A 50,381-nucleotide genomic window follows, 5' to 3' on the forward strand; every position below is an offset into this window, starting at 1 on the left:
CTGCTCATATTCCACTGCCCGCCATCCGCCGCCCCCACACAGGGCCCCACCCCCCCCCCCCCCCCCCCCCCCCCCCCCCCCCCCCCCCCCCCCCCCCCCCCGCTCCCCTTACACAGTGGCTTTCTCGTCGTCCGGACTCAGCGCGTCCCGACCGCCGCCCGCACCGCCCGCCGCGCCATCGCGCAGTCGTCGTGCAGCCGACGCAGCAGCAGCCGCTGCTCCTCGCCCGAGGAGAGCAGTCCCGGCCGGTCCTGCCCCGCGCTCACCGAGGGCGCCTCGCGCATGGTGCGCTGGACGGCCGTCTCGTAATTGCGGATCTCGCGGGTCAGCACGAGCATCAGGTTCACCAGGAACGCGTCCCGCGCGGCCGGCCCCCGGGCCTGCGCCAGCTGGCTGATCTGGCGCCGCGCCGCCGGAGCGCCGCCCAGCACCGCCCACAGCGTCGCCAGGTCGTACCCCGGCAGATACCAGCCGGCGTGCTCCCAGTCGACCAGCACCGGGCCGGTCGGCGAGAGCAGGATGTTGGAGAGGAGTGCGTCGCCGTGGCAGAACTGCCCCATGGACTGACGGCCGCCCGCATGGGCCAGACCGTGCAGCAGCTTCTGCAGGTCACCCAGGTCCCGGTCGGTGAACAGGCCGAGCTCGTGGTAGCGCGCGATGCGCGAGGCGTAGTCCAGCGGCGCCTCGAACAGTCCGGGCGGCGGCCGCCAGGCGTTCACCCGGGCGATCGCCCCGAGCACGGCCCGGATGTCGGCCCGCGGCGGGGCCTCCGCCGGATGCCGGGTCAGCGCGGCCACCCGTCCGGCCATCCGCTCGATCACCAGCGTGCAGTTCTCCGGATCCGCCGCGATCAGCCGGGGCACCCGCACGGGGGGGCGGTGCCGGACGAACGCGCGGTATGCCGCTATCTCGTGCTGGAACCGCTCCGTCCACGCGGGGGAGTGGTCCAGTAAACACTTGGCCACGGCGGTGGCCCGCCCGGTGGCACCCACGATCAGCACGGAACGGCCGCTGCGCCGCAGCACCTGGACCGGGTTGAACTCGGGGCAGATGCGCTGCACGGAGGCGATGGCCATCCGCACCTGCGCGCCCTGCGGCCCGGAGAGGTCGATTCTGCCGCTGAGAGGTCCGGCACCCGGTCCCGCCGCCCGCCGGGTCCGGCCGCCCAGGCCCTGTGCCGGTGCGCCGGCGTGGGGGGCGAGATACGGCCCGCCGCCCGTCCCCATGGGGCGGAGCGGCCGGGGCGGGGCGGACACGGAGGACGATGCTGTGTACATGGGCGAGACAGATCCCTTCGTGCGCCGACAAGTTACGTACGCCAACCCGGCCGACGGCCGTTCGGCACCCTGGGGAGTACCTAGGGCTGCCGGGCGGGGTGGCGCTTTCCTACCTGACACCGGAGCGCGGGTGGCAGACCATCTGGCGGACCCTGGCGAACCCTGGCGAATAGTCACAGCGCATCTGACAGGGGGTTAGTGTCAAGTCAGCCGAGAACCTGGGGGCTTGACGTGACCGGAGAACCCAACACCCGTCTTTCCGACCTGTTCGGCCTGGCCGGCTGGTCCAAGGGCGAACTCGCGAGAATGGTGAACCGGCAGGCGGCGGCCATGGGCCACCCGCAGCTGGCCACCGACACCTCGCGGGTCAGGCGCTGGATCGACATGGGGGAGTCCCCCCGTGATCCCGTGCCCGAAGTGCTGGCAGCCCTGTTCACCGAGCGGCTCGGCCGTGTCGTGACCATCGAGGACCTCGGGTTCGGCCGACGCGGGCGTGCAGGGAAACGGCGTGACTCCGGGACGGAACGCGATCCCGATCAACTGCCGTGGGCGCCCGAGCGGACGGCAGCGGTCCTCACCGAATTCACGGGAATGGACCTCATGCTCAACCGACGCGGCTTGGTGGGTGCGGGCGCCGCGCTCGCCGCCGGCTCGACCATCGCCGGCTCCATGTACGACTGGCTGCACAGCGACCCCGCCCCCGCGGCCGACGCGCCACACGCCAACGATCCCCAGTACGCCGACCCCGCCGGTCTCGACCGGTACGAGGCCGCGCCCGTGGGCTCCGAGGAGATCGAGGCCCTGGAGTACTCGGTCGAGGTGTTCCGTGCCTGGGACGCCTCCCGGGGCGGCGGCCTCCAGCGCAAGGCCGTGGTGGGCCAGCTCAACGAGGTGGGCGGCATGCTCGCTTACCGCCACCCCGACCACCTCCAGCGCCGCCTGTGGGGCGTCGCCGCCAACCTCGCCGTACTCGCGGGCTGGATGTCCCACGACGTCGGCCTCGAACCCACCGCCCAGAAGTACTTCGTCATCGCCGCCCACGCGGCCCGCGAGGGCGGCGACCGGCCGCGCGCCGGTGAGGCCCTCTCCCGCGCCGCCCGCCAGATGGTCCACCTGGGCCGTCCCGACGACGCCCTCGACCTGATGAAGCTCGCCAAGTCCGGCTCGGGTGGCGAGACCCTGCCCCGTACGCAGGCGATGCTGCGCACCATCGAGGCATGGGCCCAGGCGGCGATGGGCAAGGGCCAGGCCATGCGGCGCACCCTCGGTGAGGCCGAGGAGCTGTTCGTCTCGGACAAGGGCGACGTGCCCCCGCCCAGCTGGATGCAGATGTTCGACGAGGCCGATCTGCACGGCATGCAGGCGCTGGCGTTCCGCACCCTGGCCGAGCACGACCCGACCGCCGCCGTCATCGCCCAGCGCCACGCCAAGCAGGCCCTGGAGCTGCGGGTGGGCGGACGTCAGCGGTCCAAGCTCTTCGACCACATCTCGCTCGCCTCGGCCTGCTTCATCGCCAACGACCCCGAACAGGGTGACCGGTATGCGAGGCTCGCCCTGATCTCGATGGGGGAGACCTCGTCGCACCGCACCTGGGACCGGCTCCGCGAGATGTACCGGCTCACCGGCCAGTTCGCCGGACACGCCAGGATTCAGGACCTCCGCGAGCAGATCGAGCTGTCGTTGCCGCAGAGTCCGATCGCCAGGAAGGCCAAGGGGGCCCAGGCGTGAACTCCGTACGGGTCCGCCGGCGGAGACCGTAGCCGCCGCGCGCACCTTCCGTCCCGACATCCAGACGATCCGACGCCCCGACGTACCCACGACCTGGCGTGCAGACGCCCCGACGGTCTCCCGTCATGGCACCCGGCGGTCTTCCCTCCTGATGCTCCGGCGCTCCTCCGTCATGGAGTCCGGCAGCCCCGAGGGCCGGCCCCGAGCCCCGTCACGCCCTGATGCGGGCGACCAGCACACACGCGTCGTCCAGGCGCTCGGCCCCGCCGAACTCCTCGACCACGCCCCGTACGCATTCCTGTGCCGTACGGGCGTGTGCGAACCGGGGGGCGAGGGCGAACAGCCGCTCCGGGCCCGCGCCCCGGTCATCGCGCCGGGTGAGGCCGTCCGTGTGGAGTACCAGCACATCGCCGGGGAGCAGCCGCACCTCGTCCTGTTCGTACGCGACCTGGGACCCGGCACCGAGGAGGGCCCCGTCCGGGGGCGGCAGCTGCCGCCCTGTCCCGTCACGGAAGAGCAGGGGCGGCGGGTGTCCCGCCTGCGCCCAGGAGAGGCCCCCGCCCACCGGGTCGTAGCGGCAGCACAGGGCGCTGCCCAGGGCGGGCCGCATCGACGATTCGAGGAGGTGGTCGAGGTGACCCATCAGGGCACCCGGCTCGATACCGGCGACAGCCATGCCACGTAGCGCGCCGATGACCACGGCCATGGCCGAGGTGGCGGGAAGCGCGTGCCCGGTCAGGTCACCGACGGTCAGCAGGGTCCGACCGTCGGGCAGCTTCATCGCGTCGTACCAGTCGCCGCCGACGAGGCCGCCGGATGCGGAAGGGAGGTGGTGGCCGGCGATGTCCAGGGTGCCGGGGCGGTCTTCCGGCGGCGGGAGGCGGAGTGAACCACGCCACGGGGGCGCCACGGTCTCCTGAGGTTCCGGGGCCGTCACCTCCTCCGTCCGCCCGGCGCGCTCCGGGTGTCCGGCGGGCTCCCCGTGCAGGGCCGCTCCGTGAGGGGTGGTGTCGTACCGGGTGGCGCCGTGGTGCTCGTCGCGCAGGGCCGCGTCCCGGCTCCGGCCGACGCTCTCCTCGCCGCGGCGCAGCTCCCCGACGTCCCGGAGCACGGCCCACATGGCGGCGGTGCAGCCCTCGGCGTCGAGGACCGGTTCGCCGGTCATACGGAGGCTGCGCACCCGGCTGTCGGGAAGCACGATGCGGAACTCCCCGTCCATCGGCCGCCCGTCGACAAGACAGCCCGTCACCATGGCGGTGAGCTTCGGCTGGTCCTCGGGCAGGAGGACGGAGGGCAGATCGTCGAGGGAGAGCGGCGGGGAACCGGGCGGTCGGCCGAAGATCTCGTACAGCTCCTCGGACCAGCTGACCTCGTCGGTGAGGAGGTTCCATTCGGCGCTGCCCACGCGCTGCGGCGGGCTATCGGCAGCTGGTGAGTCGTCCGCGGGGGTGTGGTCCTGCCATGCGCTCCGACGCTGCGCGGGGGGACCGGCCTTGAGCTGACCCAGATGCTGGTCGAGGTTGTCGAGATGCTGGACGGCCAGGTCGCACAGGGCGCGCTGCCAGCGTGCCTGGGGGTCGTCCTCATCGGTCACCGTCGCGTCACGTCCCACGGCCGCCACGTCCCCGCGCAACTGCCGCGCGCGGTGGATCAGCGCGTCGACGGCATCGTGCGCGGGGTGCTGCGGTGCGGGGCGGTCCGCGGACAGAGGGGACGGCATCTCGTACTCCGATACAGGCGCGGCGCGGCCGGGTCTCAGGGGCGGCCGCTACCGACTTTCGCACAGGCCGCGGCGGCCCGTAAGGCATTCGACAACACTCATCACGGAGTTGCTTCTGGCATATGCCATAGGCTGTACGGGGGTAGTGATACTCCGAACGAGCGTACGGATAAGGGGTGTTGGTCTGCGCCGTCACAGAGGGATCCATGCTGCTCCCCCGCGGAAGGGCCCCGGCCGGAAATCGCGTGCGGGCGGTGGGCCGGCCCGGCAGGATGCCCCGCATGCCTGAACCGCCGCGTGGCCCGCTGCCTCCGCAGTCCGTTCTCGACGCCTTCGGCCTGCGTGGCGCCCCCGAGCCGCTGGCGGGTGGCCAGGGGCGCAGTGTGCGGGTCGGCGGGGCCGTCCTGAAGCCCGCTGAGGGGGTGGGAGGGGAGTCTGCGTGGGCCGCGTCCGTGCTGGAGCGGCTGCCTCGGGGTGCAGGGTTCCGGGTGCCCCGGCCGCTGCGGTCGGCCGACGGGGACGGTGTGGTCGACGGCTGGACCGCCGCCGAGTTCCTGGACGGCCGCCCCGGCCCCCAGGGGCAGTGGTCCGGGGTCATCGCTGCGGGCCGCGCCCTCCATGCCGCCCTCCGGGAGGAGCCCCGCCCCGCGTTCCTGGACCGCCGGACGCACCCCTGGGCGGTGGCCGACCGGGTTGCCTGGGGTGAGCGGGAGGTCGATGTGGTCGCGGAGCTGGCCGAGCCGTTCGCGTTGCTGCGCTCCCGGTGGCGGCCCGTGGAGGCGGCTGCGCAGCTCGTCCACGGCGACCTGGCCGGAAACGTGCTCTTCGCACCCGCCCGGGACCCCGCCGTCATCGACTTCACCCCCTACTGGCGCCCGCCCCTCTACGCCGAGGCCGTGGTGATCGTGGACGGCCTGCTCTGGTACGACCTGCCACCGGGCCTCCTGGCCGTCGGGGCGGACGATCCCCGCTGGCGCCAGATGCTGATCCGGGCGCTGATCTTCCGCCTCGTCGCTCTCAGCGGGCTCACCGGGCCGTCCCGGCGTGCCGGGGAGAAGGAGGCGGCCCGCTTCCTGGCGGTGGCTGACATCGTCGTGCGGGGCTGATCCGGCCCGGGAATGCCGACGGGGTGAGGTGCGTTGTCCCAGTAGAACGAAAACGAATCCCATATCCGTTACGGTGGCGCCGGGCTCCCTCCGGGTCTCGGCCGCCCGCCTCGCGGCGAGGAAGGAACGCATCGATGAAGCCCCGTATCCACCCCGTCTCCCGCCCCGTGGTCTTCCGTGACCGCGCCGCGGACGCAGCCTTCCTGACCCGCTCGACCGCCGACTCCGGCGAGCGCGTGACCTGGAAGGACGGCAACACCTACCCCGTCATCGACGTGGACACCTCGTCGGCGAGCCACCCGTTCTTCACGGGGAGCCGTCAGGTGCTCGACACGGCCGGCCGTGTGGAGCGGTTCCGCCGCCGTTACGGCACCGACGGGGCGCCGCGCGGCTGACCCCGCCGGGCCCCGCGCCATCGGCAGTACCGGGGACCCCGTGCCATGAGTCACATTCGAGGGGCCCGGTTCCCGGGGGCAGCACAATATGGTTTATCGTTCATCTATACGTGGGAGTGAGCGGGACCGTGTCCCCGGGCCTCATCGGCAGCCCTAGGGGGAGAGCCGTAAGGCCGACACCCATCGGAGCCCTCCGCCGAGAGGCGACCGCCCGTCGCACCCACCCTCAAGCCGCCCCGGCTGGATTCCCCCGATCCGGCCGGGGCTTCCCCGCGAGAGGGGGAGGCGTGCGCGCGCACATGCTCGGCACGTACGGGCCCGGGGCCGCACTCCACGACCCAAGCGCCGCGTCGCGACCCCGTGGCGACGGCCGAGGCCGCCACCCGGCCCGGAGGGGCCCGGGCGGCCCGATCGGACGGCAGCCCCCGGGCCCTTGCCCGGAACGCGCCGGTCACACCGTCTCGTTGAGGTCCTTCGCGTAGTGCTCGATCGCCGGACGGTACTGCTGGACATACGGGTCGTCGCTGGTGGACGCCACCAGCCGCAGCAGCAACCGCATCGCCTCGTGGTGCTCGTCCGTGTTGAACAGCGCCATCGCCAGGAACGTCTTGAGCGCGCCGTCGTCCGGGAACTCCTCGACGCCCCCGCGCAACGTCTCCACGGCCTGCCCGTACCGCCCGAGCACCCGGTAGGTGCTGCCGAGACCCAGCAGCGCCCCCCGCCGCTCCTGCGCGCCCAGCCCCGTCCCCGCCAGGCTGCGTTCGTAGTACGCCACTGCCTCGGACTCCAGGCCCAGGACGTCGTGGACCCACGCGGTGCGGTAGGCCACCTCCGCGTCGTCGGGGAACCGGGCCGTCAGGGCCAGCAGCCTCTCGCGCGCCTCCTCGGCCCGGCCCTCCTCGCGCAGCCGGTCGGTCTCGGCCAGCAGGTCCTTCTTCTCACGTGCGCTCATACGCCCATCGTCGCAGGCGCTGCCGGGCTGCCGGGCCATTTGCCGGGACCGGCCGCCCGGCCGGGTGTCCTCAGCCCCGGTGGGGGAACCAGTCCGCCATGACTGCGGAGACGAACACCCCCGCGAGGCAGGGGACATGGGCACGCGTACTGCTGAGAATGACCGTCCTGACGGTGGTGCTGCTGGGGCTGGTGGCGTTCTCCGTCCTGCTGGCCAAGGTGACGCTCACGCCGTCACCGGCCTCCGAGGACATCGTCACCTCGAACCTGCGGCCGGGGCAGTCCCTGCGCCAGTACGCCGAGGACTACACCTTCCTCGCCGCCTGCAAGCAGGCAGGCGGAAATGTGCTGCTGGGCGTGCCCTTCGGGCTGCTGCTGCCGTTCCTCGTGCCGCGCCGCCTGCGCATGATCAGCATGACGCTGCTGACCGCTGCCCTGATGGTCCTCGTGGAGCTGGTCCAGGGCGCCCTGGTCACCGGACGCGCCTTCGACATCGACGACGTCATCCTCAACACGGCGGGTGCCCTGCTCGGCTACTTCCTGCTGGGCCGTCGGCTCAGCCACCGCTACCACGTGCACGCGCACCCGCCGAGGACCGCGGCGGCGAAGCCCGTACCGCAGCCGAGGACAGCGGAGCCGAAGGCGGTCACCCGCACCGGGACGAAAGCGCCGGCGAAGTCCGCAACCGGTGCCAGGGGCGCGAGCGGGCGCCCGGAGGGGGACGCCGTGCTGCCAGGCTCCGGCCGCGCCCTGCTGAACCGGATCCGCAGGCGCTGACCGCGTCGGGATCCGCGCCACCCGTTCGGGCCGCGGCCGTTTGCGGGTCGGCCCGCCCGGACGCAGCGTGGGGGCATGTCCTGCGTGCGGACGCCGTGGGGACCCACTGCCGAGGAGGAGCGACATGGCTGATGGCCGGTGGAGCCCGGGCCGCGAGGAGGCCGACGCCGACGAGTTCAGGCCCGTCCTCGACATCGTCGAGCCCGGCCGCCAGCGGCGGCTGACGGTCCTCCTGCGTCTGCTGCTGCTGATCCCTCATTTCGTCGTGCTGTTCTTCCTGCACATCGCGGCCTTCTTCACCGTGATCGTGGGCTGGTTCGCCGCCTTGGTGCTGGGGCGGCTGCCCGACCCCGTCTTCCGGTTCCTGGCCGGGTTCCTCGGCTACGACATGCGTGTGTCGGCGAGCCAGATGCTGCTGATCGACCGCTATCCGCCCTTCGCCCTGACCCCACCGCCGGACTACCCCGTCCGGATCGACGTACGGCCCACGGCGCTCAACCGCCTGGCCGTGCTGTTCCGCATCCTCCTGATGATCCCGGCGGCGGTCGTGCAGAGCCTCGCGGTCTACGGGTGGTGGGCCCTGGCCTTCGTCTGGTGGGTGATCACGCTGGCCCTGGGCCGGATGCCGCGCCCCCTGTTCGAGGCGACGGCGGCCACCCTGCGCTACCGGATGCGGTTCTCCGCGTACACCATGATGCTCACCCCGGCCTACCCCAAGGGGCTCTTCGGGGACGACGGCATCGCCGTACCCCAGGGGCACCCCCGTTCCGCCACGCGGCCGCTCGTCATGAGCAGCGCCGGGAAGTGGCTCGTGGTGCTCTTCCTGGTGCTCGGCCTCCTGGGCAACATCACCACGTCGGTGACCACGACCACCACCTCCGGCCCCGACGACACCACGCGGCTGTCCTCCACCCCCTGAGCCCGCGCCTTCTCGGCCCACCCTCGCGTCTGCGTCCGTCTACCCGAACTGGCCGATATGGAGCGGCAGACGGGTTGAAACAGCGGGTGCGGGTCACATGCAGTCCATGACGTCCAGCGACGCACCCACGGATACCGCCACGCAGAGCGGGAAGAAGTCCACACGCCCTCCCCGGCGGGGCCCGCTGAAAGCCGTCGGCATCGGCGCGGCCGTTCTGGCCCTGCTGTTCGCCGGCGGCCGGCTCAGCCTGCTGCCCGGCCTGGACGGCCTCTTCGGGGAGCGGACCCACGACCGGTCCGGCCCCGCGGTCCTGAAGTCGATCCAGGACATGAGCGCGTACGAGGCGGCCTCGGGCACCTTCCAGGTCGTCGTCGACCTGGAGAAGGACGCCAGGTTCCTGCCCGACGCGGTACGCGGCACCCGCACCCTCTTCGTCGGCGCGGGCACGGTCGGCGCCTTCGTCGACCTGGGCGAGGTGACCGAGGACGGCGTGGTCGTCGACGAGGACCGGACGACCGCCGAGATCCGCCTGCCACGCGCGGTGCTGGGCAAGCCCGCCCTGGACCCGGACCGCTCCTACGCCGTGTCCAAGCAGCGCGGCCTCCTCGACCGGCTCGGTGACTTCTTCTCCGGCAACCCGGGCAGCGAGCAGGCGGTCAACCAACTCGCCGCCCGGCACATCGGCGAGGCGGCGAAGGAGAGCGGACTGACCGCCCGCGCCGAGAAGAACACCGCGGAGATGCTGAAGGGGCTGCTCGGCTCCCTCGGCTTCGAGCGCGTCACCGTCCGCTACGGCGACGACCGGGGCTGACGCCCCTGTGACGCCGAGCTCGACGACGGCGGCGCACAGCCCGGCGCGACCGTCACCCGTCAGCTCGACTTCGGCAGCAGGACCGGTCAGCGCAAGCCAGCGGCGGTCCGGAACATCGCCGACACCCCGAAGGCCTACGCCTGCATCGACGTCGACGTCAGCCAGCCGCAGGCGCCGTCGTCCCCGTCGCACCCCGACCAGGCCCCGGCCGGGGTGCGACCGCGCCGTGGAGTGCGCGGACCGCTGCGGCGCGGACCGCGCGCTGGCCGAGAAGCGGCATGGCGTGGAAGCTGCCGGTAGCGGAGCGGTTACCCTTCGTCAGTTGTCTGATTGGTCATCAGTGCTTCGAGGGGATTCCCGAATGAACCGTATCCGTACCGTACTTGCCGCGCTCGGCATCACCGCCGGACTGATCACCGCCCCCGCCGCGAACGCCGCCCCGCAGCCCGGCGCCGCGGTGGCCGCCGCCGAGCGGCACGCCCCCTGCACCGGCGAGTACCGGGGCGACGCGCGGCTCGGCCCGAAGTGGCTGCCGAACAACCGGTTGGCCCCGGTCGGCCCCCTCCTCAAGGGCTACCAGCGCACCGGCGACCTCTCCCCGCAGGCCTTCCTCAAGAAGTACTGGGAGGGACCCGCGGACACCGGAAGCTGGAAGTACCCGCCCAACGACGGCTTCGCCGAGGTCAACGGCGAGATCGACAAGGAGCCCGCCAAGCTCCGCACCGGCCAGCGCCTGGACCGCTTCGGCTCCGAGTACGGCGGCTACCTGGCCCCCGCGGGCGACGCCTACGCCGAGCGTGCCCTGCCCCCGCAGAACCTCAACACCCGGGAAGCGGCCACCCCCTGCGACTACCGCGTCTACAAGGTGGCCAAGCCCTTCTGGGTCTGGCAGGGCAGCATCGCCCCGTGGTTCGAGCAGCCCGGCGGCGGCCGGCAGATCAAGCTCGACCCCGTCTTCCTGAACCCGGGCGAGGGCGAGCGGCTGAACGTGAAGTGGCTGCTGGACAACGGCTACCTCACCCCGGCCGCGTAACCTCCCGTGGACCGTCAGGCGCTGCACGCCGCACTCGTGGAGGCCCGGATCCCCGGTGGCTACTACCGGATCGAAGGCGTCCACGAGCCCGTCCCCACCCCGCCCGACTTCCTCTTCCTGCGCCGGGCGACCGGGGGCGGATGGGAGACGGGCGCGTACGAACGCGGCCGGGACGAGATCCTGGCCCGCCACCCGGACGAGCCCACGGCCTGCGCCCACCTGCTGCGGCTGCTCGTCTGACCGCCCGGGGCGGGCGGCCCGGCCAACCCGGGCTGCCCGCCCTCCGGCAACGGCTCCTCGGTGAGCGGCCCCTCAGCAGGAGGGGCCGCGGGTGGCCGCGACGGCCCGGAGAAGATCCCGCACGAGAGTGAAGTCGACCCTCTCCGGAGTGCGGAAGCGCAGACACCCCTTGCCCATGTCCTGGTCGGCCGGCCGGCCGGTCCGCGAACGCGTCCCGCGCATCGGCGCGCAGCAGATAGGGCGAGATGTGCTGCTTCTGCGAGGCGAAGGCGATCTCCCCGATGCCGTCCCGCTCGTAGGCGGGCATGCCGTACGCCATCACCTCCCGGAACCCCGTCAGCTCCGCGAGGCAGAGCGCGCGCAGCTCGGTGAGCGCGCCCCGGCGGGCTTCCGGCAGCTCGGAGAGGTACTGATCGACGTCCGGCGCACTGCTCTGGACCATGGCTCGATCGTAAGCGGACCGCCGCGTGCGCGCCGGCGCGCGTGTACCGCTGTGTGTCGGAGCGCGGTTCGCGCCGGACAGGGGGTGAAGGTGAGGAGATGAACAGTGCGAACATGCTGGCCGAGGCGTTCGGGCGGGTCAGGGAAGCGGTCCACGGGGCGGCCGGAGGGCTCGCCGCCGATGATCTCAACGCCCGTCCCGGCGAGGACGCGAACTCGATCTCCTGGCTGATCTGGCACCTCACCCGGGTCCAGGACGACCACATCGCCGACGCCGCCGGCACCGGCCAGATCTGGCTCACCAAGGGCTGGGCCGACCGCTTCGGCCTCCCGTTCGACGGGACGGCCACCGGCTACGGGCACAGCAGCGAGGAGGTGGCCGCCGTCCAGGTGGACTCCGCCGACCTGCTCCTCGGCTACTACGACGCCGTCCACGACCAGACCCTCGGCTTCGTCCGCGGACTGGACGGCCGCGCCCTGGACCGGATCGTCGACGAGGCCTGGTCACCCCCGGTGACCCTGGGCGTCCGGCTGATCAGCGTCATCGCCGAGGGCCTCCAGCACGCGGGCCAGGCCGCATACGTCCGGGGCCTGCGCGAACGTCCGTAGGGCAGGGCGGCGGACGAACCGCTTCCGCACCCCGTGCACCCGCCGGACGGCGGTGCCATACTCGAAAGCAGTCCGCCACAGAGGCTTGTCATCGTCCGAAAGGCGACACGTCATGAGCTGGGCATCGTGGACGACCAGCGGTGTCTTCGCGGGAACAGGCGGAGTCCGCACCGAAGAAGCAGGCATCCTGAGCGGCGACCTCACCGTGCACACGACCTGGTCCGAGGGCCAGGCGTCGGTCGCCGTGCAGTACAGCGGGTCCTCGGACTGGTTCACCCTGGCGGGCAGCCCCGTGCCGTGCGCCTCCGAGGAGGAGAGCCGGGCGTTCCACCAGAGCGTGGTCGAGGCCGTGCGCGCCGGCGCCGGAGCCACGGTCCCGCCCGAGGGCACCGCCCCCGCCGCACCCCCCGCCCCCGCCTCCTAGCGCCGGTCGTCGAACCGCTGTCGCCCCCGCGGGCCCCCGCGCACAGAGCCGGGACGCACCGCCTCCGCCGCGCCCCATAGAGTGGCCCGACAAGATCCGTTCCCCACCGGGGCGGGTGCGTGGGACACGGGGCGAGGAGCGGTGTGATGGTGCGTGCGGGCGGACGGCGGGCGGGGACGCGGAAACACCGGCCGTTCTGGGTGGAGCTTCCGCTCCTCGTCGGGATCGCCCTGATCCTGGCCCTGCTCATCAAGACCTTCCTGCTCCAGGCCTTCTCCATCCCGTCGGACTCCATGCAGAACACCCTGCAGAAGGGCGACCGGGTCCTCGTCGACAAGCTGACCCCGTGGTTCGGCTCCGAACCGGAACGGGGCGAGGTGATTGTCTTCCACGACCCGGACGGCTGGCTCGATGACGTGGCCGTCGACCCGCCCAACGCCCTGCAGGAGGCGCTCAGCTTCGTCGGCCTGATGCCGTCGGCCGAGGAGAAGGACCTCATCAAGCGGGTGATCGGCGTCGGCGGCGACACCGTGGAGTGCGCGGGCGACGGGCCGGTGAAGGTGAACGGCAAGGCCCTGGACGAGCCCTACGTGTTCCCCGGCGACACCCCGTGCAGCAACGACCCCAAGGGCACCTTCAAGGTCACCGTGCCGCCCGGCAAGCTCTGGGTGATGGGAGACCACCGGCAGGCGTCGTCGGACTCGCGCTACAACACCGACGACCGCAACAGCGGCATGGTCCCGGTCGACGAGGTCGTCGGCCGCGCCGTTGTCATCGCCTGGCCGGTCGGCCGCTGGTCCACCCTTCCCGTCCCCGACACCTTCAAGGCGGTCCCCGCCGCCCTCAAGGCGAACTGACGGTGGCGGGCGCCCGCCGCCACACCTCCTCCAGCACCTCCCTGGCCTGGACCGGGTCGGCCGGAAGCCGGAAGCCGGAACGGGGCACATGGCCGGCGACCGTGTGCCCCGCTCCGCCGTCCAGGGGAGAGCGTCCGACGCGGGTCAGGCGGTGGCGCCCACCCTCGCCTCGGGAGCCGTCGCCGCCGCCTCCCCGACCGGGACCGCCGTCGTGCGGCGGGCGCCCTTGAGGAGGACGACCAGCGCGGTCGCGACCAGGGTGCCCGCTGCGATCGCCAGCAGGTACAGGAACGGTTCACCGATCAGCGGCACCACGAAGATCCCACCGTGCGGAGCGCGCAGCGTGCACCCGAAGGCCATCGAGAGCGCACCGGTGACCGCGCCGCCCGCCATCACCGACGGGATCACCCGCAGAGGGTCGGCGGCGGCGAACGGAATCGCGCCCTCCGTGATGAACGAGGCGCCCAGTACCCAGGCCGCCCGCCCGTTCTCCCGCTCGGTCTTCGTGAACAGCTTCTTCCGTACGGTGGTGGCGAGGGCCAGCGCCAGCGGCGGGACCATCCCGGCCGCCATGACCGCCGCCATCACCTTGAGACTGCCGTCGGTCGGATCGGCCAGACCGCCGACCGCGAACGCGTACGCCACCTTGTTCAGCGGGCCGCCCATGTCGAAGCACATCATCAGCCCGAGGACGACTCCCAGGATCACCGCGTTGGAGCCCGACAGACCGTTCAGCCAGTCCGTGAGGGCGCCCTGCAGAGCGGCGATCGGCTTGCCGACGACGATGAACATCAGGAACCCGACCACCGCCGAGGCGGTCAGCGGGATCACCAGCACCGGCATGATCCCGCGCAGCGTGGGATGGACGGGGACCCGCTGGATGGCCATCACCACCGCACCGGCCAGCAGGCCGGCGACCAGACCGCCGAGGAACCCCGCCTCCACGGTGAGCGCGATCGCCCCGCCGACGAAACCGGGCACCAGCGCCGGCCGATCCGCCATTCCGTACGCGATGTACCCGGCCAGCACCGGCACCAGGAAGCCGAAGGCGGCGGAGCCGATCTGGTTGAGCAGCGCGGCCCAGCTGTCCGCCTGGCCCCACACGAAGTGGTCGGCCACCGACTTGGCGTCCGCGATCTCGTAGCCCCCGATGGCGAACGACAGGGCGATCAGCAGCCCGCCCGCCGCGACGAACGGCACCATGTAACTCACGCCGGACATCAGATACGTGCGCAGCCGGACCCCGAAGTGCGCACGGTCCGCACCCGAACCTGCCTCTGTACCCGCCTCCGGTCCGTCCACGCCCTCCGCCACGGCGGCACTCTCTCCGCGCTCCGCCTTGCGCCGGGCCTCGGCGATCAGCTCGGCGGGGCGGTTGATGCCCGCCTTCACCCCGACGTCCACCAGCGGCTTGCCCCGGAACCGGGCCTTCTCCCGCACCTCGACGTCGTGCGCCCAGATGACCGCGTCGGCGGCGGCGATGACGGCGGGGTCCAGCTTGCTGAAGCCTGCCGAGCCCTGGGTCTCCACCGCCATCTCCACCCCGTCGGCGCGCCCCGCCGCCGTGAGGGACTCGGCGGCCATGTAGGTGTGCGCGATGCCGGTGGGGCAGGAGGTGACGGCGACGATACGGAAGGGGGCGCCGTCGTCGGCGGGGGAGGAAGCCCGCTCCGGCGCATCGGCCACCAACGGCCTACCGGCCTCGGACGCCTCGGCCCCCGGCACCTCGGCCTTCCGCGCGTCCGTCCGTGCCGCGGCCTCGGTCTCCGGTGCCGGCCCCTCGCCCCGGATCAGCGCGGCTATCGTGCCCGGGTCGTCCCCCGCACGCAGGGCGGCGGTGAACTCCGGGTCCATCAGCCTGCGGGCCAGCCCCGACAGGATCGTCAGATGGTCGTCGTCCGCCCCGGCGGGCGCGGCGATGAGGAAGATCAGGTCCGCCGGGCCGTCGGCCGCGCCGAAGTCGATGCCCCGGGCGCTGCGCCCGAAGGCCAGGGTCGGGGCGCTCACATGCTCGCTCCGGCAGTGCGGGATGCCGATCCCGCCGTCGAGGCCCGTCGGCATCTGCGCCTCGCGGGCCGCGACATCGGCCAGAAAGCCGTCGAGATCGGTGACGCGGCCGACGGCTGCCATCCGCTCGGCGAGCGACCTCGCGGCGGCGTCCTTCGTCGTTGCGGACAGATCGAGGTCGACCAGTTCCGCGGTGATCAGCTCACTCATCGCGGTGCTCCTTGCTCGGGGACCGCCCTGCGGCGGCTCGGGGGACGTGGGGCGGTGGGCCCGTCGGGGCGGACCCCGGGGGAGGGGTGGGGGTGGCGGTCATAGTGGTGCGGGGCGGTCATGCGGTGGGTCGTGGGGTGCCCAGGGGGCGGAGGTCACGGGGCGGGCTCTGTCAGCGGGCGGTCCAGGGGGACACCGGCGCTCGACGTGACCGCCGACAGGTCGAGATCGGCCGGGGTGGGCATCAGGCTCCCCGCCAGCTGCACCGCCGCCGCCCCGTGGGCGACGGCCGAGACGAGTGCGCGCGGCCCCTGACCGCCCGCCGTCAGGAAGCCGGCGAGGGAGGCGTCCCCGGCGCCGACATTGCTGCGCACGGTGGCCACGCGGGCGGTCGCGAAGTACGAGCCCGACGCCTCCACCAGCAGCTGGCCGTCGGCGCCCAGACTGGCCAGCACCGCCCCGGCACCGCGCTCGCGCAGCTCCTCGGCGGCCTTCAGCGCGTCGCCCACCGTGGTCAGCGGACGGCCGACGGCCTCGGCCAGCTCCTGGGCGTTGGGCTTGATCACATCGGGCCCCTCCCGCAGCGCCGCGGTCAGCGCCGCACCGGAGGTGTCCAGCGCGATTCGCGCCCCGGCCCGATGGCTCCGCGCGACCAGCTCCGCGTACCACCGCGGCGGCAGTCCGCGCGGCAGGCTTCCGCAGCAGGCGATCCAGTCGGCGGCGGCGGAGCGGGACCGCACGGCCTCCAGGACGTCCTCGGCCTCGGCGGCGCTCAGCTCCGGTCCGGCCGCGTTGATCTTGGTGAGGGTGGAGTCGGGCTCGACGAGCGTGACGTTGATCCGGGTGCTGCCGGTGACCGGCACCCCGGCGGCCTCGATGCCGTGCTCCCCGAGCAGCCGGGCCAGCAGCGCGCCCTCCGGGCCGCCCATGGGGGCGACGGCGACCGTGCGGTGGCCGGCCGCCGCGACCGCGCGGGAGACGTTGATGCCCTTGCCGCCCGGGTCGACCCGGTCCGCCGTGGCCCGCAGGACGGTGCCGCGGACCAGGCCCGGCAGCTCGTAGGTGCGGTCCAGGCTGGGGTTGGGGGTGACGGTGAGGATCATGCGCGTACCACTTCCGTGCCCCCGCTCTCGATGGAACGGGCGTCGTCGGGGCCGAGGCCCGTGTCGGTGATGAGGAGGTCCACATCGGCGAGGTCACCGAAGCGGGCGAAGTGCCGCTGCCCGAACTTGCCGGAGTCGGCGAGCAGGACGACCCGGCGGGCGGCCTTGACCACCGCGCGCTTCACAGCGGCCTCGGCCAGGTCGGGCGTGGTCAGGCCGCTGTCGGGCCCGAAGCCGTTGGTGGCGAGGAAGACGACGTCGGCGCTGATCTCGGCGTACGAGCTCAGCGCCCAGGCGTCCACCGCCGCCCGCGTCCGGTGCCGGACCCGCCCGCCGACCAGGTGGAGGGCGATGCCCGGGTGGTCGGCCAGGCGGGCGGCCACCGGCAGCGCGTGCGTCACCACGGTGAGCGAGGCGTCGAGGGGGAGGGTCGCGGCGAGCCGGGCCGTCGTGGTCCCCGCGTCGATGATCACGTTGCCGTCCGCGGGCAGCTCCGCGAGCGCCGCCTGCGCGATCCTGTCCTTCTCGTCGGCGGCCACGGCGTCCCGCTCGGCGAGGTCGGGCTCGAAGTCGAGCCGCCCCACCGGGATGGCACCGCCGTGCACCCGGCGCAGCAGCCCCGCCCGGTCCAGCGTCTTCAGATCGCGCCGGACGGTCTCGGCGGTCACCTGGAACTCCTCGGCCAGGGAGAGCACATCGACCCGGCCGCTCTCCTGGGCGAGGCGGAGGATCTCCTGCTGACGCTCCGGTGCGTACATGTGGTTTTGCTTCCGTTCCATGTCCGGGTCTGTTGTTTCGCGGTCAGGTTACGTCCGAGGTTCGGGAAAGTAAACACATGCGGGCGATGCTCGGGCGTGGACAGGTGGAAAGGGAAGCGCGGGCCGCACGTCGGTGCACACGACGGCGGGCGCACCGGCCTGTCGGTGCGCCCCGCGGGTCCTTCCGCCGTGTCCGCCGGCTCAGCGCCTGCCGGGAACGCCTTCGCTCAGCGGCCGGGCGAGCAGCGGGGTGCCAGGGACCTGGTGGCCGCCGCTGGCGAGCATCCTCACCTCGCCCCGGTCGCTGATCTCGGCGCGGACGATCCCGCTCTCGTCCTCGTACACCGGGGATCCGCCCGCCCCGGTCCGGTCGGTCAGCCGGACGGTGACCACGTCGTCCTCGGCGCCGGACATCTGGAAGATGAGTTCGTAGCGCTCCGTGTGCTGCATGACGGCCTCCCGGCGGGGCAATGACGACAACACTCGGCCCCGTCCCCATTGTTTCCCACCCGGGCGCGCGCCGCCCGGGCAGAGGTGAGGGCCCAGCGGCCCGCCAACGGGCGGAGGCGCGGCCGGTCGATCGGGTGACTCCACCCGGTAGGACAACATGACCGACAGGGGTGAGGGCTAGGCATCGGTGCATGAGACTTGATCCCCGACGAGAGAATCGTCTTTCCCCACGCTCCCGCACCCCCAGAGTGACCGGCGCCGCCGCCTGCGTGGCGGCCGCCGCTCTGCTGCTGACGGCCTGTGGTCAGAGCTCGGACGGTGCGGCGTCCACGGCCACCGAAGCGGCCAGGGTCCTCCCGCAGAAGACGACGGCGTCCCCGTCGCCCACCGCGGACCTCACGGAGGCACAGCAGGAGCGCAAGAGGGTCCTGGACGCCACCGAGGTCACCTTCGTCGACGCCGCGACGACCGCGGTCGGTGAAGTGGCCGGCGGCAAGCTCGTCGACCTGGACCTCGAAGGCGTCGACGACGACGACCGGGACGAGAGCCCCAGCCCGACCGGGACCGGCAGCCCCACCGGCAGTCCGACTCCCACGGGCGCGGCGAGCCCGACCGGCAGCCCGACCGCGACCGGTTCACCGACCGCGAGCCCGGGGGCCGAGGGCCCCGTCTGGGTCGCGGAGGTGGCCGAGAAGGACGGCACGGTCCACACCGTGCGGATCAACGCGGTCGACGGCAAGGTGATCGAGGCCCGCCTCGACGAGGACCAGGACGACCAGGACAAGCAGCAGACGGCGCAGCGGCTCTCCCAGGTCACACAGCCGCCCGAGCAGGCCGCCAAGGTCGCCACGGAGAAGAAGAAGGGGACCGTCACCTCCGTCCGCCTGGACGACAACGACGGAAACGGGGTGATCTGGTCGGTCGACGTGGTCGGCTCCGACTGGACGAGGACCACGTTCGACGTGGACGCCAAGGACGACACCATCGTCCGCGAGGAGACCGACAACGACTGACAGTCCCCGGACGGGTCGCCGACACGTGCAAGAGGGGTATGCCGGAGACCCGGTGTACCCCTTCTCCTGTACTCCGTGCGGCTTCCACCACTCCAGCAGCCGCCAGGGGACGTCCTCTACGGCCGAGGCAGCCGGTACCCCTGGGGGCGGGGTCGCGCGCAGCCCGAACGGCGGCCTTGGGGCCTGCCCCGAAGCGGACCATCCGGCCGATTACCACCCCCCGCGCCCTGCCCGTCCCCCAGGGACCGGCTCAGGAGGGGAGCTGCTGCTCCAGGGCGTGGGCCAGGCCGCGCTCGGCGCCGTCGGCCGAGGCGCGGCGGTAGGCCCGTTCGTACGCCGTGTTCCCGGCAGCCTGGCGGGCCCGCAGCTCCCACTGCTCCCGGATCGCCCCCAGCTCGGGGGTGCCGCGGTGGGGGTGGCCGACGATCCGCCAGTACGTGTGTCCCGTGCCGGAGGTGCGGGCCGCCGCGACCCCGTCCCCCTGGGCGGCGATGGCACCGGCCAGCAGATCGAGGCCGAGGGCGATGCCCAGGCTGTCGTGGAGCCGGTGCTTGCTCGCCAGCATCGCCCGGGCGCGGCTCTCGGCCTGGCGGGGGCGGCCCTGGAGCAGGTGGATGAGGGCGAGTTGGTGATCGGCGTAGGCCCGTGCCCAGTGCTCTCCGAAGCGCAGGCTCAGCCGCTGGAGCCGGGTTGCCTCCTCGTACGCCTCGTCCAGCCGGCCGAGCGCGGAGAGGGCGAAGAGGCGTATCACCCGGCAGCGCATCTGGGAGGGGGCGTCGGCCGGATCCCCGGGGTGGCGGCGCAGGGCGTGGTCGCTGACCAGGTGCGCGGTCTGCGGCCGGCCCATCATCAGATAGGTGAAGCTCATGGAGTGGGCCGCCGAGAGGGCCCCCTCCGCGTCCCCGCCGAGCCGGGCCGCCTCCTCGCACTCCTTGCCGACCCGGCGGGCCGCCTCGTGGTCCCCCTGGAGGGTCAGCGTGATGCCGAGGGCCCAGAGCGCGCGGGTGCGGTGCGGACCGGCCGAGAGGGGAAGGGCGAGCACCCGCTCCAGATAGGTCCGGGCCTGGTGCAGATGGCCGCAGCAGCTCCAGAACAGACCGGCGCACCCGGCCATCTCCATCGCCCGCTCCGGGTCCTCGGCCAGCAGGTGCTCCAGGGCCGCGCAGAGATCCGCGTGGGCGGCGGCGACCCTGCCGTACCACTCCACCTGCCGGGGACCCAGCCAGCCCGCGTGCGCCCGCACGGCCGTCTGCGCGAAGTGCCGGGCGTGCCGGTCCGTGAAGAGCGTGTCCTCCGCCAGCTCGGCCAGCCACATCGCCCCGTACTCGCGCAGCGTGTCGAGCATCCGGTAGCCGTCGCCGGTCCGCCGGAGCACGGACTGCTGGGCGAGGCTCTCCAGCGCGGGGGCGATCACCTCGGCATCGAGGGGGCCGCCCGCGCAGACCGCCTCGGCGTCGGCCGTCATGATGACGCCCCGGAAGACAGAGAGCCGCGCCCACAGCAGCCGCTCCAGCGGAGTGCACAGCTCGTGGCTCCAGCCGATCGTGGTGCGCAGGGCACGATGGCGGCGCGGCCAGAGGGTGTCGTCGCTCAGCGCGTCCAGCCGGGAGGCCAGCCGTCCGGTGATCTCCTGGGCGCTGCTCTCGCGGAGCTGGGCGCAGGCCAGTTCGACGGCGAGGGGTATCCCTTCGAGCCGGCGGCAGATCTCGGCCACGGCGGCCGCGTCGCCGGGGGAGTCGAGCGCCGACCCCGGGACGACGGCGGCGGCCCGGTCGAGGAAGAGCCGGACGGCCTCGTCGCCCTCCTCGCCCGCGGAGAGCGGATGCACCTCCACGGCGTGCTCGCCCTCCGCTCCGAGGGGCCGGCGGCTGGTGGCCAGGACGGTCAGCCCCGGTGCGGCGGCGAGGAGTTCGGTGACGAGCTGCCGGCAGGAGTCGACGACCCGCTCGCAGCAGTCGAGGACGAGGAGCAGTCGCCGGTCGGAGAGCCATTCACAGAGCGCGGCGACCGGGCGGCGGGCGCTGTGGTCCAGCAGCCCCACACCGTCGCAGACCGTCGTGGTGAGCAACTGGTCGTCGTCCAGATGGGAGAGATCGGCCCACCACACGCCGTCCGTGTACCTGTGCCGCGCCCGCCCGGCGGTCTGGAGGGCGAGGCGGCTCTTGCCGACCCCGCCGCTCCCGCTGAGGGTGACCAGCCGGTGATCCTGAAGTGCCCGGTCGATGCTGTCCAGTTCGCGGTCGCGACCGACGAAGCTGGTCGTCACGACAGGGAGGTTGCCCATCACGCAGGCCATCCTGCCTCGCCCGGTCCCGCGGCCTCCGTCCATAGCGAAAAACAGTCAGAAACGGCTGACAATGGCCGCTGTCCGGTCGGAAGTTGACACACTCGGAAGGGGGGATCCGCGCGGGCGGAAGGGGGGATCCGCGCGGGCGCCGGTGGGCTCCCGCCGACGACTCCAGGAGGCCCGGGGGCGCTGTCAGACCCCTGCGTTACATTGCCGTCATGACGAACTTCGTACTTGTGGCAGGCGCCTGGCTCGGCTCATGGGCGTGGAGCGACGTGCTCCCCGACCTCCGCGCGGCCGGGCACGGGGTCCACCCGCTGACCCTGTCGGGCCTCGCCGACCGGCAGGGCGTGAAGGCCGGTCAGCAGACCCATGTCGACGACATCGCAGACCACGTCGAGCGCCTCGATCTGCGGGACGTCGTGCTGGTCGGACACAGCTACTCGGGCATTCCGGTCGGGCAGGCGGCGGGACGGATCGGCGACCGGCTCGCCCGCGTGGTCTTCGTCGACGCGAGCGTTCCCGCCGACGGCGGGTCGTTCGTGTCGAGCTGGCCGGACGGCCGGGCGCAGGTCGAGGCGGCGATCGCGGCGAACGGCGGCTTCTGGCCCCCGCTGTCGGCGGCGGACTGCGCCGGCCAGGGGCTCACGGACGAGGAGACCGCCCGGCTGGTGGCAGGGGCGAGCCCGCACCCGGGCGCCACCCTGACCGAGCCGGCCGTCCTGCCGGTCCCGATGGCCGAGCTTCCGACGACGTACGTGAAATGCCTGCTCGACGGGGACGAGCCGAGCCGTGAGGTGGCCGAGCTGCTCAAGGGCGAGCGATGGGAGCTGGTCACGATGGAGACGGGCCACTGGCCGATGCTCTCCCGGCCTCGGGAGCTGGCCCGCGTCCTTCTGGACGCCGCGGGAGAGGGGCGATGACGATGGGGGCGGTGCCCGACGCCCCGACGCCCGGACACCGCCCCCGGGCCGAGCCATGGCAGCCCGGCCCCGAGCCCGCGGCTGCCCGCGCCGAGCCGGGGATGGAGCACCCGGAGATCACGTACATCGGATGTGCCCGGTGCGGCACCCAGATCGCGGGGCTCGACGGCCGCTACGCCTGCTCGGGCTGCGGCTGGGTGAACGAGTGGACCGAGGGCCACCGCCCCTTGCCCGCGGCGGGACGGAGACGCCCGTAGGGCCGGGGCAAGCCCCGGCCCCCTTCCGCAGCACCCCGCAAGCCCACAGAGCCGCAGCACGCCCCGTAGCGCCTCAGCACCGCCGGCACCGGACCGCCCACCCCGGCCCGCAGTCCGAGGCACGCGCGCCGGACGCAGAAGGAGGGAACGCACCACTGTGTCCGCACCCCACGAGCCCCGCGCCCCCGGTGACGTCCGCCACGCACCCGCCTTGGCCGCCGCTCTGCTCGCCCGGGCGCACCCCTCGGTCACCGAGGAGGTTCCGCACACCCATGACCCTCCCCGCGACTGCGTGAGCGCCTTCGAGGACCGACTCGACGCGCGTGGCATCGACGAGCCGGTGGACGGCCTCGCCCGGATCGCTCTCATCGGCGCGCCCGCCGCCCACGGGCTGCTGGCCGAGTCAGACCGGAAGGAGGATGCCCACGAGATCCGGGCCCCGTGGCAGGGGCTGGGATCGCGGCCCTCCATGGACCCGTGGCCGCTCTTCGAGGAGCAGGAGCCGGCCCTGCCGACGCACGCCTTCCCGCACGCCTGGGGCCGCCGCTACCGGGAGGTCGGCGCGGCGCCGGCCGTGCTCGCCACCGAGTCCGACCGCTACCCGGTGGTGGGGCTGCGGGCGGCCCGCACCGAGGAGCTGACCGCACCGGCCGCCCCCGTCGGATTCCCCGTACAGCACCTCGGTACGGACCACGGCGGAGGCTGAGAGGGACACCGCCGGCCACCGCCGGGACACGGCCCGGTGGCCGTTCCGGCAGGTCCGGGGCCGTCTCGGCCACCGGACCGGGAATCGCGGGGTCCGCCGCCCACCACGTACACTCGCCCCCGCTCCGCCGACCGGCGGGGCTTTTCGCACCCAGACCCGACGGGGAAAATGATCATGAGTTCCGCAGACAGCATCGAAGCGCCGATCTACGACGGCCTTGTGGAGGAGCAGGGAGACGTGCCCGCCGAGGTGCGGCGCGTGGCCGAGGAGGTGCTGCGCGACGCGGACCGCGCGGTCGACTTCGGCGGCGCGGGGCCGGCCGCCGACCGCTAGGCCCGGGCCCATCGCCGACCATGGGCATCGTGCAGCTGTTGCCGCGTTCCTGCGTATCCCGGGCGACGGCTTCCTGAGCGACCGTCGCCGACGTGAGTGGGTGGGGCCGCGGTCCGGCCGAGTGCCCGACGAGGCACCGGCGTCACCGCGGCCACCCGGCGGTCGAGCCCGAGGGCGGCCCCGGGACTTCACCTCCGCCCCGGTGAGCGGCCCGCGCGTCCGCGGAGAGCGCTCCCACAGCGTCACACCCCGAAGGACCGGCCCGGCTCGTCCCTCGCCGTCTCGCCGCCGCGCTGCCCTGGGGGCCGGACGAGGAGTTTCCGTGCTCCCTCCCACCCGCACCACCACCGTCGCCACCGCACTGGCTGCCCGCAGCTCCGAGGACGGGAGGGAGCGGACGGCAGGCCGCGCACCACCGGCAACTGCCGGTCCCAGCCGAGTGCGGAGATCGGCCACCAGCCGTTCGACGGGGAACGTCACGACCCCGCTGAGTATCCGGACTCAGGTCCGGCTTCCCGGCTGCCGCGACGATGAAGGCGACCAACCAGGCGACCGACCGGGCGCTGACCCCCGACAGGTCACCTCACGACCGGATCCCAGGAGAACCGTGCTCAGCAACGTCGCAGCCGCCGTCATCCCGTGCCTCGGCCGCCTCACCGTCACCTCCGACCACGGCAGCGCCCCGGAGCCCGGCTCCATCATCGTCGCCAACCACACCTCCCTCGCCGACCCCGGCGTCGTCCTCGCGGCGCTGCGGCACCTCGACGTCGAACCCGTCGTCCTGGCCGCCGCCGGCCTCTGGCGCATCCCGGTGCTCGGCCGGCTCCTGGAGCGCGGCGGCCACGTCCCCGTACACCGGGGCACCCACCGGGCGGCCGAAGCCCTTGACACGGCCGCCGCCGCGCTCGGAGCGGGCCGGCACGTCCTGATCTACGGCGAGGGGCGGATTCCGCTGCGCAAGGACGCCGCCGAGGCGCCCCCGGAGAGCTTCCGCAGCGGCCTCGCCCGGCTGGCCCACACGGCGGGCGCGCCCGTCGTCCCCCTCGGCCAGGTCGGCGCCCGCCGGGTGACCTCCGGCTCCACGGCCAAGCAGCTCGCCGGGCTCCTCACCGCCCCCGCCCGCCGCCCCCGGCTCCACGTCCACCTGGGCCTGCCGGTCCACCTGCCCCCGGGCGTCGAGGCCGCGACCGCCACCGCCCGCGAAGCCGTCAGCACCGCCTGGCGCACGGCTGCCCGGCACCTGGGCGAACCGGCGGCGTCCGTCCGGTGAAGCCCGCGACCGCGGTCTGGGGGCGGTGAAAGCCGCTGGGGCCGAGAACGCCGGCCCAGCAGCCCCCACCGGAAGCGCCCGGCCGGGAGCCGCGTTCAGGAGCCACGCCCGGGGGTACGCGCCCGGGTGGCGCCGCCGACCCCGGCAGCGTAGGTATGTGTAGGGCATGGTGTTCCGGCGAGGAGACGGATCGGCGATGACGGCGGCAGAGCGAACCACTCCTGCGCACGGCGTTCCCTGCTGGGTCAGCCTCATGACCCGCGACCTGCACGCCGCCGAGGACTTCTACGCGGCCGTCCTCGGCTGGACCTACCGCTCCGGCACCCTGGGAGAGGGATTCTCCGTCGCCCACGCCGACGGCCTGCCCGTCGCCGGGATCGGCCGGGTCGGGCCCGGACTGCCCACCGCCACCACCTGGACCCCGTACTTCGCCGTCGCCGACGTGGACGCCACCGCCGCCCGCGTACGGGAGCGCGGCGGCACCATCGCCGTCGGGCCCCTCCGGCTCGGCCCCGGCAGGGGAGCCGTGGCGGCGGACCGGGAGGGGGCCGGGTTCGGGTTCTGGGAGGGGCGGACCCCGCCCTGGTCGATCGGCCGGGGCAGCGCACCCGCCGCCCTCGAACTGCGCACGAGTCACGCCTTCGACGCCGCGATCTTCTACGCCGAGGTGTTCGGCTGGGACCCACTCGAACCCGACGGCTGCGAGGTCGGGTACGCCTACCAGCAGGACACCGTCGTCGTCCGCCACGGCGGCCACACCGTGGCCACTCTGCGCGGTGGCGGCGACGGGTCGTCGCCCGACCCCCGGCTGCGCCCCCGATGGCACGTCCGCTTCCAGGTCGACGACCTGACGGCGGCCACCGAGGCGGCGCGGAAGGCGGGCGGCGAGGTCTCCCCGACGACCGTCTCCGCGGACGGCGGGCCCGAATCGATGATCGAGGGCCCCGACGGCGCCCTCTTCACGGTCAGCGCCCGCCGGCCGACCGCACCGCCCGGGTGACGGGCGCCCGTCGGATCAGCAGGTCCGGAAGACGTGCCCCCGCTGCCCCGCGGGCCGCACGTCGAGGTCCCGGCGGACCACGGAGAGCTTCGCGCCCACGGCGGAACAGGCCCTGGCGAAGTCCCGGGCGGTGTACTCGACGGCGAAGACCCGGTTGCCGTACGCGGCGGCGTAGTCGTCGCACTCGTCGTAGCGGCCGCACTCCTCGGTGATCGCGAAGTCGAAGCCGATCTCCTCGCGCTGCTTCAGGAGGCCGGTGGTGTTCTTCTGCCCGATCGCCAGCCCCGCCGTATGGGCCCGCGCGGCCAGCAGCCGCGCGAACGCGGCGTTGTGCGCCCGGGTGAGCCGGCGGCCGGAACGCTCGTACGAATCGAGGTTGTCCGGCTCCACCGCCTGGAACCCGGACTTCGCACAGCCGTCGATCCAGCCGCCGACGATCTCCGCCAGCCGGGCGCGCTTGGCGGCCGTGGAGGTGTCGAGCAGAGCCTCGCCCCAAGCCTCGTCGTCGACGGGCTCGCCGCCGCCGTCGCGCAGCAGCAGGTCCGGGTGCTGCTTCTGCCACCAGCCCAGGGCGTCCGGCTGGGTCTGGAAGGCGTTGACGTAACAGATGTTGTAGAGCCCGCGTACGGGCTGGGCGCCACGGTCCCGCGAGAGCGCCTCGACCTCGGCGTGCGGGGTGTAGGCGCCGCCGAGCTGGTAGTCGAAGGTGGCGTCGGCCGCCGGGAGGACGACCTCGGGGGCGGGCGTCGCCGCGAACGTACTGGAGAGCAGGACCCCCGCGCCGACCGCCACGGCGACCCCGCCCGCCAGGGCCAGGGCCGTGAGGGTCGGCCTGAGGCGGCGGAGGGGAGTGTCGGCGTGCTTGGACATGGGGCCTCCCGGGCGTGCTCTGCGCGTACCTGCCCCGGCATCATGCACGGCCGATCATGAGCGAATCGTGAGCGTCAGCCGCCTGCAGGCCTGTTCGCCCGCCCCGTGCCCGCCCGCCGCCGCGACCGGGTCGGGGCGAGCCGCAGCACGAACACGGCACCGCCACCGGGCCGGGCACGGACGGTCAGAGCGCCCCGGTGGGCGAGGGCCACCCGGTGCACCAGCGAGAGCCCGATGCCCGTACCGCCACCCGGCGAGCGGAAGCGCTCGATCAGCTCCGGCAGCCGCCCCGGCTCCACCCCCGGCCCCCGGTCGGCCACCGACACCTCCGGCCCGTCGACGGTCACCAGAAGTTCCGCCCGGCCGATCGCCCCGGCCCGACGACCATGCCGAACGCCGTTGTCGAGCAGGTTGCGTACGGCCACCCGTACCAGCGCCGCGTCGGCCTCGACCACCGACTCCGCCGCCCGCAGCTCCAGCCGGTGCCCGCCCTTTGGCAGTTCGGCGCAGACTTCCTCCACGAGCTGGTCCAGGCGCAGCGGCTCGGCCCGTACCGCTTCCACGGCGGCCTCCAACCGGCCCCGGGTCAGCAGGTTCTCCACCACATGGCCCATCCGGTCGGCCGCCCGGCGGATCCCCGGCAGATACGTATCGGCCCCGCCGGAGCCGCGCTCGGCCAGTTCCACCGAACCGCGCATCACCGCCACCGGCGTCCGCAGCTCGTGCGCCGCGTCGGCGAGCAGCCGCTCCTGCTGCTCCAGCGCCTGCCAGGCGGGCCGCATGCTCCGCCCGGAGAGCACATGGCCGGTGAGTGCGGCCAGGGTGGTGAGCGCCGCGCCCCCGACGACCAGCGAGAGGGCCAGGCTGCGGTGCTCGGCCGACCCGTACGCCGGGTCCCCGACCGCGACGGCCGCGCCCGCCACCTCGTCGGTGTCGTCGTGCCAGAAGGGGAGGGCCAGCAGCCGGACGGGGCCGCCGGTACGGTCCTGGGCCTCCTGCCGCACGGCCTCCTCCCCGCGCATCGCCGCACGCGCCGCCCGGGCGAGCGTCGTGGCCGGTACGTCGAACTGCTGGACACCGCCCCGGAACACCACAGCGGGGCGGCCTCCGCGGCGTTCTTCCAGCACCAGGATCTGGGGCGTGCCCGCGGTCGCCTCGTCGTCGGTCAGACCGTCGAGCCGGATGCGGTCGTCCTCGTAGTAGACCAGCGAGGCCGCGACGGAGGCCCGGCGGCGCATCTCGTCGTACCCGGCGGCCTCCCGCGACCGGTCGTCGGTACGGATCACCAGCCAGGCCAGGCAGCTCAGCCCGGCGAGGGTGATCAGCGTGTACGCCGCGGTCAGGCGCAGTTGGAGCCGGCGCAGCCGGTCCCGGGCCGGGGCGCGGTGCCGCTGAGCGGAGCCCGCCATCAACCGGGCTCCGGGCCCGCGCCCAGCAGGAACCCCCGGCCGCGCACGGTGCGCACGAGCCCCGGGGCGCCGAGCTTGCGCCGCACTCCGGCGATGACGGCGTCCACCACATTGGAGACCGGGTCGGCCATCTCGTCCCAGCAGTGCTCCAGCAGCGCCGTACGCGTGACGACGCTGTCCCGGTGGACCAGGAGCTGCTGGAGCACTGCGTACTCCTTCGGGCTCAACGAGAGCAGCACCCCGCCGCGCCGCACCTCGTGCCGCGCCAGGTCCATCACCACATCCGCGCAGCTCAGGAAGGAGGGCAGCCGCTCGGACGCCCGCCGGGCCAGACTGCGTACGCGCAGGACGAGCTCACGCATCGCGAAGGGCTTGGCGAGGTAGTCGTCCGCCCCGCTCTCCAGCCCGTGCAGCCGCTCGTCCAGGGCGTCCAAGGCGGTGAGGCAGAGCACGGGTACCGGCCAGCCCGCCCGGCGCCTGCTCTCCAGCCGCGCGAGGGAGTCGCCGGAGGGCAGCATCCGGTCCAGGACCACACAGTCGTAGGCGGTGGCATGGAGCATCACGTCCGCCTCCGGCCAGTCGTCCGCACCGTCCACGGCGAACCCCGCCTCGTGCAGCCCGGTGGCGATCACCGCCCGCAGATCGTCGTCGTCGTCCACCAGCAGCACACGCAAGGAGACGCCTCCGGCAGCTCGGGGCCGGTCCCGGACGCTGCCGTACCGGCACCGGGGACCTGACCTGGGGAAGACCCGCCATCCTAAGGCGTGGCCCGCCCCGCCCGCGTTCCCGGTCAGCCCCCGCCGGCCCCGCCCCCTGGCCAGGGTCGGCCGTCGCCCGCCCGACCACCGTCCCCGCCGAGCGCCTCCGCGGCCTGCGCCGCCACGGCCTCGGCCACGGCCGCCAGGGCCGGGGAGTCCAGCTTCCACTGCTGCCAGTAGAGAGGGACGTCGATGTGCCGGTTCGGGGCGAGGAGCACCAGTCGGCCCGAGTCCAGCAGCGGGCGGGCGTGGACGTCGGGCAGCATCCCCCAGCCCATCCCCGCCGCCACGGCGTCCACGAACCCCTCCGAGGTGGGGACGAAATGGCGCCGCCCGCCGACCCGGCGCCCGCAGCCGAGGGCACGGGTGAAGGAGCCCTGGATGTCGTCGCGCCGGTCGAAGTCCACCACCGGCGCGTCCACGATCAGCTCGCGCAACGGGGCCGCCGTCCCCCACCCCAGCCACCGCTGCGCGAAGGCCGCCGTCGCCACCGGCAGATAGCGCATCCTGCCCAGACTCCGCACCGAACACCCGCTCACCGCCTCCGGGGACGAGGTGACCGCCGCCATCACCAGCCCCTCGCGGAGCAGCGCGGCCGTGTGGTCCTGGTCCTCCCGGCGCAGCTCGTAGCAGATGCCCAGCTCCTCCGGCACCCGGCCGAGGGCGGGCAGGAACCAGGTGGCCAGCGAGTCGGAGTTGACCGCGATCGTCAGCCGGGTCGGCTCGCCCGGGCCGGACATCCCGAGGGCCGCCTGCGCGTCCTGCTCCAGCCGGGCCAGCTGGCGGGCGAAGCGCACCACGATCTCGCCGGACTCGGTGGGCCGCACCGGCTTCGTCCGCATCAGCAGCACCCGGCCGGTGCGCCGCTCCAGGGCCTTCACCCGCTGGCTGACCGCCGACGGCGTCACATGGAGGGCGTTCGCGGCGGCGTCGAAGGTGCCTTCGTCGACGACGGCCAGGAGGGTCCGCACCTGATCGAGCGGGAGTTCCGACATCACGGCAGCTAATGATACGTAAGAATCATTAGCTGTACACGCGTGTCGGGGCTGCCTAGCGTCTGGTCCATGACGAACGCTCTGACCACCGCGGCCGCCGGGTTCGGCACCGGCCTCTCCCTCATCGTCGCCATCGGCGCCCAGAACGCCCTGGTCCTGCGCCAGGGAGTCCGCCGGGAGGCCGTTCCCGCCGTGGTCGCCATCTGCGCGCTGTCCGACGCGGTCCTCATCACCCTCGGCGTCGCCGGGGTCGGGGTCGTCGTCGTCGCCTGGCCCTCCGCCCTGGCCGTGGTCTCCCTGCTGGGTGCGGTGTTCCTGATCGGTTACGGCCTCTTGGCCGCACGCCGGGCCTTCCGTCCGTCCGCCCTCCTGCCGCAGGGCGCGCCCTCCGGGGCGACGCGGGGGGCCGTGCTCGCCTGCCTCGCGATGACCTGGCTCAACCCGCACGTCTACCTGGACACCGTGTTTCTGCTGGGCTCCGTAGCCGCCGATCGCGGCCCGCTGCGCTGGACCTTCGGGCTGGGTGCGATTCTCGCCAGCGTGTGCTGGTTCACCGCCCTCGGCTTCGGTGCCCGGCTGCTGAGCGGGGTGCTGGCCCGCCCGTCGTCGTGGCGTGTGCTGGACGGGCTGGTCGCCGCGATGATGATCGGCCTCGGCGTCCGACTGGCCCTGACCGCCTGACTGCCTGCTCTCCGGGCGGTCGCGCGGGCGTCAGTATGCGGGCGCGAGCCGGGCGAGGTCGGTGGTGCGCTGGGGGCTGAGGTCGAGTGCGGTGAGGATGGAGGGGGTGGCGATACTGGGGAGTATGTGCCGCTGGAGTGCGAGGTAGCGCTGTTCCAGATCGCGGTAGTTGGTGAGGGTCTGGGAGACCGCCTGGATGCCGGTGAAGGCCGCGACATAGAGGTCGGCGGTCTCCGTGGGGTTGACGTGCGGCAGGAGTTCGCCGTTCTGTTTGGCGTGGGCCAGGAGATCGTGGGTGGTCTGCTGCCAGCGGAGGAACGGGCCGGTCCGGTCCAGCCCCTGGGCCTGCTGGTCCATGGAGAGCCGGACGCCGGCGCGGGTGAGGAGACTGGTGTGGAGGCGATGGCTGAACATCATCCCCATGTCCACCAGCTCCTGGAGTTTCAGGGGCTGGTCAGGAGCGGGCGGCGGGGGCTCCTGGGCCTCCAGCACCCCGAGCGCCAGTTCTTCCTTGGACGGGAAATGGAAATAGAGCGCGCCTTTCGTCACGCCGGCGATCCTGAGTATTTCCGTGATCGTGGCGGCCTGGTATCCGTGTCTCTCGAAAGTCTCTGCTGCTGCCATCAGGATTGCCTGGCGGGTGCGGATCGCCCGGTCCTGCTTGGCCATCCCTGTCTCCTTCGTGGGGCTGTGCCGGTCGTGGGCCGGACGGGCGGTTTTCGGGGGGTGCGGGGATAGAAAAAAAACCGCTTAGTCTGTATCTTATCAGCGCGTGTGCACCGCAGGAACGGCTTGCCCATCACATAACCCCTGGGGGGAGTTATGCCCGAAGCAGCAGTGTTGACCGATCCTGTAACGGCGTCAGCCGTGGGTTCGGAGGCCCGAGTGGTGCATCCGGTGGCCATGGAACTGGTCCACAGGAGCAGGGCGGAGGACGCGTTCCCGCGCAGCTGGGTGCGGTTGGGGCCGGACCGGTTCCTCGTGGAGGCGGTGCTTCCGCACGACCACCCCTTCTTCGCCCCGGTCGGGGCGGACCGCCATGACCCGCTGCTGGTGACGGAGGCGATGCGGCAGGCCGCGATGCTGGCCTTCCACGCCGGGTACGGAGTCCCCGTCGGTCACCACTTCCTGATGGCGGATCTGGACTACGCGACCCACGCCGAGCACCTGGTCGTGGGCGGCCTGCCCACCGTGATCGACGTGGAGGTGACCTGCTCCGAGCTGAAGTGGCGCGGCGGGCTGCCGGTGCAGGGCCGGGTCGACTGGGTGGTGCGCCGCGCCGGGCAGCTGGCCGCGACGGGGATGGGCGCGACCAGGTTCACCAGCCCGCGGGTCTACCGGCGGATGCGCGGCGGATCGGCGGAGCCGGGCGTGGCGATACCGTGCACGGCACCGGTCGACGCCGCCCGGGCGGGCCGTGAGCGGGTCGAGGACGTTGTGCTCTCGAAGGGTGTGCGCGAAGGGGTCTGGGACCTGCGGGTGGACACCCGCCACCCGACGCTCTTCCAGCGCCCCAACGACCACGTGCCGGGCATGCTGTTGCTGGAGGCGGCCCGCCAGGCGGCGTGCCTGGTCGCCGGGGACGGCGGGTTCGTCCCCGCCGAGGGACGTACGCACTTTCACCGGTACGCGGAGTTCGGCACCCCGTGCACGATCGCCGCGGACGTCCTGGCGGGCGCCGCACCGGGCGAGGTAGCGGTCCGGGTGACGGGCCGTCAGGAGGGCGAGCCGGTCTTCGATTCGGTGCTGACGGGCCCGTCCGGCACGATCTGAAGCACGGGTCCGGGCGGTCCGGCGGAGGTCCGGTGACGGTACAGGGGAGTACGTGGGCGTGATTCTGGTGACAGGGGCGACCGGGGTGGTCGGCGGCGAGGTCGCGCGGCTGCTGGCGGCCGAAGGCCCGGTGCGGATCCTGGCGAGGCGTCCGGAGCGCGTGACGGTGCACGGCCCGGACGTGGAGGTCGTGGCGGGGGAGTACGCGGACCGCGAGGCGCTCGACCGGGCTCTGCGGGGGATCGACGCGGTCTTCCTGGTGACCAACAGCCCGACGGAGCCCGACGACCGGAGGGTCGCGACGGCCGCTGGGGCGGCGGGCGTACGCCGCCTGGTGAAGCTGTCGATGATGGCGGTCGAGGAGCCCGGCGCGGACGACTTCATCACCCGCCTCCAGCGGGGCAACGAACAGGCGGTGCGGGAGTCCGGGGTCCCCTGGACGTTCGTCCGCCCCAGGACCTTCATGTCCAACACGCTCTCCTGGGCGAAGGGCATCGTGTCCGACGGTGTGGTGCGGGCCCTGTACGGCGACTCACCGGTGGCGTGCGTCGACCCGCGGGACGTCGCGGCCGTGGCGGTCGCCGCCCTCACCGGCACGGGGCACGAGGGCCGGGCGTACGCGGTGTCGGGTCCGGAGCCCATCACCGCGCGCGAGCAGACGGCACGTCTCTCCGAGGTGCTGGGCCGACCGCTGCGCTTCGAGGAACTGCCCCTGGACCGGGCGCGCGAGGCGCTGCTCGCGAGATATCCGCGCCCCGTGGCCGAGGCGTTCCTGGAGAGCGCCGAGCGCCAGCGCGCCGGAGCCAAAGCGGCCGTGGTCCCCACCGTCGAGGAGCTGACGGGCCGACCCGCCAGGACATTCCGTACCTGGGCGGCGGATCACGCGGAGTCCTTCACCGCGATCGACCAGGGAACCTAGAGGCAGCGCCCCCGCGCGGTGGTCGACCGTGCACACGTTCCCCTGGAAATCAAACCGGTAAGTTGGTTTGATATTCTCATGACGCTGCTTGCCCGCTCCGGCGGAGAGTGCCCGGTCTCCGCGGCCCCTGGCCGAGACCCCCTTCCCATCCGCTCCTCGCCCCGGCGGAGGCTCCGGTGACCAAGCAGGTGCGCGCCGCGCGTACCCGCCAGGCCCTGATCCGCTCCGCCGCGATCGTGTTCGAGCAGCACGGGTACGCGCAGGCGCGCCTGGCGCTGATCAGTTCCGGTGCCGGGGTCAGCACGGGCGCGCTGCACTTCCACTTCGAGAACAAGGCCGCGGTCGCCCAGGCCGTGGTGGCGGAGGCCTCGCACGGCCTGCTGGAGGTGTCCAGCTCCATCCGCCGCAGGACGGGCACCGCCCTGCAGGCCCTCGTCGACACCTCCCACGCCCTGGTGGACCTCCTCGCCCGGGACCCGGTGACCCGGGCGGGATTCCGGCTCAGCTGCGACGGGGTGAGCGGCGATGAACCGGGCCTGCCCGCCCAATGGGAGCGCTGTGTAGGTGAGTTGCTCGACGACGCGGCTGCCGCCGGCACCCTCGCCGAGGACGTCTCCCGTACGGACGCCACCGCCGCGACGGTGGCCGCGACCACCGGGTTCGAGGTGCTCGGACGGTACGACCCCCAGTGGCTCTCCGCCCCCACGCCCACGGGCTTCTGGCGGCTGCTGCTGCCCCGCCTCGCCACCCCGGAGACCCTGCCCCTCCTGGACCCGTCGGGCACCGCCGCGGCGACGGATGCCGTCGCCACGGGACCGGACGGCCACCGGACGTCCGAGATGGGGGCCGCCGCCCCCGCCTGACCCTCCGGCGGCGGAGGCTCAGACCGGGCCCCGGCCCGCCCCGCCGCCGAGACCGGCCCGGTCCGGACCGCCGACCGGGCGACCGGCCCGATGCGCGTCCGCCCGCCCAGCGTCCGCACCCCAACTGGCCAGCAGGCGCAGCGCCTGGGCCGACTCCGAGCCCGGTTCCGCGTGGTAGGTGACCAGATACTGCTCCTGGTCGTCCGGCAGATGCAGGGTCTCGTAGGACAGGGCCATGTCCCCGACGAGCGGATGCCGCAGCAGCTTGGTGCCGTGCCCCTTCTCCTTGACGTTGTGCGTGGCCCACAGCCGCCGGAAGTCGTCGTTCTTGACGGAGAGCTCACCCACCAGCGCGGAAAGCTGCGGGTCGTCCGGATGGCACCCCGCGTACAGCCGCAGATAGCTGACCATGTCCGAGGCCTTGGTGTCCCACTCCACGAACAGGTCCCGGTAGGCGGGGGAGAGGAACACGAGCCGCGCCCAGTTGCGCTCCTCCGGCGGCAGCGTGCCCCAGTCGCCGAACACCGCCGCCGCCATCGGGTTCCAGGCCAGGATGTCGGAGCGCGCCCCGCTGACGTACGCGGGAACGCCCTCCAGGCTCTCCAGGAGATGGAGCAGCCCGTTCCGCACCCGCTGCACCCGGGCCGGGCCGCGCTTCTTCTTGTGCTGCCCGGGCCTGGCCAGATGGGTCAGATGCGCGTGCTCGGCGTCGCTGAGCCGCAGCGCCCGGGCGATCGCGTCGAGCACCTCGGCCGACACGTTGCGCCCGTTGCCCTGTTCCAGCCGGGTGTAGTACGCCACGGAGACCCCGGCCAGCTGCGCCAGCTCCTCCCGCCGCAGCCCCGGCACCCGGCGGGCCCGCCCGAACTCCGGCAGCCCCACGTCCTGCGGCCGGAGCCGGGCCCGCCGGGTGCGCAGGAACTCGCTGAGTTCGGCACGCCGGTCGAGCGGCTCGGGGGCGGGGGTGCCGGGCTGATCGTCCATGGCCTCCATTATTCCTGGTCGTACGCACAGGAGCCTGTCCCTGCCAGTAGTAGGACCAGCGGACGTAGGCAAGGCTGTGACCTGGGTAAACGCTGCCGGTCCCGTAATGCTGGATGACGTTCCTACCGCATCACCCAGAGGAGAACCTCCGGCATGACCACCGTTGCCGCCTACGCCGCTCCCCGTGCCAAGGCCCCGCTGGAGCGCACCACGATCGAGCGCCGCCCGGTGGGTGAGCTCGACGTCCTCATCGAGATCAAGTTCGCGGGCATCTGCCACTCGGACATCCACCAGGCCCGGGACGGCTGGGGCGAGGGCGTCTTCCCGATGGTGCCCGGCCACGAGATCGCCGGAATCGTCACCGAGACCGGCCCCGGCGTCACCCGCTTCAAGGCCGGCGACCGCGTCGGCGTCGGCTGCATGGTCGATTCCTGCGGACAGTGCGACGCCTGCCGGACGGGCCGCGAACAGCACTGTGCCGAGGGGAGCACCCAGACGTACAACGCCCTCGACCGCAGCGGCGAGCCGACGTACGGGGGCTACTCGACGCACATCGTCGTCCGCGAGGGTTTCGTCGTCTCCATCCCCGAGGGCATCGCCCTGGACGAGGCCGCGCCGCTGCTCTGCGCGGGCATCACCACGTACTCCCCGCTCCGCCGCTGGGGCGCCGGCCCCGGCAAGAAGGTCGCGGTCATCGGTCTCGGCGGTCTCGGTCACATGGCCGTCAAGATCGCGCACACCCTGGGCGCCGAGGTCACGGTCCTCTCCCAGTCCCTGCGCAAGAAGGACGACGGGCTCAAGCTGGGCGCCGACCACTACTACGCGACCAGCGACCCGAAGACCTTCGAGGAGCTGGCCGGAACCTTCGACATCATCCTCTCCACGGTCTCCGCCCCGCTGGACTTCGGCGCCTACCTCGCCCTGCTGAGGACCGACGGCACCCTGGTCAACGTGGGCGCGCCCGAGGAGCCGATCTCGCTCAACCTCTTCTCGCTGATCGGCGGCAACAAGTCGATAGCGGGCTCCGCGATCGGCGGGATCGCCGAGACCCAGGAGATGCTGGACTTCTGCGCCGTGCACGGTCTCGGCGCCGAGATCGAGGTCATCGAGGCGGGCCGGGTCAACGAGGCGTACGAACGGGTCCTCGCCAGTGACGTCCGCTACCGCTTCGTGATCGACACGGCGACGATCTGAGCGGTCCGACAAGCCGTCCGCGGGTGTGCCCCGGGTCCCTGGAACTCGCCGAGAGGGCCCGGGGCGCACCCGCATGCTCAGGGGCCGGGGGCGGTCCGCCGTACCCCTTCCAGGACGGCTGCCAGCAGTCCGGGGAAACGTGTCTCCAGGTCGGCCTCGCGCAGCCTGCTCAGGCGTGAGGTCCCCTCGTAGTGCTGGTGGATGACGCCCGCCTCACGCAGCACCTTGAAGTGGTGCGTGGTGGTCGACTTGCTCACCGGGAGATCGAACGCGACGCAGGCCATGTCCGGGTGCCCGTCCGCCAGTCCCCGCACGATCCGCAGCCGGACGGGATCGGCCAGCGCCCGCAGGACACCTTCGAGGCCGATCTCCTCCACGGACGGATGGGCGAGCGGGCGCCCGGACGTGGCCGCGGGTTCGGTGGGGGACATGGAGCCTCCTCAAAGTCCGACGAGCCCCTGAAAGTACGACAATCATCGTAGTTTGACAACTACCGTACTACGAGGATTTCGTACGGGGCATGGCGCCGCTGCCCCTTCCGGCCGGCAGGGTGCCCGGTCCTGCGCCCGACCCCGAGGAGACATTCCGGTGAGTGCCCTGTTCACGCCCCTGACTCTGCGGTCCCTGGAGATTCCCAACCGCGTGTGGATGTCCCCGATGTGCATGTACTCCGCGGCAGCCCAGGGGCCCGAGACCGGGGCGCCGACCGACTTCCACCTCACCCACCTGGCCGCCCGTGCCGCCGGAGGCGCCGGGCTCGTCATGGCCGAGGCCACCGGCGTACGCCCGGACGGCCGGATCACCCCCTGGGACCTGGGCCTGTGGAACGACCGCCAGCAGGAGGCCTTCGCCCGTATCGCCGCCGCGATCGCCTCCCACGGAACGGTCCCCGGCATCCAGATCGCCCACGCCGGCCGCAAGGCCTCCACCCAACGGCCCTGGATCGGTGACGGCCCGGTCCCCGGGAGCGCGGGCGGCTGGGGTGCCGTCGCCCCCAGCCCCGTCGCCTTCGACGGCCTGCCCGTCCCGCACGAGCTGACCGTGGACGAGATCCAGCAGCTGGTACGGGACTTCGCCGCGGCGGCCGAGCGCGCCCTCGCCGCCGGATTCCGGGTCGTCGAGATCCACGGCGCCCACGGCTACCTGATCAACTCCTTCCTCTCCCCGGCAGCCAACCACCGCACCGACACCTACGGCGGCAGCTGGGAGAACCGGGTGCGCTTCCCGCTCCAGGTGGTCGACGCCGTCCGCGCCATCTGGCCCGACGACCTCCCCGTCCTCTTCCGCACCTCCGCCACCGACTGGCTGACCGAGGACCCCGAGGACCCTCGCGAGGGCTGGACCGGCGACGACACCGTCCGCCTCTCCAAGGAGCTGACCGCCCACGGCGTCGACCTCCTGGACGTCTCCTCCGGCGGCCTGGTACCCGACGCCCGGATCACCGCCCGCCCCGGCTACCAGGTGCCCTTCGCCGAACAGGTCCGGCAGGCCACCGGCACCCCCACCTCCGCCGTGGGCCTGATCCTGGAGCCCGCCCAGGCCGAGGAGATCGTCGCCTCCGGCCAAGCCGATGCCGTCATGCTCGGCCGCCAGCTGCTTCGCGACCCGCACTGGGCCCACCACGCCGCCACCGCCCTCGGCGCCGAGCCGCGCTGGCCCGACCCGTACGGCTACGCGGTGGCCCGCCGCCTCACCGCCAAGTCCTGACACCGGGCGGGCGGCCGGGCAGCGGTGGATGCGACCCCACCGGGCAGGAGCGGTCGATCGTCGTCCGCCGGGGCGCCCGGGCCGCCGTCGAGGCGGGCGCCGACCGCTCCCCGCCCGCCGCGAGGAACAGATCCTCGCCGCCGCAGTCGAGGAGTGCGGCCGCCGCGTCCACACCTCCGCGTCCATGACCGAGGCGGGCCGCCGGGGCCGCCGAGCCGATGCCGCCCACGTACTCCGGCTCCGAAACGGGCTCCTCCTCGCCTGCCCGGAACCCGTCGCGCCCCGGCTCGTCACCGTGATCGAGGAGGCGACGGCGCCCAGGCGGCCCGCGGTAGAAGGCCCGTACCGCGTGCTGAGCCCCGTCTTCGGCGTCCTGGAGGGGCGGCGCGGCCCCCGGTTCGTGCTGTACGACCGGACACCGAAGCCCGGGACCGACCTGCACACCGCCCCACACCGGCACCACCGGCCACCGGCGAACCCGTTGGCCCCGGCACGGCCTTCCGCGCGGCTGCGGCGGATTGGGGTATTCCCCGGCCACATGCGGTCAACTGGTCGTATCATGCGAGGACTTCGGTGATCCGGAGCGACAACTGAATGCGTGCGCGACTGGGGGAAGCCGGTGGGAATCCGGCGCTGACCTGCAACCGTGTGCGGCCGCTCGGGCCGCGAGTCGGACAGCCCGGCGCGTGACGCGTACCGCTTCCCCCTGCCATGGTCTGCAGCGCGAAGCCGCGGTGGCAGGTCTGCTGCGCGTACGCCGTGCGATGCGCGGGACCGGACGCGCCGCGGACGGCCGTCTCCGGTGCGGCGCGGCAGGCCGCCCCGTACCGGAAGGCACGCTCGTGCACCTGGCATCCGCCCGCCGCACCCTCGTCGTCACGGCCGCCCTCGGCCTCGCTCTCACCTCCGCCCCCGCCGCGGCCCAGCCGCAGGCCCCAGCCTCCACGAACGCCCCCGTGAAGGTGACGCTCACCGTGAAGGGGCCGGACGGGCTCCTCTTCAAGGGAAGGATCAAGACCAAGGGGCATGACGTCACCACCGTCACCGGCGGCACCCACCGCTGCGACGGCACCAACGGCGGCGCGAACCCGAGCGCCGTTCCCACACCCACCGCGGCCCTGGACGACGCCGCCGAGAAGAGACACTTCACCTGGGACGGCACCTGGTACGCGTCGTTCGACGACTACTCGGTCGACACCATAAAGAACGTCAGCGGCGGTGGCGTCGCCTACTGGAACATCGCCGTCAACGGCACGTCGATCCCGGTGGGCGGCTGCCAGTTCAAGCTGAACGCCGGGGACAGGGTCGCCTTCACCTGGACCGCGTTCTAGCACCCGGCGGGCGCCCGCCCCGGCACCTGGCCCACCTCCGCGCCGCGACCCTCCTCGCGGCGCGGAGCCTCGCCCCGGAGCGTCCCGCCGGCATCAGCGCGCCCCGGTCACGGTCCCCCCTCCGAACACGGTCGACACCTGCACGTGGAGCGCCTCCAGGAGCCAGTCATGGGCCGACCCGGGCGTCGGCTCCAAGGGCCCGCCCGGAACCCCGAGCACCTCGGCGGTCAGCTCCCAGTACCGGTCGATGCGCGGATCGGCCGCGAGCTGCCCGACGAGCCGACGGCGGAACCCCGGAGTGTCGTGGGTGCCGTACGTGCTCGCGTACGCGTCCACGAAGCCGTCCAGCGCCTCCCCCGGGCGGGGCGGCCCGCCCCGCCGCATCTCCTCGCCCGCCAGGTCGTACGCCGTGGCCAGCCCCGCGTACAGCACCGCCGCCTCGCGCGCCCCTGCCGCCTGATGCGCGCCGGGCTGACAGCGGCCGCCCCTCCCGTCGCACGGCCGGGACACGAAGGCGTTCAGCCGGGCGAAGGCGAGCACCTGCGCGGGCCGGGGGTCCTCGGGCGGCTGCACCACCGCCACCTCCAGGAACGCGTCGACGGAGCGAGCAGGCATCCGCGCAGGCAGCCAGGCACGCCAGAACCGGACCAACGGGGTCGTGCTCGGCGCCCCGGCCACCGCCCCGACCAGCCGCAGCCGGGCGGGGCGTTCGGCCGACGGACAGTCCCGTACGAGCCGGAGCGCGGCCTCACGCCAGCGCAGCGCCCTCAGCTCCGAGCCGAGCGTCCGCAGCCGCCCGGCGACGGCGCCCTCCAGCACGTCCCCCGCACCCCCGGCGTCCTGCTCGTCGAGGATCCGGCGCACATCGGCCACCGGCAGGCCGAGCCCTCGCAGTGACCGGATCAGACCCAGCCGCTCCACGGCCTCCGGCCCGAATCTGCGGTGCCCGCCCGCGCTGCGGGACGCCTCCGGCAGCAGCCCGCCGTCGGAGTAGAAGCGGACGGTCTTGACGCTGACCCCCGCCTGCTCGGCCAGCTCGCCGATCGTGCAGAGACCGTCGTGCGACGAGAACACTTGAACCTCCCCCAAGAGGAGTTCCTACGGTACCGGCGAGCGCTGCCGGAGAGGCCGGGCCGGGGCGCGTACGGAAGAGCCTGACGAGGAGGAACCATGACCGTATTCATCCTGGTGGCCGGGGCGTTCACCGGACCGTACGTATGGCGGGACACGGCCGCGCACCTGACCGCGGGAGGCGCGGACGTACGTGCGGTGGCGCTGACCGGACTCGGCAAGGGCGCGGGCGGTCCGGCGGCGGCCGTCGACCTGGAGACCCATATCGCGGACGTCCTCGCGGTGATCGACCGGGCAGTGGCCGACGACAGCGGCGGGATCGTGCTCGTCGGCCATGACTACGGCATCCACCCGGTGCTGGGCGCGGCCGACCGCCGGGCGGGGGCGGTCGCCCGGATCGTCCACCTGGACTCGGGGATGCCGAGGGACGGCGTCCCCGCCCTGGCCGCCGTACCGGATCAGCGCCTGCGCGAGGAACTCACCGAGGGCGGGGGAGGGCGGAGCGCCGGTGAGCTGCTGCCGCCCGCGCGGGACGGCTGGTCCCGATGGGGGAGCACCGCGGGGCTCTCCGAAGCGGCGCTGGACACACTCACCGCCCTCGCGGCCCCGCAACCGCTGAGCACCCTGCTCCAGCCGCTGCGGCTCACCGGCGCGGTGGCGGGCGTGCCCGTGACCGGGGTGCTGTGCACCGGCAACGGGCCGGGCATCGAACTGGTCCAGCTGATGGTGGACGTGGGCGAACCCGCCCTCCAGGCCCTGGCCGGCCCCCGGGTGACCTTCTTCGAACTCCCCACGGGCCACTGGCCGATGCTGTCCTGCCCCGCCGAGCTGGCCGGGGCCCTGACCGAGGCCGCCGCGGGAGGAGGCCACCGACTGACGGCCCCCGGCACCGACGGCCCGCCTCCGCACCTGCGGCCGTTCCTCCTCGACGTCCCCGAACGGCCCCGCGAACGGACCGGGAACACCGACCTGTACCTGCCCGACGGACCGGGACCGCACCCGGCCGTGGTGTTCGTCCACGGCGGCCCCGTACCCGCCGACGCACGGCCGACGCCCCGCGACTGGCCGACCCTGACGGGGTACGCGCGGTACGTCGCCGGGCGCGGGGCCGTGAGCGCCGTACTGGATCACCGCCTGCACGCCGTGACCGACTACGGGCGGGCCGCCGAGGACGTGGCCCACGCGGTGGAACGGGTGCGGGCCGACCCCCGGGTGGACGGCGACCGGGTGGCCCTGTGGTTCTTCTCCGGCGGCGGTCTGCTCACCGCCGACTGGCTGGCCGCGCCCCCGCCCTGGCTGCGCTGCCTGGCCGTCAACTATCCGATCCTGGCTCCCCTGCCGGGCTGGGGAGTGACCGACGCCCGGTTCCACCCCGCGCGGGCGGTCGCGCAGGCGGGGGGACTCCCGATCGTGCTGGTCCGGGCGGGGCGCGAGACGGCCGGGATCGCCGCGACCGTCGAGGAGTTCCTGACCGGGGCCGCACGTGGCGGGGCCGACGTCGAGGTGGTCGACGTACCGGCCGGCCGCCACGGCTTCGAGACCCTTGACCGGACGGCCGAGTCCCGAGCTGCCGTGCACCGCGCGGTCACGGCGGTGCTGGCGCGCCTGGAGTGCGGCGGAGAGGCTACTCGATGACCAGTTCGACGTCGATGTTCCCCCGGGTCGCCTTGGAGTAGGGGCAGTACGCGTGGGTGGCCTCGACGAGCCGCTGCCCGACCTCGCCGGTGAGGGAGTCCGGCAGCTCCACGCGCATGACGACCGCGAGACCGAAGCCGTCGCCGTCCTTGCCTATGGAGACCTCCGAGGTCACGGAGACGTCCTTGGTGTCGACCTTCATCTCCCGGGCGACCGCCGCCATCGCACTGGCGAAGCAGGCGGCGTACCCGGCCGCGAAGAGCTGCTCGGGGTTGGTGCCCTTGCCGTTGCCGCCGAGGGCCGGGGGCAGGGCGAGCGGCAGATCGATCTGACCGTCCGAGCTGACGGCACGGCCCTCGCGGCCGTTGGCGGTGGCGGCAGCGGTGTACAGCGCGTCCATGGGGTGACCCTTCTTCGTCGGTACCGCGGACGGATCGCCCGCGGCCAGTGCGGCAACAGTTGCACACAATTTAATTGTGCACAACTAAATGAGGGGATCGGCGGTAGGCTGGGCTCATGACGCCAGCATCCGCCCGCCCGACCACGCCTGACCTGACCGCCGTGCCCGACGCGGAGCTGCTGCGACTCGACCACCAGGTCTGCTTCTCGCTGCACGCCGCGTCGCGCGCGTTCGGCGGCTTCTACCGGCAGGTGCTCAAGGGCCTCGGCCTCACCTACCCCCAGTACTTGGTCATGTTGGTCCTGTGGGAGGGCGGCCCCCGGCCCGTCAAGGCCATCGGCGAGCGCCTCCATCTGGACTCCGGGACCCTCTCGCCCCTGCTGAAGCGGCTGGAGGTGGCCGGGCTGGTCCGGCGCGAGCGCAGTCGTGAGGACGAGCGCTCGGTCCTCGTGGTGCTGACCGACGACGGTGCGCGGCTGCGTGAACGCGCACTGTCGATCCCCCGGGGTGTGCTCGCGGCGACCGGCCTGTCGCTGGAGGAGGTTCTCACGCTGCAGAAGACGCTCGGCCGCCTTGCCACCGCTCTGGGGGAGGCGGTCGACGCCCCGGATGGAACTTCGATGGAGTGACAGTTTCTCTTGTCGCTATCCATTGGCGACAGTTAAACTTGTCGCATGGACGAAACGACGGTCATCCCCACCCCGGCCCGCCACGACGAGAACTTCTGGTCCGTGGTCACGGCACCGGTGGAGCCCGCCTGGAGCGAGCCCGGCGACGAGGACACGTTCGCGATGGACGGGAAGGTGCTTGACGCGGCCCGCGCGCTCGCCGAGCGGATATCGACGCGCGCGGACGCCTACCGCACCGCCGGTCAGCCCTTCGACGCCGCGCTCATGGCCGCCCCGGACCTGCAGTTGGCGCTGTTGCGTTCGCTGTACGAGGCCAAGCTCTCCGTCGACCGGCTGGCCGAGAGCGCGGCCACGGCGGCCGGGCGGGGCGGGGCGAGCTACACGCAGCTGGGCACGGCCTGGGGCGGCATCAAGCGCCAGTCCGCCCGCCTCAAGTGGCCTCACGCAGTGGTGAAGAGGCCGGCCGACGAGTCCATCCCGCTCGACTACGCGGGCGGTTCCGCCGTCATCCACCACGATCCGGGCGCGGACGCCTGGTGGTACACCGCCACAGCGGCGGACCGGCAGGAGGGGGAGTCCGAGGCCGCGTACCGCACATCGGCCGAAGCCATTGCACGGGCGACCGAGTTCCTCCTGGCGCACGCCCGGCCCCCGAGGCAGGACCCCGCCTGACCGGAAGACCGCCGACCCGGCGCGACGACCGTCCCGAGGAGCCCCGGCGGGAGAGGCTGGCCCGCAACCTCCACGAAGCCGCGGAGCTGTGCGACCGGACCGGGCCCGAACATCCGCGGGAGCTGCACGAGAGCTTCGGGCCGCTGGCCGGTGCCGGACCCGGCGGACGCGTCCTGGAGGTGGGCTGCGGGGTCGGTCGTGCGACGGTGCCCCTGTCCGCACGGGGCTGCCGGACCACCGCCGTCGATACGGTCACCCAGCGGTACCTCACCCGAAGCTGGCAGTGTCCCACCGGCCCTGACGCCTTCGCCGCCCCGGGTGGTGGGGGCAGCACCGTCGCGCCGCCCGGGCGGCCGTCGCCGATGCCGAACAGCAGTGGGTACGAGGGGAAGGCGAGGCAAAGCCGCTCGACGCGGGCGACCACCTCCGGCCAGGCGATGAAGCCGATGCCCGGCAGCCCGTAAGGGGCGGTGAAACCGAAACCGGAGACGGAGAACCCGTCGTCGTGCCGGGCGGCGACCGACGCCCCGTACATGTCGTAGAGGCCAGCGAGCGGGGTGGTTCCGGGCATCTGGAGCTGCCCGCGCAGCGCGCTTCCGTAGCGCGTGTCTCTCCTCGGGTGCGGCCGTGAACCGCGCGGGGCGGCGGGTGCGGTTCACGCACGGAAGAGCGGCGAGGGCCGCACCTGACGACGGCGTTTGCACCCGGCGAGAACCGTGTACCGACCCGGAGGCGTTCATCGCGCGGCGACTCGCGGTGCCTGGCCTGGCCGGGCACTCATCGGTCAGGCCTCGTGGCCGAAACGCCAGGCTTCGATGTCCCGATAGTGGATCGGTCCCGGCCCCCGGCCGATGTTGCTGCCCACGAGGTGTAGCCGCTCGGCCTTCCAGGCGCGGCCCGAGAACGCGGCAAGTCCCGCGGCGGTCTCCACTGTCCCACTGTGGTCGCTCCGGCGGGAGCGGGCGAGCGTCAGATGGGGCCGCAGCGGCCGCTCGGGGAAGGAGACACCGGCGGCCCGGACCAGATCGCGTACGTCGGTGGCGAGCCGGTGCAGCCCTTCGAGGTCCCCGTCGATCCCGCTCCACAGGACCCGCTCGTCGAAGTGCCCACCGCCGCGCAGCGCCAGCCGCAGGGGCCGACGCCGCGCCGCGAGCCCGGAGAGCGGGGGCACCAGGGGCGGGACGGCGGCCGGGCGGAGTTCGCCGAGGAACGCCAGGGTGATGTGCCAGTCCTCGATCCGGTTCCACCGCAGGCGGGGGTAGGCCGCATAGGCGGGACGCAGGGCCCGCTCGAGTTCGTCCTTGGCGTCGTCCGGCGGGGCGAGCGCCAGGAACACGCGGATCGTGGCGGCCGGTTCACACTCGTCCACGGCGGGTCCGGTCACGGTGTCGGGCAGTTCGTTCACCCGCGTACGGTACGTGCCGACCACGCTCCCACCGCAATGCGGGCCCGGGGCGCACCGGAAGACAGGAGGGGGGGGAGGCGGCATCGCCTGGAGGAACCGTGTCAGGACATCGCGTGCCGTGCTGTCCCGCGCGGGCTCCAGGCGGCGTTGACGACCGCGATGCCTACCTTGCCGTTCTCGAACAGGCGGGTCGGCACGGCTGGGCCCACCGGTCCGCCGAGGTGGTCGACGAGCAGGACGGGCTGCGGCTCGCCGTCCTGCTCGGCGGGAACGAAGTCGGTGCGATCTCCCGCCGCAGAAAAACGACGTGCTCGCCCCGTCGGCAGCGATGCGGGGCAGGCCATCGGGGGCGCTGCGCAGCGCCTCCCCGTACGCACCGAGATCGTGCGCGAGGATGTTCCGGCGCGCAGCGACAGTGACGGTGAGCCGGTCACCGTCGTGTGCGTACCGGGCGGCCAGATCGTCCGGCAGAAGGTAGAAGACTCCGCCTTCCCCGTCGTGCCCCCGGTTCACCAGCAGGCAGGCCATGCGCTCGGCCGGATCGGCCGACGCCTGGTCGAGGTCGAGGACCACTTCCCGGCTCTCGGGGGCGAGTGCAGGGATGGTGCCGCTCCATATACGGCTGAGGTGGTCCATGGGCGGTATCCGAGCACGGGTGCCGGGGGCGACCCGAGGCGCGCAGGGAACGGGTGCGGCCCGGCGAACGCCCCCGCACGGCACGGCGCGCCCCTCGCCGGGCCCGACGCCGCCCCGAACTCCGAGCGTGCACGGCAGCAGCCGAAACGGCATGATTCCGGCCCTGTGTTCGCGCACGGATCCGGCCGTGGGCGGCCCGGTTCCTGCCCTGCCGCGGTTCGTCGGTATGCCCGGAACTGAGCGGATGCGACGCGGTTCGAACGCGTACGAAAGACACCGGCCAGTTCAACGGCCCGGCCGAGCTGGCCGGTCTACCCGTCGACCCAATAGGTGCCTAGGGCATCCAATGGTCCGAGGCGCGGAACGACCGGCTCCGCGCGCACGACCGAGCACTGCGAGGCGACCCGATCCCATGACGGAATTCACGACGGACCCGAACCCACAGGCCCTCGACCCCGCCACCCCCGCCACTTCCACCGCCACCGACCCGACCCCCGCGACACCCTTCCCGCAGGACCGGGGATGTCCGTACCACCCGCCCGCCGGGTACGCGCCGCTGCGCGAGGGCCGTCCGCTCAGCCGGGTCGCCCTCTTCGACGGGCGCCCGGTCTGGGCGGTCACCGGACACGCCCTGGCCCGCCGGCTGCTGGCCGATCCACGGCTCTCCACCGACCGCAGCCATCCGGACTTCCCCGCCCCGGCCCCGCGCTTCGCCAACGCGAGCCGGCGTCGTGTGGCCCTGCTGGGCGTCGACGATCCCGAGCACAACGCTCAGCGCAGAATGCTCATCCCGGCGTTCTCCGTGAAGCGGATCAGCGCTCTCCGTCCCCGCATCCAGGAGACCGTGGACCGGCTGCTCGACGCGATGGAGCGTCAGGGGCCGCCGGCCGAGCTGGTGAGCGCGTTCGCCCTGCCGGTGCCGTCGATGGTGATCTGCTCCCTGCTCGGAGTGCCGTACGCCGACCACGAGTTCTTCGAGGAGCGCTCGCGGCGGCTCCTGCGCGGCCCCGGCGCGGCTGACGTGGACAGGGCCCTCGACGAACTCGAGGAGTATCTGGGCGCGCTGATCGACCGCAAGCGTACGGAGCCGGGGGAGGGCCTGCTCGACGAGCTGATCCACCGCGACCACCCCGGCGGACCGGTCGACCGCGAGGAGTTGGTCTCGTTCGCCGTGATCCTGCTCATCGCGGGGCACGAGACGACGGCGAACATGATCTCGCTCGGCGCCTTCACCCTGCTGCGCCATCCCGAACAGCTCGCGGTGCTACGGGCCGGCGGGACGACGACGGCCGTGGCGGTCGAGGAGCTGCTCCGGTTCCTGTCCATCGCCGACGGCCTGCAGCGGCTGGCGACCGAGGACATCGCGGTGGCGGACGCCGGAGTGACGATCCGCAAGGGCGAGGGCGTGGTCTTCGCGACCTCGCTCATCAACCGTGACGAGGGCGTGTTCCCGCGGCCCGAGACGCTCGACTGGGAGCGGCCCGCCCGTCACCATCTCGCCTTCGGCTTCGGCGTACACCAGTGCCTGGGGCAGAACCTGGCCCGCGCGGAACTCGAGATCGCGATGCGCACGCTTTTCGAGCGGCTGCCGGATCTGCGGCTCGCCGTACCCGCGCAGGAGATCCCCCACAAACCGGGCGACACGATCCAGGGCATGCTCGAACTGCCCGTGGCCTGGTGAGCGGCATGGGCGTCCAGGTCGACAGAGAACGCTGTGTGGGGGCCGGCATGTGCGCGCTGACCGCGCCGGACGTGTTCACGCAGGACGACGACGGCCTCAGCGTGGTGCTCCCCGGCCGTGCGGAGACCGTTGGGGGGCACCCCTCGGTGGGGGAGGCCGTACGGGCCTGTCCGGTGGGGGCGGTGGCTCTGTCCGCCGACTGACCGGTTTCGGGGTGAGGGGGGTGCGGAGTGCGCGCATGCGGCTCCGGGCGCCTCCCTCGTCCGCGCTTCGGGGTGGGCCGTCCGCGATGGGCGGCAGTGGTCGCGAGGGATCGACGGCACGTAGTTGTGAGCCATTTATGATGTTCTGATGCGATCTGCTCCGTGGTGGGCCCTGCTCTCTTCCGGATGTGCGCCTGTGCTGCTGGTGGGTTCCTGGGCGATTGCGCAGGTGCGGCAGGGCTTGGAGTACGACCCGGCGAAGGAGACCTTGAGTGTGCTGGCGGCCTACGGGGCCACCAGCTACTGGCTGATGACGGGCATGTTGCTGGTGCTGGGTGCCTGTTACGTGATCACGGCGCACGCGCTCCGGGAGGCGGCCTTTGCCGGGCGGGCGGCCCTGGCGGGTGGTGGGGTGTGTGCCTCGGCGCTGACGGTGGTGCCGGCGCCGAGCAGTGGCGGGGCGCTGGAGCATGGGGCTGTGGCGGCTCTGGGCCTCGTACTGCTGGCGGTATGGCCTGCGTTGGCGGCTGTCCGGGGGAGGGGGCCGGTGCCGTGGGGGCTGCGGTTGGATGTGGCGCTGGCGGCGAGTGCGTTGATGGGGGCGGCGGCGTTGTGGTTCGTGGCCGAGTTGCAGAGCGCGGGGGCGCCGGGCGTCGCTGAGCGGGTGGTGACGTTCGTTCAGGCGCTGTGGCCGTTCCTGGTGGTGGTCTCCTGTCGGCGGGGTGCCGGTTTGCGCCGTGGGGAGGGGCGGGAGGGCGGTTGATGGGGTGGCGGCCGGCCGGGCGGACCGAGTGGTGACGGGCTCCGGTCCGGTTCTTCGGGACCGTCCTGTGGGGCTCGGCCCTTCGGGATCAGGGGTTCGTGGCGGCGAAGGGGCCGTTGTGACCGAAGGCGTGGCGGGCGAAGCGTTCGGCGATGAGCCGGTGGGTGGCGGGGTCGGGGTGGAGGCCGTCGGGGAGCGGCCGCTCGGTGTGGTCGTTCTCGCCGTAGAGGTCGAGGCCGTCGAGGTGGTGCAGGTGGGGGTCGGTCGCGCTGCGCCGGTCGACGAGGCGGGCCAGTTCGTCCCGTATGACGGTGAGGGTCAGTTTCCCGGCGGCGCTCTCGGCGGGATTGCCGGTGGCGACGAACCGCAGCCGTCCTTCGCGCAACGCGTCGAGGTCGGGGACGCAGGGGCCGGGGGTGTGCTCGTGGATGGGGCAGTGGATCGGGGAGACGACGAGCAGGGGCGTGGTGGGGTGCCCCTCGCGGATGGTGTCGAGGAAGCCGTGGACGGCCGGGCCGAAGGCGCGCAGTCGCATGAGGTCGGCGTTGACGAGATTGATGCCGATCTTGACGCTGATGAGGTCGGCGGGGGTGTCCCGGAGGGTGCGGGCGGTGAAGGGGTCGAGCAGGGCGCTGCCGCTGAACCCGAGGTTGATCAGTTCGGCTCCGCCTCGGGAGGCCGCCAGGGCGGGCCATGTGCCGGTGGGGGCCGTCGCGTTGGAGCCGTGGCTGATGGAACTGCCGTGGTGCAGCCAGACCGGCCGGCCGCTGGGATGCTGGGTGTGGGCGGGCGCGTCGGTGCGCAGGGCGACCAGTCGGGTGGTCTCGTCGTGCGGCAGCCAGATCTCGATGTCCTTCTCGGCATCGGGCAGGCCGCCGAACCGGAGGGTCTCCACGGGCCCGGGGCGGGTGTGCGAGGCTCCCGAGGACAGGTCGATGGTGAGCGTGTCGCCGTCGCGCGCACTGGCCCGGCCCGCGGGCCGGCCGTCGACGAGGAGTTCGTACACACCGTCGGGACGCCGTGGCGCCCCGGGATAGACGCGCTTGGTGGCGACCACGTCCAGCTCGACGGCGGTGGCCCGGCTGCGGAAGGCCAGCCGGACCCCGGAGGGCTGCGACTGGGCCATGGCCAGCTGCTCGTCGGGTATCTGTGCCCGGGCGTGGCTGGGCAGCCGGTGGGGCAGTACGCCGCGTTCGGTGCGCTCCAGGTCGAGGGCGCCGCGCAGGATGCTGAGGCTGATGGGGGTGGTGATCCACTGGTGCGAGGTGCTCATCGTCGCGTTCTCCTGGCGGGCTCGTGCGGTCGGTGGCTGGATGCCGAGGCCTCCAAGGCCGAGAACCGAGGGGTCAGGGCTTCGGGGAAGGCCGGGTTTCAGGGGCCATGGGGTGAGAGGTCAGGCGGGGGAGGGCCAGTTGCGCAGCAGGGCGTCGAGTGCTCCGAGGATCTCGGTCCAGCTCTCCTGGGAGGCGGGGGCGCTGTGGCTGAAGCCGCCGGCCGCCTCCAGGGCGACGTAGCCGCTGAAGACACTGCCCAACAGCCTTACGGCATGCGTCTGCTGCGGTTCCGTCAGGTCGTAGCCGCGCAGGATGGCTCGCATCATCTGCGCGTGCCGTACGCCGGCGCTGGCGGCGGCCGTGCCTGCGTCGATCCGGAACTGGGCTGCGGCGAAGCGCCCCGGGTGCTGGAAGGCGTAGTCGCGGTAGGCGTCGGCGAAGGCGCTGAGGGCATCCTTGCCGGCCCGTCCCGCGAGGGCGGCGGAGGCCCGGTCGGCAAGCTCCTCCAGGGCGAGCAGGGCGATTCTCGTCTTGAGGTCATGGGCGTTCTTGACGTGCGAGTACAGACTCGCGGTCCTGACGCCCAGCTGCCGGGCGAGTGCGGAGGGGGTCACCTGCTCGAACCCGATCTCGTCCGCCAGCTCGGCCCCGGCCCTCACCACGCGCTCTGCGGCCGGTCCTGCCTTGACCATACCATCACCGTCCGAATACTTCTTCATGATTCCCTAAGGGAGTATACATTTGCCTAACTATGTTAGGCAAACTGGTGAGACTGTTTGGGGTCGGGCCGGGGACTGTAAAACGTTCGGTGTAACTCCCGATCAAGGAAGATGCGCCGATGACCAGCGACAACGTGAACGAGGCCGAGTCCGTCGAGACGGTTGAGCCGAAACCGTCGAGGGCGGTAGACGACCAGCTGATCG

At 73.2% G+C, this 50,381-nt stretch carries 53 protein-coding genes and 3 pseudogenes; 32 read left to right on the top strand and 24 right to left on the bottom strand.

Annotated elements, in window-relative coordinates; translation table 11 throughout:
* Positions 1–137 precede the first annotated feature (137 nt).
* Positions 138–1,277: an aminoglycoside phosphotransferase family protein gene (locus AC0682_RS23775; protein ID WP_478534999.1), complete on the bottom strand. Its 1,140-nt coding sequence runs from the start codon at positions 1,275–1,277 to the stop codon at positions 138–140.
* Positions 1,278–1,508: 231 nt separating this feature from the next.
* Between AC0682_RS23775 and AC0682_RS23780 the strand changes: the two genes are divergently transcribed.
* Positions 1,509–3,005, top strand: coding sequence for a DNA-binding protein NsdB (locus AC0682_RS23780; protein WP_478535000.1), 1,497 nt, complete (start codon positions 1,509–1,511; stop codon positions 3,003–3,005).
* A gap of 211 nt (positions 3,006–3,216) precedes the next feature.
* Here the strand turns inward: AC0682_RS23780 and AC0682_RS23785 are convergent, their stop codons facing one another.
* Complete coding sequence (locus AC0682_RS23785) at positions 3,217–4,725, bottom strand: PP2C family protein-serine/threonine phosphatase (protein ID WP_478535001.1); 1,509 nt, start codon at positions 4,723–4,725, stop codon at positions 3,217–3,219.
* A gap of 281 nt (positions 4,726–5,006) precedes the next feature.
* Here AC0682_RS23785 and AC0682_RS23790 point away from each other — a divergent pair, with 281 nt between their 5' ends.
* Entirely contained in the window at positions 5,007–5,831 is an 825-nt protein-coding gene (locus AC0682_RS23790) for an aminoglycoside phosphotransferase (protein ID WP_478535002.1), read from the top strand.
* Positions 5,832–5,965: 134 nt separating this feature from the next.
* Complete coding sequence (locus tag AC0682_RS23795; protein ID WP_478535003.1) at positions 5,966–6,226, top strand: type B 50S ribosomal protein L31; 261 nt, start codon at positions 5,966–5,968, stop codon at positions 6,224–6,226.
* Between the two features lie 451 nt (positions 6,227–6,677).
* On the opposite strand, the gene AC0682_RS23800 is transcribed toward AC0682_RS23795, so the two are convergent.
* Entirely contained in the window at positions 6,678–7,178 is a 501-nt protein-coding gene (locus tag AC0682_RS23800) for a tetratricopeptide repeat protein (RefSeq protein ID WP_478535004.1), read from the bottom strand.
* Positions 7,179–7,336: 158 nt separating this feature from the next.
* Between AC0682_RS23800 and AC0682_RS23805 the strand changes: the two genes are divergently transcribed.
* The 6 genes and pseudogenes from AC0682_RS23805 (at position 7,337) to AC0682_RS23830 (ending at position 10,957) form a co-directional block, all read left to right on the top strand.
* Entirely contained in the window at positions 7,337–7,954 is a 618-nt protein-coding gene (locus AC0682_RS23805) for a VanZ family protein (protein ID WP_478535005.1), read from the top strand.
* 124 nt (positions 7,955–8,078) lie between these two features.
* A complete protein-coding gene (locus AC0682_RS23810) occupies positions 8,079–8,873 on the top strand; it encodes a DUF4389 domain-containing protein (RefSeq protein WP_478535006.1) in 795 nt (264 codons plus the stop codon).
* A gap of 106 nt (positions 8,874–8,979) precedes the next feature.
* Positions 8,980–9,684 carry a DUF4230 domain-containing protein gene (locus AC0682_RS23815; protein WP_478535007.1) on the top strand — a complete coding sequence of 235 codons (705 nt, stop codon included), beginning with the start codon at positions 8,980–8,982 and terminating at the stop codon, positions 9,682–9,684.
* 12 nt (positions 9,685–9,696) lie between these two features.
* Positions 9,697–9,846, top strand: a pseudogene (locus tag AC0682_RS23820) (chitin-binding protein); the annotation flags it as partial.
* Positions 9,847–10,045: 199 nt separating this feature from the next.
* The gene (locus AC0682_RS23825) at positions 10,046–10,717 is read left to right on the top strand and encodes a TNT domain-containing protein (RefSeq protein WP_478535008.1); all 672 of its coding nucleotides are present in this window, start codon (positions 10,046–10,048) and stop codon (positions 10,715–10,717) included.
* 6 nt (positions 10,718–10,723) lie between these two features.
* Positions 10,724–10,957, top strand: coding sequence for a hypothetical protein (locus AC0682_RS23830; RefSeq protein ID WP_070202947.1), 234 nt, complete (start codon positions 10,724–10,726; stop codon positions 10,955–10,957).
* A gap of 72 nt (positions 10,958–11,029) precedes the next feature.
* On the opposite strand, the pseudogene AC0682_RS23835 reads toward AC0682_RS23830, so the two are convergent.
* Positions 11,030–11,399, bottom strand: a pseudogene (locus AC0682_RS23835) (iron chaperone).
* Positions 11,400–11,497: 98 nt separating this feature from the next.
* Here AC0682_RS23835 and AC0682_RS23840 point away from each other — a divergent pair.
* The 3 genes from AC0682_RS23840 (at position 11,498) to lepB (ending at position 13,288) form a co-directional block, all read left to right on the top strand.
* Positions 11,498–12,007, top strand: coding sequence for a mycothiol transferase (locus tag AC0682_RS23840; RefSeq protein WP_478535009.1), 510 nt, complete (start codon positions 11,498–11,500; stop codon positions 12,005–12,007).
* A gap of 112 nt (positions 12,008–12,119) precedes the next feature.
* Positions 12,120–12,431: a hypothetical protein gene (locus AC0682_RS23845; RefSeq protein WP_254813146.1), complete on the top strand. Its 312-nt coding sequence runs from the start codon at positions 12,120–12,122 to the stop codon at positions 12,429–12,431.
* A gap of 146 nt (positions 12,432–12,577) precedes the next feature.
* Entirely contained in the window at positions 12,578–13,288 is a 711-nt protein-coding gene (lepB, locus tag AC0682_RS23850; protein WP_478535010.1) for a signal peptidase I, read from the top strand.
* Positions 13,289–13,432: 144 nt separating this feature from the next.
* Here lepB and AC0682_RS23855 read toward each other — a convergent pair whose 3' ends face one another.
* The 4 genes from AC0682_RS23855 to AC0682_RS23870 form a co-directional block, all read right to left on the bottom strand.
* Positions 13,433–15,505, bottom strand: a complete 2,073-nt coding sequence (locus AC0682_RS23855; protein ID WP_478535011.1) for a PTS fructose transporter subunit IIABC — start codon at positions 15,503–15,505, stop codon at positions 13,433–13,435.
* 155 nt (positions 15,506–15,660) lie between these two features.
* Complete coding sequence (gene pfkB / locus AC0682_RS23860; RefSeq protein WP_478535012.1) at positions 15,661–16,608, bottom strand: 1-phosphofructokinase; 948 nt, start codon at positions 16,606–16,608, stop codon at positions 15,661–15,663.
* A complete protein-coding gene (locus tag AC0682_RS23865; protein WP_478535047.1) occupies positions 16,605–17,366 on the bottom strand; it encodes a DeoR/GlpR family DNA-binding transcription regulator in 762 nt (253 codons plus the stop codon). The genes pfkB and AC0682_RS23865 overlap by 4 nt, the downstream gene beginning before the upstream one ends.
* Before the next feature lie 201 nt (positions 17,367–17,567).
* Positions 17,568–17,816, bottom strand: coding sequence for a DUF6296 family protein (locus AC0682_RS23870; protein WP_478535013.1), 249 nt, complete (start codon positions 17,814–17,816; stop codon positions 17,568–17,570).
* Between the two features lie 191 nt (positions 17,817–18,007).
* Between AC0682_RS23870 and AC0682_RS23875 the strand changes: the two genes are divergently transcribed.
* The gene (locus tag AC0682_RS23875; RefSeq protein WP_478535014.1) at positions 18,008–18,829 is read left to right on the top strand and encodes a PepSY domain-containing protein; all 822 of its coding nucleotides are present in this window, start codon (positions 18,008–18,010) and stop codon (positions 18,827–18,829) included.
* A gap of 250 nt (positions 18,830–19,079) precedes the next feature.
* Here AC0682_RS23875 and AC0682_RS23880 read toward each other — a convergent pair whose 3' ends face one another.
* The gene (locus AC0682_RS23880) at positions 19,080–21,113 is read right to left on the bottom strand and encodes an ATP-binding protein (protein ID WP_478535015.1); all 2,034 of its coding nucleotides are present in this window, start codon (positions 21,111–21,113) and stop codon (positions 19,080–19,082) included.
* 221 nt (positions 21,114–21,334) lie between these two features.
* Between AC0682_RS23880 and AC0682_RS23885 the strand changes: the two genes are divergently transcribed.
* The 6 genes from AC0682_RS23885 to AC0682_RS23910 all read left to right on the top strand — a co-directional run bounded on the left by AC0682_RS23885 (position 21,335) and on the right by AC0682_RS23910 (position 25,605).
* A complete protein-coding gene (locus AC0682_RS23885; RefSeq protein WP_478535016.1) occupies positions 21,335–22,039 on the top strand; it encodes an alpha/beta fold hydrolase in 705 nt (234 codons plus the stop codon).
* Positions 22,036–22,296: a hypothetical protein gene (locus AC0682_RS23890; protein WP_478535017.1), complete on the top strand. Its 261-nt coding sequence runs from the start codon at positions 22,036–22,038 to the stop codon at positions 22,294–22,296. Before AC0682_RS23885 ends, AC0682_RS23890 begins: the two co-directional genes overlap by 4 nt.
* Positions 22,297–22,453: 157 nt before the next feature.
* Positions 22,454–23,002, top strand: a complete 549-nt coding sequence (locus AC0682_RS23895; protein ID WP_478535018.1) for a DUF6630 family protein — start codon at positions 22,454–22,456, stop codon at positions 23,000–23,002.
* 174 nt (positions 23,003–23,176) lie between these two features.
* Positions 23,177–23,335, top strand: coding sequence for a hypothetical protein (locus AC0682_RS23900; protein WP_478535019.1), 159 nt, complete (start codon positions 23,177–23,179; stop codon positions 23,333–23,335).
* Positions 23,336–23,942: 607 nt separating this feature from the next.
* Positions 23,943–24,605: a lysophospholipid acyltransferase family protein gene (locus AC0682_RS23905; RefSeq protein ID WP_478535020.1), complete on the top strand. Its 663-nt coding sequence runs from the start codon at positions 23,943–23,945 to the stop codon at positions 24,603–24,605.
* A gap of 196 nt (positions 24,606–24,801) precedes the next feature.
* A complete protein-coding gene (locus tag AC0682_RS23910; protein WP_478535021.1) occupies positions 24,802–25,605 on the top strand; it encodes a VOC family protein in 804 nt (267 codons plus the stop codon).
* Between the two features lie 15 nt (positions 25,606–25,620).
* Here AC0682_RS23910 and AC0682_RS23915 read toward each other — a convergent pair whose 3' ends face one another.
* The 4 genes from AC0682_RS23915 to AC0682_RS23930 all read right to left on the bottom strand — a co-directional run bounded on the left by AC0682_RS23915 (position 25,621) and on the right by AC0682_RS23930 (position 29,640).
* Positions 25,621–26,475 (bottom strand): endo alpha-1,4 polygalactosaminidase, encoded by an 855-nt coding sequence (locus AC0682_RS23915; protein WP_478535022.1) that lies wholly within the window; start codon positions 26,473–26,475, stop codon positions 25,621–25,623.
* A 74-nt stretch (positions 26,476–26,549) separates the two neighbouring features.
* Complete coding sequence (locus tag AC0682_RS23920) at positions 26,550–27,884, bottom strand: sensor histidine kinase (protein ID WP_478535023.1); 1,335 nt, start codon at positions 27,882–27,884, stop codon at positions 26,550–26,552.
* The gene (locus tag AC0682_RS23925; RefSeq protein WP_478535024.1) at positions 27,884–28,558 is read right to left on the bottom strand and encodes a response regulator; all 675 of its coding nucleotides are present in this window, start codon (positions 28,556–28,558) and stop codon (positions 27,884–27,886) included. Before AC0682_RS23925 ends, AC0682_RS23920 begins: the two co-directional genes overlap by 1 nt.
* 116 nt (positions 28,559–28,674) lie before the next feature.
* Positions 28,675–29,640 carry a LysR family transcriptional regulator ArgP gene (locus AC0682_RS23930; RefSeq protein WP_478535025.1) on the bottom strand — a complete coding sequence of 322 codons (966 nt, stop codon included), beginning with the start codon at positions 29,638–29,640 and terminating at the stop codon, positions 28,675–28,677.
* A 66-nt stretch (positions 29,641–29,706) separates the two neighbouring features.
* Here AC0682_RS23930 and AC0682_RS23935 point away from each other — a divergent pair, with 66 nt between their 5' ends.
* Entirely contained in the window at positions 29,707–30,318 is a 612-nt protein-coding gene (locus tag AC0682_RS23935; protein WP_478535026.1) for a LysE/ArgO family amino acid transporter, read from the top strand.
* 30 nt (positions 30,319–30,348) lie between these two features.
* Here AC0682_RS23935 and AC0682_RS23940 read toward each other — a convergent pair whose 3' ends face one another.
* Complete coding sequence (locus AC0682_RS23940; RefSeq protein WP_478535027.1) at positions 30,349–30,987, bottom strand: ScbR family autoregulator-binding transcription factor; 639 nt, start codon at positions 30,985–30,987, stop codon at positions 30,349–30,351.
* A gap of 234 nt (positions 30,988–31,221) precedes the next feature.
* On the opposite strand from AC0682_RS23940, the gene afsA reads away from it, so the two are divergent.
* From afsA to AC0682_RS23955, 3 genes are all read left to right on the top strand, one after another.
* The gene (afsA, locus tag AC0682_RS23945) at positions 31,222–32,091 is read left to right on the top strand and encodes a 2-oxo-3-(phosphooxy)propyl 3-oxoalkanoate synthase (RefSeq protein WP_478535048.1); all 870 of its coding nucleotides are present in this window, start codon (positions 31,222–31,224) and stop codon (positions 32,089–32,091) included.
* Between the two features lie 58 nt (positions 32,092–32,149).
* Positions 32,150–33,010, top strand: coding sequence for an NAD(P)H-binding protein (locus AC0682_RS23950; protein ID WP_478535028.1), 861 nt, complete (start codon positions 32,150–32,152; stop codon positions 33,008–33,010).
* 176 nt (positions 33,011–33,186) lie between these two features.
* A complete protein-coding gene (locus tag AC0682_RS23955; RefSeq protein ID WP_478535029.1) occupies positions 33,187–33,873 on the top strand; it encodes a ScbR family autoregulator-binding transcription factor in 687 nt (228 codons plus the stop codon).
* A gap of 18 nt (positions 33,874–33,891) precedes the next feature.
* Here the strand turns inward: AC0682_RS23955 and AC0682_RS23960 are convergent, their stop codons facing one another.
* Positions 33,892–34,857, bottom strand: coding sequence for an MmyB family transcriptional regulator (locus AC0682_RS23960; protein ID WP_478535030.1), 966 nt, complete (start codon positions 34,855–34,857; stop codon positions 33,892–33,894).
* Positions 34,858–35,010: 153 nt separating this feature from the next.
* Here AC0682_RS23960 and AC0682_RS23965 point away from each other — a divergent pair, with 153 nt between their 5' ends.
* Positions 35,011–36,051, top strand: coding sequence for an NAD(P)-dependent alcohol dehydrogenase (locus tag AC0682_RS23965; RefSeq protein ID WP_478535031.1), 1,041 nt, complete (start codon positions 35,011–35,013; stop codon positions 36,049–36,051).
* 77 nt (positions 36,052–36,128) lie between these two features.
* Here AC0682_RS23965 and AC0682_RS23970 read toward each other — a convergent pair whose 3' ends face one another.
* Positions 36,129–36,482, bottom strand: a complete 354-nt coding sequence (locus tag AC0682_RS23970) for an ArsR/SmtB family transcription factor (RefSeq protein WP_478535032.1) — start codon at positions 36,480–36,482, stop codon at positions 36,129–36,131.
* 157 nt (positions 36,483–36,639) lie between these two features.
* On the opposite strand from AC0682_RS23970, the gene AC0682_RS23975 reads away from it, so the two are divergent.
* Positions 36,640–37,758: an NADH:flavin oxidoreductase/NADH oxidase gene (locus tag AC0682_RS23975; protein ID WP_478535033.1), complete on the top strand. Its 1,119-nt coding sequence runs from the start codon at positions 36,640–36,642 to the stop codon at positions 37,756–37,758.
* Here AC0682_RS23975 and AC0682_RS23980 read toward each other — a convergent pair.
* The gene (locus AC0682_RS23980) at positions 37,742–37,987 is read right to left on the bottom strand and encodes a hypothetical protein (RefSeq protein ID WP_478535034.1); all 246 of its coding nucleotides are present in this window, start codon (positions 37,985–37,987) and stop codon (positions 37,742–37,744) included. The genes AC0682_RS23975 and AC0682_RS23980 overlap by 17 nt on opposite strands.
* 613 nt (positions 37,988–38,600) lie before the next feature.
* On the opposite strand from AC0682_RS23980, the gene AC0682_RS23985 reads away from it, so the two are divergent.
* The gene (locus AC0682_RS23985; RefSeq protein WP_478535035.1) at positions 38,601–39,089 is read left to right on the top strand and encodes a DUF4430 domain-containing protein; all 489 of its coding nucleotides are present in this window, start codon (positions 38,601–38,603) and stop codon (positions 39,087–39,089) included.
* Positions 39,090–39,182: 93 nt separating this feature from the next.
* Here AC0682_RS23985 and AC0682_RS23990 read toward each other — a convergent pair whose 3' ends face one another.
* Entirely contained in the window at positions 39,183–40,163 is a 981-nt protein-coding gene (locus tag AC0682_RS23990) for a MerR family transcriptional regulator (protein WP_478535036.1), read from the bottom strand.
* A 96-nt stretch (positions 40,164–40,259) separates the two neighbouring features.
* Here AC0682_RS23990 and AC0682_RS23995 point away from each other — a divergent pair, with 96 nt between their 5' ends.
* The gene (locus tag AC0682_RS23995; RefSeq protein ID WP_478535037.1) at positions 40,260–41,795 is read left to right on the top strand and encodes an alpha/beta fold hydrolase; all 1,536 of its coding nucleotides are present in this window, start codon (positions 40,260–40,262) and stop codon (positions 41,793–41,795) included.
* Here AC0682_RS23995 and AC0682_RS24000 read toward each other — a convergent pair.
* Complete coding sequence (locus AC0682_RS24000) at positions 41,785–42,195, bottom strand: Ohr family peroxiredoxin (RefSeq protein ID WP_478535038.1); 411 nt, start codon at positions 42,193–42,195, stop codon at positions 41,785–41,787. The genes AC0682_RS23995 and AC0682_RS24000 overlap by 11 nt on opposite strands.
* 116 nt (positions 42,196–42,311) lie before the next feature.
* Here AC0682_RS24000 and AC0682_RS24005 point away from each other — a divergent pair, with 116 nt between their 5' ends.
* Both AC0682_RS24005 and AC0682_RS24010 read left to right on the top strand, forming a co-directional pair.
* Positions 42,312–42,824 (top strand): MarR family winged helix-turn-helix transcriptional regulator, encoded by a 513-nt coding sequence (locus AC0682_RS24005; protein ID WP_478535039.1) that lies wholly within the window; start codon positions 42,312–42,314, stop codon positions 42,822–42,824.
* Positions 42,825–42,869: 45 nt separating this feature from the next.
* Positions 42,870–43,496, top strand: coding sequence for a hypothetical protein (locus tag AC0682_RS24010; RefSeq protein ID WP_478535040.1), 627 nt, complete (start codon positions 42,870–42,872; stop codon positions 43,494–43,496).
* A 352-nt stretch (positions 43,497–43,848) separates the two neighbouring features.
* On the opposite strand, the pseudogene AC0682_RS24015 reads toward AC0682_RS24010, so the two are convergent.
* The 3 genes and pseudogenes from AC0682_RS24015 to AC0682_RS24025 all read right to left on the bottom strand — a co-directional run.
* A pseudogene (locus AC0682_RS24015) lies at positions 43,849–44,067 on the bottom strand (isocitrate lyase/PEP mutase family protein); the annotation flags it as partial.
* Positions 44,068–44,280: 213 nt separating this feature from the next.
* Positions 44,281–44,901, bottom strand: a complete 621-nt coding sequence (thpR, locus tag AC0682_RS24020; protein ID WP_478535041.1) for an RNA 2',3'-cyclic phosphodiesterase — start codon at positions 44,899–44,901, stop codon at positions 44,281–44,283.
* A gap of 101 nt (positions 44,902–45,002) precedes the next feature.
* Complete coding sequence (locus tag AC0682_RS24025; protein ID WP_478535042.1) at positions 45,003–45,335, bottom strand: hypothetical protein; 333 nt, start codon at positions 45,333–45,335, stop codon at positions 45,003–45,005.
* Between the two features lie 614 nt (positions 45,336–45,949).
* Between AC0682_RS24025 and AC0682_RS24030 the strand changes: the two genes are divergently transcribed.
* The 3 genes from AC0682_RS24030 (at position 45,950) to AC0682_RS24040 (ending at position 48,184) form a co-directional block, all read left to right on the top strand.
* Complete coding sequence (locus tag AC0682_RS24030) at positions 45,950–47,218, top strand: cytochrome P450 (protein ID WP_478535043.1); 1,269 nt, start codon at positions 45,950–45,952, stop codon at positions 47,216–47,218.
* Positions 47,219–47,223: 5 nt separating this feature from the next.
* Positions 47,224–47,421 carry a ferredoxin gene (locus tag AC0682_RS24035; RefSeq protein ID WP_478535049.1) on the top strand — a complete coding sequence of 66 codons (198 nt, stop codon included), beginning with the start codon at positions 47,224–47,226 and terminating at the stop codon, positions 47,419–47,421.
* 148 nt (positions 47,422–47,569) lie between these two features.
* Entirely contained in the window at positions 47,570–48,184 is a 615-nt protein-coding gene (locus AC0682_RS24040) for a DUF998 domain-containing protein (RefSeq protein ID WP_478535044.1), read from the top strand.
* An 88-nt stretch (positions 48,185–48,272) separates the two neighbouring features.
* Here AC0682_RS24040 and AC0682_RS24045 read toward each other — a convergent pair whose 3' ends face one another.
* Together AC0682_RS24045 and AC0682_RS24050 are read right to left on the bottom strand one after the other, a co-directional pair.
* Complete coding sequence (locus AC0682_RS24045) at positions 48,273–49,457, bottom strand: GDSL-type esterase/lipase family protein (RefSeq protein ID WP_478535045.1); 1,185 nt, start codon at positions 49,455–49,457, stop codon at positions 48,273–48,275.
* Positions 49,458–49,577: 120 nt separating this feature from the next.
* Positions 49,578–50,150 carry a TetR/AcrR family transcriptional regulator gene (locus AC0682_RS24050; RefSeq protein WP_478535050.1) on the bottom strand — a complete coding sequence of 191 codons (573 nt, stop codon included), beginning with the start codon at positions 50,148–50,150 and terminating at the stop codon, positions 49,578–49,580.
* Positions 50,151–50,381: the final 231 nt, after the last annotated feature.

Source organism: Streptomyces sp. NPDC043746 (assembly GCF_056436485.1).

Excerpts from the sequence above, each read along its gene's own strand:
- AC0682_RS23775 (WP_478534999.1), bottom strand. The coding sequence starts at position 1,277 with ATGTACACAGCATCGTCCTCCGTGTCCGCCCCGCCCCGGCCGCTCCGC.
- AC0682_RS23785 (WP_478535001.1), bottom strand. The coding sequence starts at position 4,725 with ATGCCGTCCCCTCTGTCCGCGGACCGCCCCGCACCGCAGCACCCCGCG.
- AC0682_RS23790 (WP_478535002.1), top strand. The coding sequence starts at position 5,007 with ATGCCTGAACCGCCGCGTGGCCCGCTGCCTCCGCAGTCCGTTCTCGAC.
- AC0682_RS23795 (WP_478535003.1), top strand. The coding sequence starts at position 5,966 with ATGAAGCCCCGTATCCACCCCGTCTCCCGCCCCGTGGTCTTCCGTGAC.
- AC0682_RS23800 (WP_478535004.1), bottom strand. The coding sequence starts at position 7,178 with ATGAGCGCACGTGAGAAGAAGGACCTGCTGGCCGAGACCGACCGGCTG.
- AC0682_RS23805 (WP_478535005.1), top strand. The coding sequence starts at position 7,337 with ATGACCGTCCTGACGGTGGTGCTGCTGGGGCTGGTGGCGTTCTCCGTC.
- AC0682_RS23810 (WP_478535006.1), top strand. The coding sequence starts at position 8,079 with ATGGCTGATGGCCGGTGGAGCCCGGGCCGCGAGGAGGCCGACGCCGAC.
- AC0682_RS23815 (WP_478535007.1), top strand. The coding sequence starts at position 8,980 with ATGACGTCCAGCGACGCACCCACGGATACCGCCACGCAGAGCGGGAAG.
- AC0682_RS23825 (WP_478535008.1), top strand. The coding sequence starts at position 10,046 with ATGAACCGTATCCGTACCGTACTTGCCGCGCTCGGCATCACCGCCGGA.
- AC0682_RS23840 (WP_478535009.1), top strand. The coding sequence starts at position 11,498 with ATGAACAGTGCGAACATGCTGGCCGAGGCGTTCGGGCGGGTCAGGGAA.
- AC0682_RS23845 (WP_254813146.1), top strand. The coding sequence starts at position 12,120 with ATGAGCTGGGCATCGTGGACGACCAGCGGTGTCTTCGCGGGAACAGGC.
- lepB (WP_478535010.1), top strand. The coding sequence starts at position 12,578 with ATGGTGCGTGCGGGCGGACGGCGGGCGGGGACGCGGAAACACCGGCCG.
- AC0682_RS23855 (WP_478535011.1), bottom strand. The coding sequence starts at position 15,505 with ATGAGTGAGCTGATCACCGCGGAACTGGTCGACCTCGATCTGTCCGCA.
- pfkB (WP_478535012.1), bottom strand. The coding sequence starts at position 16,608 with ATGATCCTCACCGTCACCCCCAACCCCAGCCTGGACCGCACCTACGAG.
- AC0682_RS23865 (WP_478535047.1), bottom strand. The coding sequence starts at position 17,366 with ATGTACGCACCGGAGCGTCAGCAGGAGATCCTCCGCCTCGCCCAGGAG.
- AC0682_RS23870 (WP_478535013.1), bottom strand. The coding sequence starts at position 17,816 with ATGCAGCACACGGAGCGCTACGAACTCATCTTCCAGATGTCCGGCGCC.
- AC0682_RS23875 (WP_478535014.1), top strand. The coding sequence starts at position 18,008 with ATGAGACTTGATCCCCGACGAGAGAATCGTCTTTCCCCACGCTCCCGC.
- AC0682_RS23880 (WP_478535015.1), bottom strand. The coding sequence starts at position 21,113 with ATGGGCAACCTCCCTGTCGTGACGACCAGCTTCGTCGGTCGCGACCGC.
- AC0682_RS23885 (WP_478535016.1), top strand. The coding sequence starts at position 21,335 with ATGACGAACTTCGTACTTGTGGCAGGCGCCTGGCTCGGCTCATGGGCG.
- AC0682_RS23890 (WP_478535017.1), top strand. The coding sequence starts at position 22,036 with ATGACGATGGGGGCGGTGCCCGACGCCCCGACGCCCGGACACCGCCCC.
- AC0682_RS23900 (WP_478535019.1), top strand. The coding sequence starts at position 23,177 with ATGAGTTCCGCAGACAGCATCGAAGCGCCGATCTACGACGGCCTTGTG.
- AC0682_RS23910 (WP_478535021.1), top strand. The coding sequence starts at position 24,802 with ATGACGGCGGCAGAGCGAACCACTCCTGCGCACGGCGTTCCCTGCTGG.
- AC0682_RS23915 (WP_478535022.1), bottom strand. The coding sequence starts at position 26,475 with ATGTCCAAGCACGCCGACACTCCCCTCCGCCGCCTCAGGCCGACCCTC.
- AC0682_RS23920 (WP_478535023.1), bottom strand. The coding sequence starts at position 27,884 with ATGGCGGGCTCCGCTCAGCGGCACCGCGCCCCGGCCCGGGACCGGCTG.
- AC0682_RS23935 (WP_478535026.1), top strand. The coding sequence starts at position 29,707 with ATGACGAACGCTCTGACCACCGCGGCCGCCGGGTTCGGCACCGGCCTC.
- AC0682_RS23940 (WP_478535027.1), bottom strand. The coding sequence starts at position 30,987 with ATGGCCAAGCAGGACCGGGCGATCCGCACCCGCCAGGCAATCCTGATG.
- afsA (WP_478535048.1), top strand. The coding sequence starts at position 31,222 with ATGGAACTGGTCCACAGGAGCAGGGCGGAGGACGCGTTCCCGCGCAGC.
- AC0682_RS23960 (WP_478535030.1), bottom strand. The coding sequence starts at position 34,857 with ATGGACGATCAGCCCGGCACCCCCGCCCCCGAGCCGCTCGACCGGCGT.
- AC0682_RS23965 (WP_478535031.1), top strand. The coding sequence starts at position 35,011 with ATGACCACCGTTGCCGCCTACGCCGCTCCCCGTGCCAAGGCCCCGCTG.
- AC0682_RS23970 (WP_478535032.1), bottom strand. The coding sequence starts at position 36,482 with ATGTCCCCCACCGAACCCGCGGCCACGTCCGGGCGCCCGCTCGCCCAT.
- AC0682_RS23995 (WP_478535037.1), top strand. The coding sequence starts at position 40,260 with ATGACCGTATTCATCCTGGTGGCCGGGGCGTTCACCGGACCGTACGTA.
- AC0682_RS24000 (WP_478535038.1), bottom strand. The coding sequence starts at position 42,195 with ATGGACGCGCTGTACACCGCTGCCGCCACCGCCAACGGCCGCGAGGGC.
- AC0682_RS24005 (WP_478535039.1), top strand. The coding sequence starts at position 42,312 with ATGACGCCAGCATCCGCCCGCCCGACCACGCCTGACCTGACCGCCGTG.
- AC0682_RS24010 (WP_478535040.1), top strand. The coding sequence starts at position 42,870 with ATGGACGAAACGACGGTCATCCCCACCCCGGCCCGCCACGACGAGAAC.
- AC0682_RS24030 (WP_478535043.1), top strand. The coding sequence starts at position 45,950 with ATGACGGAATTCACGACGGACCCGAACCCACAGGCCCTCGACCCCGCC.
- AC0682_RS24035 (WP_478535049.1), top strand. The coding sequence starts at position 47,224 with ATGGGCGTCCAGGTCGACAGAGAACGCTGTGTGGGGGCCGGCATGTGC.
- AC0682_RS24040 (WP_478535044.1), top strand. The coding sequence starts at position 47,570 with ATGCGATCTGCTCCGTGGTGGGCCCTGCTCTCTTCCGGATGTGCGCCT.
- AC0682_RS24045 (WP_478535045.1), bottom strand. The coding sequence starts at position 49,457 with ATGAGCACCTCGCACCAGTGGATCACCACCCCCATCAGCCTCAGCATC.
- AC0682_RS24050 (WP_478535050.1), bottom strand. The coding sequence starts at position 50,150 with ATGGTCAAGGCAGGACCGGCCGCAGAGCGCGTGGTGAGGGCCGGGGCC.